This is a genomic window from Tessaracoccus yangjingae (genome assembly GCF_055326235.1).
This window is the reverse complement of sequence record NZ_JBUZNN010000009.1, coordinates 113529-164411: the sequence shown is the minus strand read 5'-3', so window position 1 is coordinate 164411 and position 50883 is coordinate 113529. Positions and strand designations below refer to the sequence as shown.

The following is a 50883-nucleotide window of genomic DNA, read 5'->3' as shown; positions in this document are numbered from 1 at the left end:
ACGCTCACGCCGGACATGTCCTGACCAAGGCACCCGGAGGGCCAGCTTCGAGGAGAGTCACGACGCGACCGTCGATCCCAACAACACCACCAATGAGGTGGTGACACCAGACTCACAGCTTCGAGGCTCGTCGCTACGCTCCTCACACCTCAGCCAACGGATGGGGCTGAGACGCCGCGCAGCGGCCTCGAAGCCTAAGAAAGGTGACCTTGTCAGCTCACGTTTCCCAGGCTTCGAGGCTCGTCGCTACGCTCCTCACACCTCAGCCAACGGATGGGGCTGAGGCGCCGCGCAGCGGCCCTCCCCGCTGGCTGAGGTGCCGCGCAGCGGCCTCGAAGCCTAAGAAAGGTGACCTTGTCAGCTCACGTTTCCCAGGCTTCGAGGCTCGTCGCTTCGCTCCTCACACCTCAGCTAACGGATGGGGCTGACGCGCCGCGAAGCGCCCCCGCTGGCCGGACCGGGCATGGCGACGGCGCCACCCTTGAGGGTGGCGCCGTCCAGTCGGTCAGCGATCAGGCGTTGCCGCGGTTCATGCCGCGACGCGGGGCGTCGTCGTTGCCGGAGCCGTCGAGCAGGCGGTCTCCCGAGCCGTCACGCGGGGCGGCCGGGTTGCCGCGGTCGGCGTCGGTCATGCCGGTGCCGTCGCAGACCGCGCTGCGCTCCGCCCGACGGGCGGTGTTCTGCTGGCCCTGCATGCCCTGCCCCTGCTGCAGCCCGGTCACGGGCTCGCCCTTGGACCAGGCCGTGAACGCGGCCAGGTGGTTCTCCGAGCCGGCCAGCAGGCGCTCGTACACGGCGTCGATGTCGTCGTTGTCGGTGGCCTGGATCTGGACCTTGAGGTCGGCGATGTCGCGCTCCTCGAGGGCGATGGCGGCCTTGAACGCTTCCGCCTCGGACTTCTGGCCCTGTGCCAGCCAGTCGTCGTACAGCTTCTGGACGTCCTTGTCGTCGTAGACCCCGGCCTTGTTGCCCTCGCTCGGATCGTCGATCCCGAACTGCTCGAGCAGGCGGCCGATCGCGTCGAAGTGGCGCTCCTCGCTGCGTGCGATGCGGTCCCACACGGCGCTGTCGTACTTGTCGCCGAAGGCGGTGTAGAGGTCGTGGGCCATCTTCTCCTCTTCGCGGGAGAATGCCAGGGAAGCCTGCTCGTCGGTGTCGGGGGCCGACGTGTCTGCCGAGGCGAGGGTGGCACCGCCGAATGTCAGGGCGGCGGCCGCCAGGCCCGCGGTGATGATGGACACTGTGCGCTTCATGATGAGCTCCTTGTGATGGGTCACCGGTTGGTGATGCATCCAGTTCACCGCCCGGACGTGAAGCTCCTTCGACGGGAAGTGTGAAGCTTGTGTGAAGTCAGGCAGGACGCGTGAGCCGGAGATGCTCGCGGTCCCCCAGCAGCTCGAGCCGCCGCCACAGCACGCTGCCGGGGACCGCCTGGCTCACGTGCAGGTGGGCCGCCGCCAGCTGACGGCCGCGGTCGACGGTGACGACGACGGGCAGCGCCTCGTCGACGTGGCCGGCAAAAGCCCCACCGAACTCGTCGCGCAGGGTGGCCGCGACCTCCTCGGGCAGCCCCCACTCCAGCACGGGCAGCCCGCGCCCCGCCGCGACAGCGATCGCCGCGCGGCTGGCCGCCTCATGGTCCGGATGCCCGGTCACCCCGCCCTCGACGGCGAACACGAGCAGCCCATCGGGGGCGGCGGTGTCGACGGCCAGCTCGACGTCGGCCACCAACTCCTGCTCACGGCCGCGCAGGCCCCCATCCGGGTGCGCGAGCAGCGTGGTGCTGCGGCAGCCGAGGACCTCGGCGGCGGCCTCGAGCTCGAGGGCGCGGGTGCGTGCGAGGTCCGGCGCGGCCCCGAGGGTGGACGCCTCGCCGGCGGTCAGGCACAGCACGCTGACGTCTGCCCCGTCGTCGACCAGGCGCCCGATCACGCCTCCCAGGCCGAACGACTCGTCATCCGGGTGCGCCACGACGACGAGCACACGATTCCACACCGGCAGCTGGTTATCCATCCCGCCAGTCTATACCCCTAGGGGTATAGACTCAGTGCGTGCGGCGCCCGTACCTCAGGTACGCGCATGGCAGCAGGCCCAGCGAGCTGACCACGGCCAACGCCGGCACCCACATGGCCTTCGAGCCGTGGATCTCGGCCTCCGGCCTCCTCGCCACGTCCACCAGCGCGTACACCCGCAGCGCCGCGTCCGCCATGCCACCCAGCGCCAGCGCCGTGCGCACGGCCGGCGGCAACTTCTCCCACTTCTTCGTCGCGTGCTTCATCGCAAGCCTCCTGATCACCAGCCTACGCCGACGCCCCCGGGTAGGTTGGCGGGAGGGATAGGGAGGCAGGATCACGTTGTTCATCGATGAGTGGACGTGGGACGATGCGCCCGTGAACTCAGAGCTGTGGGAGGGCCAGGCCACCTACCGCCGCTCCCTGGAACAGGTGGCCAACGACGTCCTCGACGCGGCCGGAACCGGCCTCGACGCGCGGGCCTTCGTCGTCGGAATCCCCCTCGACCGTGACGCCGACGTGGTGGTGGAGCCCGCACGGGGGCACTTCGACCGCAGCATCGTCGCCCAGTCGGTGACCCTCGGCACCCGCCGCTTCAACCGGCTCCTCCGCGACGAGGCAGCCGAGAACTCGCCGGTCTACCTCGCGGCGCTGGAGGCGAGGACGCGCCGTCGGGCGGTGGCGGACAAGCTCGACGCCGCCGCCCGGGCCGGCGGCCGCATCCACGTCGTCGGCGTGGGCGTCACCGTCGGGGATCACACCGTCTTCCCGGTGCTGGCCCTGCAGGAGGACCAGTGGAAGGAGCTGCCACAGCTTCCCGACGACGCCGGCGACGACTTCCTCACCTCCCGCTCCTTCCAGGAGGCGGTGGTCACCAGCGTGCTCGACGTAGCCTCCCGAGAGCTGGACCGGCAGATCCCGGGCTCGATCGTGCGGATCGACCCGGAGTTCGTGCTGCGCTCCGCCGCGGACCTGTTCGTCTCCGCCGTCGTGGCCCGCACCGGCCAGGAGCTGGCCTTCGGGGCGCTCCAGGCCTTCGACGCCGTGTCAGCCCAGCCGTACGAGGGACGGGCCGGCAAGGGGTCCATCCTGCTGGCGCCTCGCGGCGAGGAGGGCATCGACACCGTGATGTCGCTCGAGCATCCCGTGCCGATCGGCCGGGCGCGGTCGCTGCGGAAGGTGCTCGAACTCTCCGTCGGCGACCTGCACCTCCTCTGCGACGGCCGTGAGGTCTACGGGCTCGGCAAGGTGGACCCGACGGCCGCCCGCGAGCACACCTTCGAGGCGCGGATCTCGGGCAACGGGTCCTGGGAGCTGTGGGACAACGGCGTGCCCTACCTGCGGGTGGACAACGGCGTGGCCGCGATGCCCCGCGAACTGCTGGACGAGGACGAGTTCGCCGTCACCGTGGACCGCGTCTTCCCGGACGTGTCCGCGCGCAACGCCCGGTACCTGTGGCAGATCGCCCGGGGCGCGCTCCAGCAGCCGCACGGCACCATGCTGGTGGTCCACCCCGAGGCCGAATCCGAGGCCCAACGGCTCCTGCCGCAGGCCTACGCGATCACCCCGGCCAGGCTCGGGCCCGAGGCGCTGACCGCCGCCACCGGCATCGACGGCGCGGTCCTGGTCTCGCCCGACGGCAAGTGCCACGCCGTCGGCGTCATCCTCGACGGCCTGGCCACGGGCACGGGCGACCCCTCCAGAGGGTCGCGGTTCAGCTCCGCCATCCGCTACCTGGCCGGCGCGGGCAAGGGCGCCATGGTGATCATCGTGTCCGAGGACGGCAAGATCGACCTGCTGCCCAAGACCAAGCGGCGGGTCCGGCGGGCGACGGTGCAGCGGGCGGTGGACCGGCTCGTCGCGGCCGCCGCCGAGGGCGAGGACGGGGACCGGTTCCTGCGCGCGGACAAGGCCGTGGAGGCCATCGAGTTCTACCTCAACCAGGAGCAGTGCGACGCCGTCAACGCCGCCCGCGAAGAGGTGGAGGGTCGGCAGTGGGACCAGGCGCGGGTGCGCCGGCAGTACATCCCCATCGCCCCGGACCCGGCGATGGACGACTCCTACTTCGTCGACCGCGCCCACGACGCCGACCCCGCCGCCGCCCCCTGACCCCCGCCTCCCGGGTGGGGGTGGGGGGTTTGAGACAACGGATGGGTTCGCGGCACGCGTCGCGCCTGAGCTGAGCGTGGGCCCGCCCGCGAACCCATCCATTGGCTCAAACCCCGCCACCCCACCACCCCACCCCACCCACCACCCCCGGACCGCGCGAAGGGGCCGTCGGAGCGAGCGGGCTTGCGCAGCGAGCCTCCGTGGCGGCCTCGCGCCCCGGGCTGCGCCGCTAGATTCAGCCCATGGAGCCGTCGGAGCGGACGCCCGCCGCCTGGGAGCGTTACCTCCCCGGCGTGGCCGTGCTGCGCCGATATGAGCGCGGCTGGCTCCGCGGCGACGCCGTCGCGGGCGTCACGGTGGCTGCCTACCTCATCCCCCAGGTGATGGCCTACGCGGTCATCGCGGGCCTCCCCGCCGTCGCCGGCCTGTGGGCCATCCTCGCGCCGCTGCTGGTCTACGCCGCGCTGGGATCGTCGCGGCAGCTCTCCGTCGGGCCCGAGTCCACCACCGCCCTGATGACGGCGGCCGGCGTCGGCGCGCTGGCCGCCGCGGCCGGCGGGCCCGAACGGTACGCCCAGGTGGCAGCCCTGATGGCCATCGCCGTCGGCCTGGTGTGCCTCGTCGGGTGGGCGCTGCGGCTGTCGTTCCTGGCCGCGCTGCTGTCGCGGCCGGTCCTGGTGGGCTACATGGCGGGGATCGCGGTGCTGATGATCGTCAGCCAGCTCGGGAAGGTCGCGAAGCTGGAGATCGAGTCGGAGTCCACGGTGGGCGCCGCCTGGGAGTTCGTGACCCGGCTGGAGGAAGCGCATCTTCCGACGGTGGCGATGGCCTCGGCGGTCCTGGTGCTCCTGTTCGTGGCCCGGTGGCTGGCCCCGAAGCTGCCCAGCCCCCTCATCCTGCTGCTGCTGGCGGCCGGCGTCGTGGCCGTGTTCGGGCTGGAGCGGTTCGGCCTGGACGTCGTGGGAGAGGTGCCCTCCGGCCTCCCGGCCCCCAGGCTCCCGGGGCTGGCGGACGCGTCGCTGCTGGCCCTCCTCCCCTACGCCGCGGGCATCGCGGTGGTGGGCTACTCGGACAACGTGCTCACCGCGCGCGCGTTCGCGGCCAAGAGGCGCGAATCCATCGACGCCGGGCAGGAGCTCCTCGCCCTCGGGGCGGCCAACATCGCCACCGGCGTGATGCAGGGGTTCCCCGTGAGCTCCAGCGGGTCGCGGACGGTGCTGGGGGACGCGGTGGGGTCGCGGACGCAGTTGCATTCGCTGGTGGCGTTGACCGCCGTCGTCGCCACGTTGCTGTTCGCCGGCCCTGTGCTGTCCACCTTCCCGATGGCCGCGCTCGGCGCGCTCGTGATCTACGCCGCGACACGCCTGGTCGACGTCGCCGAGATCAGGCGCATCGCCCGGTTCCGGTGGAGCGAGCTGGTGCTCACGGCGGTCACCACCGTCGCGGTCATCGTGTTCGGCGTGCTCGGGGGTATCGGCATCGCCATCGCCCTGTCACTCCTGGACCTCATCCGGCGGCTGGCCCACGCGCACGACGGCATCCTCGGCTATGCGCCGGGGGTGGCGGGCATGCACGACATCGACGACTACCCCGACGCCACCCAGGTCCCCGGCCTGGTGGTCTACCGGTACGACTCGCCGCTGTTCTTCGCCAACGCCGACGACTTCCTCGGGCGGGCGGAGGAGGCGGTCGACGACGCGCCGCACCCCGTGCGGTGGTTCCTGCTCAACGCCGAGGCCAACGTGGAGGTGGACCTCACCGCCGTCGACACCCTGGAGCTGCTGCGCGAGCGCCTCGAGGCCCGGAATGTGATCTTCACCATGGCCCGGGTCAAGCAGGACCTGTACGACCAGTTGGCAGCGGCGGGCTTCGTCGAAAAGGTGGGGGCCGAGCGCATCTTCGCGACCCTCCCGACGGCGGTGCGGGCGTACGCGCAGTGGCACCGCGACACGGTCGGCCAGCTCCCCGACGGGTTGCCGCCGGAGATCCTCCGACCCACCGAGCCGCCCGCCTGACAGGCGTCAGCGGTCCCGCAGGCGGTCCAGGTCGCGGCGCTCGCGCTTGGTGGGGCGCCCCGTCCCCCGGTCGCGGACGGCGACACGACCCACCATCTCCGGGATGGGCGGCGGCTTCTCCGGGGTCCGGTCGAGGTAGGCGGCCTGCGCGATCGGCGCGCCCACCCGCTTCTCCAGGTTGGGGTCAACCACCTGGATCAGCTTCTCCTCCTGCTCGCGGCGCACCCGGATCACCTGCCCGGGCACCACGTGTTGCGACGGCTTGGCCAGCTTGTCGTCGACGCGGACGTGCCCGCCGCGCACCGCGGCCGTGGCGGACGAGCGGGTCTTGTACATCCGCACCGCCCACAGCCAGGAGTCGAGTCGAGCCATGGCCCGATCCTACGCCCGGGGTTTTCCACAGCCGTGTCCACAGGTGGGGAAAACTACCGGCGTGTAATTCCGCCACCGTCGGTCTTGGCAACCCTCGCCCCGGCGGCACCCACCGCCACCTCACCCCCGCCCTGCGCGCCGCGATCGTCCGGTGGTCTCGAGTGGCGGCATAGCGTCTCCAGCCTGAGCTCCTATCACCCGCCCTCGCCGCTCCACCGCGGAGACGGTCCCCGAGTGCCACCCCCTACGCTCAACCCGGTCACAGGTCACCGCCACTACCGGCACGACGCCGCGGACAGCGCCACACAGTCCGATCCCGATCACTCCAACACTCCACCCAAGGCCGCGCAGTGGCCCACACTGAAGCCAACTGCGATGCGGAGGTGGGTTGTGGACCTGTCAGCGTTCTACTCGTTGTTGGCCGGCACCTCGTTCACCCTGGTGGGCCTGTGGTGGGTGGTGGTGCAGAGCCGGCCTGGATGGCGGTCGGATCCGAGCCGACGGCGGCTCGCGGGCGGCACGTACCTGTCGTTCCTGCTCCCCGGGCTGATGGCCACACTGGCGCAGGTCAACCCCGAAACCCCCCTGCTGTGGCGCATCAGCTTCGGCACCTGCGCCGTCGTGGGTTTGTGGTCCACCGTCGGGCTGCTTCGCCACGAGCGTTCCACCACGGGCATGGGCACATTCCGGCGGTTCCGGTGGGTTGCCGTGGTGCTGTATCTGGCCATCCTGGTGCTCGGCGTCGCGCCCGAGCTGGCCCGCGCGGCCGGGTTCACTCCGCTCACGGTGGGTAGCGTCCTGCTGGTCCTCCTGGTGGTGCTCGCCCACGGCCTGACCTGGGACTTCCTCATGGAGCCGGACCCCGCCTAGCACGCCCTCCCAGCTCACCCGGGGGTCCGCCTTCCGGGCACAGACCCGTCGCTGATCCTCGGATCGGGCGGGCTCAGGTGCCGGCGGGGTCAGTGACGCCCATTCGCTGGAGGATCTCCGCGGCCACCAGCTCGGACCGCCTCTCCGGCAACCAGTGGCCCGCGTCCAGCTCGACGAACCGGTACTCACCGGTGCAGTGGGCCGCCGTGGCCTCGGCGGCGGCGCGCCCCAGGTAAGGGTCGCGGTTGCCCCACACGTAGGTGGTGGGGACGGTCACCGGGGTGTCGAGCTTCAGCGCGTCGGGGCCGGCCGGGGCGAAGAGGCCGCGGTAGGGGCCGATCATCCCGCGCAGCGCCTCGGAGTCGGTCATCTGCGCCGCGTAGGCGGCGGCGAGGTCCTCGGGCACCCCCAGGCGCCCGAGGCCGTCCTTCCGCACCAGCCGCGACAGCTGCCGCTCCGGGAGCACCGGAAGCTGCATCGCGAGCATGTACCAGCTCTTCAGCCCCTGCCCGGAGCGCAGCACCGCCCGACGGATGGCCGCGGGATGCGGCGTCGACAGCACCGTCAGGCTGCGAACCCGCCGGGGATCGGCCATCGCCGACGCCCACGCGATGCCTCCTCCCCAGTCGTGACCGACAACGTGTGCCGCGTCGACGCCGGCCTGGCCGAGTAGCGCGAAGACGTCGCCGACGAGCCGCTCGATCCGGTATGCCCGACGACCGGCCGGCCGCGCGCCCGCCGTGTAGCCGCGCAACGCGGGCGCCAGCGTGCGGATGCCCGCCTCGTGCAGCAGGGGCACCACCGCGTCCCACGCGGCAGGCGACTGTGGAAACCCGTGCAGCAGCACGACGGTGCGGTCGGCATCGGCCCGACGGGGGCCCGCGTCGCGCACATCGAAGCTCAGTCCGTCATTGGTGAACGTCTCCATGGCGCCAAGTCTCCCCTGCCGGAGTCCCGGGGATGTCGATGCGCAACGAAAAGCCGTTTCACGAGGGAGGAGAGATTGTTATTGAACTGCAACTAAATGGCCGACTCCGTGCCTTGACACCACTTCCGAGGCCCACCAGTATTTTGTACTGGAGAGAGACAAAGTTGTCGAACGCATCACCCGGGCCCTCAGACCTGTCATGCGCATCTCGCTTCACAGGCACTGGAGACCCGGTTCACCCGGACCCCATGACGTTCTCAGGAGGAACGAATGAAGATCAACCACCTCATGACCGCGGCCGCGGGCATGGTCCTGGCTCTCGCCCTCACCGCATGCGGTGGCGGCGGCGCGGGCACCAGCGCCGCGCCCACAACCTCCACCGGAGCTGAGAGCTCCAGCGCGAGCGCGCCCGCGGGCGAGGCCGGCGGCTCCGTCGGCGTGTCGATGCCCACCCAGACCACTGAGCGCTGGATCGCCGACGGCGAAGCCGTCAAGTCCCAGCTCGAAGAGGTTGGCTTCGACGTGGACCTCCAGTTCGCCAACGACGACATCCCCACCCAGTCCCAGCAGATCGACCAGATGATCACCCAGGGCGTCAAGGTCCTCATCATCGCCGCCATCGACGGCACCGCTCTGGCCCCGCAGCTCGAGACGGCCGCCGCGCAGGGCATCAAGATCATCTCCTACGACCGCCTGATCCGCGACAGCGCCAACGTGGACTTCTACGTCTCGTTCGACAACTTCAAGGTCGGCGTCGCGCAGGGCCAGTCCCTCATCGACGGCCTCGCGGCCCGCGGCGAAGGCCCGTTCAACGTCGAGCTCTTCGCCGGCTCGCTGGACGACAACAACGCGCACTTCTTCTTCGACGGCGCCATGAGCGTCATCCAGCCCAAGATCGACGACGGCACCTTCGTCGTGGTCTCCGGCCAGACCGCCATCGAGCAGGCCGCGACCCTCGGCTGGCAGCAGGAGACCGCGCAGAAGCGCATGGAGGACCTGCTCACCGCCAACTATCAGGACAAGAAGGTCGACGGCGTGCTCTCCGCCAACGACGGCCTCGCGCGCGGCATCATCACCGCCCTGCAGAACAACGGCTACTCCGGCACCGTCGCCGACACCTTCCCGATCGTCACCGGCCAGGACGCCGAGATCGCCTCCACCAAGCTGATCCAGGACGGCGTCCAGTACTCGACCATCTTCAAGGACACCCGACTCCTGGCCGAGCAGGCCGTCACCGCCGCCCAGGCGCTGCTGGCCGGCGAGGAGCCCGAGGCCAACAACACCACCGATTACGACAACGGCGTGAAGGTGGTCCCGTCCTACCTCCTCGACGTGGTCACGGTCACGCAGGACAACCTCACCGAGGCACTGGTCGACACCGGCTACTGGACCCAGGAGGAGATCGACGCGGGCGTCCTCTCCTGATCGACCAGCCCCCAGTGGCCCGGCTCCCCCAGGGGGCCGGGCCACCGTCGTCCGACGTGTCCCTCGGCCAGATTCTCACGGCACGCGCGCGGGCCCATACGATGGCCGGGTGACCACTCGCCCGACGACGCGCCCAGCCGCAGCATGGCTCGGGGTCCTGATGATCGTCGCGGCGGTGGCGATCTCCGCCTACGCCGTCGTCTACGGCAGGCCGGGCGAGGTGCCGTTCCTCCCCGAGACGTTCAAGCTCACGCCGCCGTACCGGATCGACCTCGACGTCTACCGTCTCGGCGCCGAGACGCTGCTGCGCGGCGGAGACCTCTACGGCACGCTCCCGGACACGGAGATCGGCGCCAACCTGCCGTTCACCTACCCGCCCATCGCGGCCATGCTGTTCGTCCCGCTCGCGCTGCTGACTATGCGCGACGCCAACCTCCTCTTCTCCTTCGGCACGCTCGGGCTGCTGGTCCTGGTCCTCATCCTCGTACTGCGTGAGTTCACCCGGCTCCGCGGTCGGGACCTGATCCTGGCGGGCCTGGCGGCGGGGGCCATCGGCTTCTGGCTCGGGCCCGTGCGCGAGTCGGTGGAGTTCGGCCAGGTCAACGTGGCCCTCATGGCGCTGATCGTGGTCGACGTCGTCGTCGGGCGCGGGAAGCCGTGGCAGGGCGTGCTGACGGGCCTCGCGATGGCCATCAAGCTCACCCCCGCCGTCTTCCTGGCCTACTTCCTCGTCAAGCGGGAGTGGCGCGCGCTCATCACAGCCGCGGTGTCCGCCCTGCTGTTCACCGCCCTGGGGTTCCTCGTGGCATGGGAGCACTCCCTCACCTACTGGACCGGCACCATCACGGATCCCGACCGGATCGGCGGCCTGTCCTACGTCTCGAACCAGTCGATCAACGGCGTGCTTCTGCGGCTCGGCCTCACCGACGGCGCGGCCACCATCACCTGGTTCCTGCTCTCGGCGGTGCTGGGGCTGTCGCTGCTGGCCCTGATGGCCCGCCTGTTCCGCCGGGGCCACGGGTTCGCGGCGGCGCTCACGATGGGCTTCTACGCACTCCTCGCCTCGCCGGTGTCGTGGTCGCACCACTGGGTGTGGGCCGGGCCCGCGATCCTGCTGCTGCTGATCTGGGCGCGGCGCACCGGAAGCCCGGGCGCCTGGGCCCTGGCCGGGAGCGGGCTGCTGATCTTCATCACCCGGCTCATCTGGGACCTCCCCGACGAGGACGCCCTCCAAGGGCTGGGCTGGACCTGGCAGCAGCATCTCGTCGGCAACGCGCAGGCCGTCTGGGGGCTGGCGTTCCTCGCCTTCCTCGCGTTCGGCGCGCCCACCCGGGGCGAGGCCCCCGCCGTGGACGAGGTGGCCCCCGACCAGCGGCCCGGCCTCACGGGCGCTACCCAATAAGGCCGGTCCGCTCCATCGCCTCGACCGTCCTGGTCACTCCGTCCTCGCCGCCCACGACCGCCCCCACCTCGGCGGCGCGGGCGCGGTAGCGCGGCGCCTCGGGCCCCTCGACCAGATCGCTGATCAGCCGGGCCAGCCGCTGCGCGTCGAGGCGGCGGAACGGCACCGGCGCCGGCCCCACCCCCAGCGCCGCGAGACGCTCCCCGTGATACGGCTGGTCGACCCCGAACGGCACCGCCACCGACGGCCGCCCGGACCGCAGCCCGGTGTGCGTGCTGCCGGCGCCGCCGTGGTGGACCACGCCGGCCGTGTGCGGGAACAACGCCTCGAAGGGCACGTCGGAGACCGAATACACCCGGCCATCCGCCGAGCCCACGTGCGCGAGGGTCGGCGCCAGGGTCACGATCCGCCTCCCGGACATCCGCGACGCCTCGGCGAGGAGCGCCAGCCCCCTGTCGCCGGTCGTCGAGGCGAGGCTCCCGGCGCCCACGAAGACCGGCGGGGCGCCCTCTGCCAGGAAGGCTGCGAGGTCCTCCGGGAGGGGGGTGTCGCCGTCGGGTGGATCGAGGTACCCCGTCTGGTGCGCAGACGGCGGGAGATCCGGCGGCGGTGGGGCAAGGGTCGGGCTGGCCGCGACGATCACCGGGTGCCTGTCCAGCGCGGCGACGACGGGCTCGGACCCTGCGAAGGGGCCGAGCCGGCCCCGCCCCCCGGTCCGGCGGTCCGCCGCCGCTCCACGCCCCACCCGCCTCCGGACCTCTGCCGCGAGCGGGGCACCCAGCGAGGCCGCGACACTCCAGCTCAACCCGGTCCCCCACCGGTTGTACGCGTCCCAGGGCCCGAACCAGCGCGCGAAGCAGTGGCTTTCGCGGTGGAGCGTGGGCAGCTGGGCGGTGAACAGCATCGTCGCCGCCCGGCCCCCCAGGCCCTCGGCGGCGGCCACCGCGGCTCCCGCTCCCAGGATCCCGCCCAGCACCGAGTCTCCCGGGCGCGCGGCCGCGAGCACCGCGTCGGCCACCGGCCCCGCCACCTCGGAGACCCAGCGGCGCAGCAGCAATCCCTGGCCGGCCACCGTCCCGGCCACGCGGGGGTGGCGACCTGCCATCTCCAGCGCCGACGCGAGATCCGCCCGGACGGGCACCGCCTCCGCCCCGTACCGCCCCGCGAGGTCTGCGTACTCCTCCAGCGCAACCACGCGCGCGTCCACCCCCCGGCGCGCCAGCGCACCGCCCAGCACCGCCATCGGCTGCACGTCCCCGCGCGAGCCCAGCCCGATCAAGACCACCGCCATCGCCGCCTCCTGCCCCCAACCGTATGCGCGCGTAGCGTGGGCACCATGCCCGCAGACGACGCCGCCCTCCGCCACCTGGCACGGACTCACCTCCGGACGGACCGGCTGCGGCTCGACCCCCTGACGGTCGGCGACGCCCCCGCCATGGCCGTGGTCCTCGCGGATCCGGCGCTCCACCGCTACACGGGCGACCGTCCGCCCTCCGTCGAGGAGCTTGAGCGCCGCTACCGGGCGCAGGAGGCCGGGCCGCCCCCTCCGTCGACGGACGTGTGGGGCAACTGGGCGGTGCGGCTGGCCGACGGGACCGTCGTGGGGTTCGTGCAGGCCACCGTCGACCCGCCGGCCTCCGCCGCGACACTCGCGTGGGTGATCGGCATCCCCCACCAGGGCCGCGGGTACGCCACGGAGGCCATGCGGGTCCTGGTGCGCGGGTTGCGCGCCGCCGGCATCCTTCGGCTCTCGGCGTTCATCCACCCCCGCAACGCCTCGTCCCGGCGCCTCGCGCAGAAGCTCGGACTCGCCATGCCCGGCCCGCACCACCCGTTCGACGGCGAGGACGAGTGGGTCTGGGACGCGCGCTCGCCCGTCCCCATGGCGGATCGGCTGGTCTTCCGACGGATGGGCGAGGCCGACCTCGACGACATGGCCGCGCTCCTCGGGGATCCCGAGGTCATGGCCTACTACCCGCGCCCCAAGACCCGTGAGGAGGCGGCCGGGTGGATCGAGTGGAACGAGCGCAACTACGCCCGTGACGGGCTGGGGCTGTGGACCATCACCACCCCCGACGGCGGCTTCGTGGGCGACTGCGGGCTCACCTGGCAGCTCATCGACGGCCGGGAGGAGCTCGAGGTGGGCTACCACGTGGTGCCGAGGCTACAGGGTCGCGGACTGGCGACGGAGGCCGCGGCCGCCAGCCGCGACCTCGCCCGCTCGCTGGGCCACCGTCGCCTGATCGCGATCATCCACCCGGCCAACGCGGCCTCCCAGAGGGTCGCGGAGAAGGCGGGGCTCGTCCTCGACCGCGAGACTCTCAGCCGCACGGGCCTCCCCGTCCGCGTCTACGCGGCCGACCTCTGAGGGGCGCCCACCGGCTGCCCCTGCACCACTCCGGGCGCCACAGCGGCTGCAGGAATCTACCCATACGGCGGCATCCGCGCATATGCCGAGATGTCGCTGCATGGGTAGATTCCTGCAGCCCGTCCCGCCAGACCCTTGACAACATATAACCATTCGGTTGAATATAGGGCTATGACGGTGATCGAGGAGGAACGGGCAGACGCCCTGTTCCACGCGCTCGCGGACCGGACACGCCGCGACATCCTGCGTCGCGTCCTTGCCGGCGAGCAGTCGATCACGTCCCTGGCTGCGCACTACGACATGAGCTTCGCCGCCGTCCACAAGCACATCACGGTGCTCGAAAGGTCCGCGCTCGTCTCGCGTCGCCGGCAGGGGCGCGAGTCCCTCGCCAGCGGCAACGTCGAGGCGGTGCGCTCGGTGGGCAGCATGCTCACCGAACTCGAAGGCATCTGGCGCGGCCGCGTGGCCCGCATCGACGATCTCCTCGCCGACACACCACCCACCCCCACCACACCCCAGGAGTGACCATGCCAGTCATCGACGTCCAGAAGTACCTGGACCAACGCCGCCTGACCATGACCGCGGAGTTCGCGGCCCCCGTCGAACGCCTGTGGCAGCTCTACTCGGACCCCCGGCAGCTCGAGAAGGTCTGGGGCCCGCCCACCCACCCGGCCACATTCGTGGACCACGCCCTCACCCCCGGGGGCCGGACCACCTACTTCATGACCGGCCCGGACGGGGAGAAGTACTACGGCTACTGGGACGTGACCGACGTCCAGGAGCTCAGCAGCTTCACCTTCGCCGACGGGTTCGCCAACGAGGACTTCACGCCGGACGAGTCGCTGCCGGTGGGGATCAACACCTACTCGTTCACCAGCCACGACGGCGGCACCCGCGTGGTCTACGACTCGGTGTACGCCACCGTCGAGGGCCTGCAGCAGGTGCTCGACATGGGCATGATCGAGGGCGCCACCGGCGCCATCAACCAGATCGACGCGTTCCTCGCCGCCGATCATCAGTGACCGGCTCTGGTCAACGGCGCTTGTGAGTGGCAGGATCGCGCGGTGAGCACAGCAGCGCATCCGGCAGACAGCCACGACATGATCCGCGTCCAGGGCGCCCGCGAGAACAACCTCAAGGACATCGACGTCGAGCTCCCGAAGCGCCGGCTGACCGTGTTCACCGGCGTCTCGGGGTCCGGCAAGAGCTCCCTGGTGTTCAGCACCATCGCCGCCGAGTCCCAGCGGATGATCAACGAGACCTACAGCGCGTTCGTGCAGGGCTTCATGCCCACGCTGTCGCGGCCGGACGTGGACCACCTCGACGGCCTGACCACGGCCATCATCGTGGACCAGGAGCGGATGGGCGCCAACGTGCGCTCCACCGTCGGCACGGTCACCGACGCCAACGCCCTGCTGCGGATCCTGTTCAGCAAGCTGGGTCAGCCGCACATCGGCTCGCCGCAGGCCTACTCGTTCAACGTGCCCTCGGTGACGGGCTCGGGAATGATCAAGACGGAGAAGGCGGGGCGCGTCCAGAAGGAGGCGAAGACCTACACCCTCGTCGGCGGCATGTGCCCCCGCTGCGAGGGCAAGGGCAACGTCTCCGACATCGACCTCACCCAGCTCTACGACGAGAACAAATCGCTGAGCGGCGGCGCGCTCACCATCCCCGGCTACAGCACCGACGGGTGGTACGTGCGGATCTTCTCCCAGTCGGGCTTCCTCGACGGCGACAAGCTGATCAAGGACTACTCCAAGCGCGAGCTCGACGATCTGCTCTACAAGCAGCCCACCAAGATCAAGATCGACAACATGAACCTCACCTACGAGGGGCTGGTGCCGAAGATCCAGAAGTCCTTCCTGGCCAAGGACCCGGACGCGATGCAGCCGCACATCCGCGCCTTCGTCGAGCGGGCCGTGAAGTTCGACACCTGCCCCGAGTGTGCGGGCACGCGGCTGTCCGAGGGGGCCCGCGCGTCGAAGATCGACGGCGTGAGCATCGCGGACGCGTGCGCGATGCAGCTGACGGATCTCGCGGCCTGGATCCGCGGGCTCGACAAGCCGTCCGCTGCGCCACTGCTGAGGAATCTGCAGCACCTCCTCGACTCGTTCGTCGAGATCGGGCTGGGATACCTCTCGCTGGAGCGCCCTTCCGGCACGCTGTCGGGAGGCGAGGCGCAGCGGGTGAAGATGATCCGGCACCTCGGGTCGTCGCTGACGGACGTCACCTACGTGTTCGACGAGCCCACCATCGGCCTCCACCCGCACGACATCGAGCGCACGAACACGCTGCTGATCTCGCTGCGGGACAAGGGCAACACGGTGCTCGTGGTGGAGCACAAGCCGGAGACCATCGCCATCGCGGACCACGTCGTCGACCTGGGCCCGGGCGCGGGCACCCGGGGCGGGGAGATCTGCTTCGAGGGCACCGTCGCCGACCTCAGGGCCAGCGACACGCTCACCGGCCGCCACCTCGACGACCGTGCCCGGCTCAAGGACTCCACCCGCACCCCCACGGGGGCCCTGGAGATCCGGGGGGCGTCGACCAACAACCTCAAGGACGTCGACGTCGACATCCCGCTGGGGGTCCTCACAGTGCTGACGGGGGTGGCGGGTTCGGGCAAGAGCTCGCTGATCCACGGCTCCATGCCGGCCGACGCGGGCGCGATCTCGATCGACCAGACCGCCATCAAGGGCTCACGGCGGAGCAACCCGGCCACCTACACCGGCCTGCTCGAGCCCATCCGCAAGGCGTTCGCCAAGGCCACCGGCACCAAGCCGGCGCTCTTCAGTGCCAACTCCGAGGGCGCCTGCCCCGCCTGCAACGGCGCCGGCGTCATCTACACGGAGCTGGGCTTCATGGACACGGTGGCAACCCCCTGCGAGGAGTGCGAGGGGAAGCGATTCCAGCAGGCCGTACTCGAGTACCGCTGGGGCGGGAAGAACATCGCCGACGTGCTGGCCATGCCCGTCACCGAGGCGCTGGACTTCTTCGGCTCGGGCGAGACGAAGACCCCCGCCGCGCACGCCATCCTCGAGCGGCTCAACGACGTGGGGCTGGGCTACGTCTCACTCGGTCAGCCGCTCACCACCCTGTCCGGCGGCGAGCGGCAGCGGCTCAAGCTCGCCGTCGCCATGGCGGACAAGGGCAGCATCTACGTGCTCGACGAGCCCACCACCGGGCTCCACCTCGCGGACGTGGCGCACCTGCTGGCACTTCTGGACCGGCTGGTGGAGTCCGGGAGGTCGGTCATCGTGATCGAACACCACCAGGCGGTGATGGCGCACGCCGACTGGATCATCGACCTCGGCCCCGGCGCGGGCCACGACGGCGGCCGCGTCGTCTTCGAGGGCACACCCGCGCAGCTGGTCAAGGACCGGAGCACCCTGACAGGGAAGCACCTGGCGGCCTACGTGGGCGCATAGTGGTGCGCGTCGATCGTCGTTTTGGGCGGCGGCGGGGCTGATTCGCGGCGCTCGGCACACGCCGCGAGTTACACATATTGACCTTCGGCCAAGGTTTACCTAGCGTAATTCCCGCGGCCGGCCCCGCGTCGTCGGCCACTGATGTTCTCGTCAAGGACGCCACGGCCCCGGCGGGACGCCGACGTCTTCCATCATGGTCCGGTCGTGACTCGGCACGATGTCCGAGCCGGACTCAGCCCACCAGTCGCGACGGGGGGGAGCAGCCGTGATCCGGTTGTCAGGACGTCCGTCGCCCGCCGTCCGTGCTCGTCGGCGGGTGCGCAGCCCACCAACATTCGGAGCGCGTCCCAGACCCTGAGTGTCCGCCCCGCGGACACGCCTCGCGGGTCGTCGTCTGCGACCCGGCGCCCATCCGCCCGGCTGGTGGCGGCTGCCGTCACGTGCCGACGCGCGCCCCTGCCGCCCACGGATTCCTGGTGCCCGGCCATCGCCTGACAGGGCACACTCACAGGCAGATAAGGAATCCTCATGCCCCATAAGTCCCTCATCCGGTTCATCTCCGCACTGATCGTGGCGCTGGTCACCACCGTCGGCTTCACCGCCACTGCACATGCGGGCCCGCACTACGTCAAGGGCCCCACTGCCACGCTGGACGGCAACAGCCTCGTCGTCACCTTCAAGGCGGCGGGCCTGGGCAACACCGTCACCAGCGCCGACTTCTCGCTCACCGGCACCGTGACCGTGACCGCACAGTGCTTCACCAAGAGCGGCAACCCGGTCAACGGCGTACCGAAGACCGAGACGAACAACGTGAACACGAGCAGGACCTTCCCTGTGCGCAACGGTTCCGTCACTGGAGAGTTCGTGGTCTCGCCTCTCAGCACGCTCACCTGCACCGGCAACCACCAGGTGCGGATCCTCGACGTGAGCTACGACCTCGTTCTGAGCGGAGACAACCTGCCAGACGTCTACCTCAGCGCCTGACCCGCCGCCCGCGCTCTGCGGCCTCTGCATACCGACCCGTGGACCCAACCGCCCACGGGTCGTCGCCGTGTGCTCATGCTGTCGCGAAAGCGGCCGGTCGTCGCGCGTTCCCTCGACTCAGCCGATGTCCACGGACCGACCCTCGACGGCGCTCCGCCGGGCCGCGTCGAGAACCTCGAGCGTCCTGATCGCATCGGCGCCGGTGACAGGCATGGGCCCCTCGCCTGCGACGGCGCGGGCGAACTGGGAGTAGAAGTCCTGGTAGGCGCCCCGGGCGGACGGCACGCGGCGCTCCCCCGCTGCGGTGCGCAACACGCCCCAGCGCTCCTCCGCCTCGTAGCCCCAGGCCTCACCCTCGTCGGCCGGGCGTCGCCCCGCGAAGACGGCCTGCGCCTGCACGTCGCTCATCTGCGACTCGTAGCTCCCCGCGCTCCCGTAGACCCGCAGCTCGCGCGCGACGAGGTGGTTGGCCTTGCTCGCCCGCATGGTCGAGCTCACGCCCGACGTGTGGCGCAGGACGACGGAGAACCCCGCGTCGGTGCGCCCCTGGCGAAGATCGATCCAGTCCAGCTTGGCGTAGACCTGGTCCACGGGGCCGAAGAGCCAGAGCAGTTGGTCCGCCAGGTGCGTGCCGAGGTCGCGGAGGAGCCCACCCGTCGGGCCGGGGTCCAGGGTGGAGGGCTCGTCGAGGTCGAACCGTGACTCCACCCGCCACGGGGTGCCGAGCTCGCCGGCGTCGAGGAGCGCCTTGAGGGTGCGCACGTCGGTGTCCCACCGTCGGTTGTGGAACACGGCCAGCGGCGCGCCGAGCCGCTCCACCTCGGCCACGAGTTCCTGAGCGGCCTGGGCGCTCGGCGCGAACGGCTTGTCCGCCACGATCGCCACGCCGCGCTCGGCCGCCTCCAGGACGAGGTCCCGCCTCGTCTCCGGCGGGGTCGTGATGGTGACGGCGTCGACGCCGGAGTCCAGCAGCGCGCCCATCGAGCTGAAGACCGGGACGCCGGGCAGGTCCGCCTCCACCTGGGCCCGCCGCTGCGGGCTGCGGGTCACCACACCCGCCAGCTCAAGCCCCTCTGCCGCCTGGATGAACGGGGCGTGGAACACGCGCCCGCCCATGCCGTAGCCCACCACGCCGATCTTCATGGCCGCAGTATGCCAGCCCTCGCCCTCTGGCTGAGGAGCACGACTGGCTGGGGGTGCCGCAAGACGGCCTCCTTCACTGACCGAGGTGCCCCGAAACGGCCTCCCCCACTGGCCGAGGTGCCCCGAAACGGCCTCGAAGCCTAAGAAACGCGAGCTGACAAGCAACGTCTCTGAGGCTTCGAGGCTCGTCGCTACGCTCCTCACACCTCAGCCAGCGGGGACCACCTCGTCGCAAGGCTCCTCACACCTCAACCAGCCGGATCAGTCTCGTCGCCCTCAGCCGGGGTGGGGCGCCTCGACTCCGCCCAGCGACCCTCCCCGCTGGCTGAGGTGCCGCGCAGCGGCCTCGAAGCCTAAGAAACGCGAGCTGACAAGTAACGTCTCTGAGGCTTCGAGGCTCGTCGCTACGCTCCTCACGCCTCAGCCAGCGGGGACCGCCTCGTCGCTAGGCCTCTCACACCTCAACCAGCCGGATCGGCCTCGTCGCCCCCTTCAGCCGGGGGTGGGGAGCCTCGACTCTGCCCAGCGGCCGGAGCGACTCTCCGGGGTGAGCGACCACCGCACCACCGCCGTCGCGAGCCGACCGCACGGAAGGCCCACAAGGCGGTCGAACCAGGGGCTGGCGGGCAGTCCCAACTCCCTGCGCGCCCACACCGGCAGCGTGGAGATGGCACCTGCGGCCAGCATCCAGTAGCCGGGCCGGGCCGGCCAGGGGACGGGTGGCTGGCGGAGCAGGAAGTCGACGGTGTCGCGGGCGGCGGCGGAGACGCGCAGCTCAGGGCGGAACCGCTCCAGCGCAGCCAGCAGCTCCGCCTCCGTCCGGGGGAGGTCGACGGCGCCGAGCAGCTCCCCCACCGGCGCGGCCTGGGCGACGTACGCGTCGGCCTCCTGCCGGCTGAGCGTCCTGTCGCCGAAGTGCTGGAAGCTGGCCAGGAAGCTCTGCGTCTCGGTGATGTGGACCCACTCCAGGAGATGCGGGTCAGAGGCGCGGTACGGGGTGCCGTCGTCGGTCTTGCCGCGCACCCGCTCGTGCACGGACCGGACCCGTTCGATGAGCGCCAAGGCAGAAGGGATGGGCCCATATGTGGTGGTGGCAATGAACTCTGAGGTGCGCTGCAGCCTGCCCCACGGGTCGGATCGGTAGCCGGAGTGCCCCGCGACGCCGGCCATGGCCGCGGGGTGGAGGGTCTGGAGGAGCAGGGACCGGATCCCTCCGGCGTACATGGCTGCGTCGCCGTTGACGTGCCAGATCACATCGTCCGGGGTGTGCCAACGGTCGCCGTCGACCTGCCAGATGTGGAACGCCTTCTCATCGGCGTCCTCGCCGGCCACGCGGCTACGCAGCGTGCGGCCGAGCAGGAGACGGAGGCGCTCGAACGGGCTCTGCATGTGATCGAGGATACGTCGCACGGCGCAGAGGCCCTTGGCTGCGCCGCCCCTCCTGAACGCCGTTCGCAGCGGAACGTCGTCGATGCTCAGCCGTCGACGGCGCGTTGAAGCTCGGCCTTCGTCATCGTCGAGCGGCCCTTGACCCCCTGTGCCTTGGCCTCGTTGTAGAGCTGCGCCTTCGTGCGGCCCCCCGGACCCTTGTGGGAGCGGAGCCCTCCTCTGCGCCCCGACGAGATGTCCTCCCTCGAGAGCCTGCTCGACTCCTGAGCCTCACCCGCGCGCGCCCGCTCCTTGTTGACCGTCCGCGCCGCGATCTCCTCAGCGGTCTCCTCGCCCTCCCCGCGCTGGAGCAGGCCCTCCTTGATATGCGTGTACTGGCGCTCACGCTTGTCGCTCCATGCCTGCTGTGGCATCACCGGCCCCCTCTCCTGAGCCTTCCACGCTACGCGGTGGGCGTGCCAGGAACCAGCTCCGCGGCAACCCGGTGGTCATCACAGTCAGCGCTGCGGCATGTCCTGCTCAAGGCGGTCAGGCTCGGCTCCAGCCGGGGCGGTGCGTTCGTTGAGCTCGATCCACGAGCTGTCGCAGCCTGGGCAGCGGTAGACCGGCGCGCCCTCCACCCGCTCGTCGGTCTCGACGGTGCCGCACGCGTCCTGGCACGGCCAGGTGGTGAGGAAACGGGCGCTCATGCGTCCAGCCTAGGCGATGGGCGCCGACGCCTCCGGGGACGGCAAAGGGCCCCGGCGTAAAGCCGGGGCCCTCAGGTGCTCGATGCCTCAGATCACTGGGCGACGACCGCGAACGGGACGTGCGCGGTGACGGCCGAGTGCAGCTTGACTGCAGCGGTGTGCGAACCGACGGACTTGACCGGCTTCGCGAACGAGACCGTCCGCTTGTCGATCGTGGGGCCGCCGGCCTTCTTGACGGCCACGGCCACGTCGCTCGCGGTGACGGCGCCGAACAGGTGACCCTGCTCGGACACGCGCGCCGCGACGGACACGGTCAGGGCCTCGAGCTGCGTGCGCAGCTCCTGGGCGTGCTCGACGCCACGCACCTCGCGGGCGTCGCGCGCCCGCTTGATGCCGTCGATCTGCTTCTCGGTGCCACGGGTCCAGCGGATCGCCTTGCCCTGGGGCAGCAGGAAGTTCCGGCCGTAGCCGTCCTTCACCTCGACGACGTCGCCGGCGATGCCGAGCTTGTCAACAGTGCTGGTCAGAATGAGCTTCATTGTGATGTCCCTTCCGATCAGCGAGCGGTCGACGCGTAGGGCAGCAGGGCCACCTCACGCGCGTTCTTGACGGCGATGGCAACCTTGCGCTGATCCTGGACCGACAGCCCAGTGACGCGACGCGCACGGATCTTCCCACGCTCAGAGATGAACTTCTTGAGCAGGTTGACGTCCTTGTAGTCGACGTTGGCGACCCGGGTCTTCTTTACCGGAAGGATCTTCTTCTTGTTCACAGGCTTGCGCTGTGGACCGGCCATTGTGGTGCTCTCCTTGATTCTCGGGCACGACGCCCGTGAAAGCCCGTCTTGCGACGGAATGTGCCAGCTAGCCCTGGAGGGCTAGATAAGCGTGATGGATCAGAACGGGGGCTCTTCCGGCTGCGACTGCTGCCACGGATCGTTCCCGCCGCGGTTGCCGCCGGACCCGCCGGAGCTGGACCACGGATCGGACTGCTGTCCGCCGCCGCCACCGCCGCCGGTGTTCCCGCCCTGATTGCCCTGCCAGTTGCCGCCACCGCCGCCGCCACCCTGAGTGCGGGTGACCTTGGCCGTCGCGTAGCGGAGGGCCGGACCGACCTCGTCGACATCAATCTCGAACACGGTGCGCTTCTCGCCCTCGCGGGTCTCGTAGCTGCGCGCCTTCAACCGGCCCGAGACGATGACGCGGGTGCCCTTGGAAAGGGACTCGGCCACGTTCTCGGCGTATTGGCGCCACACCGAACAGTTGAGGAACATGGCGTCGCCGTCCTTCCACTCGTTCGTCTGACGATCGAACGTGCGGGGGGTCGACGCGACGGTGAAGTTCGCGACAGCGGCCCCGTTGGGCGTGAAGCGGAGCTCCGGATCGGCGGTGAGATTGCCGATGACCGTGATGGTGGTTTCGCCTGCCATGTGTGTTGTGCCTTCCGAATCGGACTTGGGTAGCCTCTGCGACCACCTTACGGCGCCGCTCCGACGAGTGGGAGCGATGGCCGCTCGGTGCTGGCCTCACTGTGGGCCGGAAGCCTCACGATTTGCCAGTCAGCGCCGAGGCTGTGGATAACTCAGTCCTCGCGACGCAGCACCTTGGTGCGCACGATCCGCTCGTCGATGGTCATCAGACGATCCATCTCGGACACGATCGCGGGCTCCGCGGAGATCTGCAGCACGGCGTAGATCGCTTCGGACTTCTTGTTGATGTCGTACGCGAGACGACGACGACCCCAGATGTCGGTGTTGTCGACGCTTCCACCACCCTTGGTGATGACTTCGAGATGCTTCTCTACGAGAGCGGGAACCTGGCGCTCATCGACATCGGAATCGATCAGAACCATGACTTCGTACTTACGCATGCTCAGCCCCACCTCCTTCGGACTAACGGCCACGGGTCTGTCCCGCAGCAGGAGGGCATGACTGACATAGGTGTCAGCCGACGGCCAAGGTTACCCGTCGCCGCGCCGGCGGGGAAATCCCCGGTGCCGCGGGGTGCGACGGTCGGCCACTGTGGCCCGCCCGGAGTGGGCGTTGAGCCGATGGATGGGTTCGCGGCGCCGTCCCCGCGTGGGCTGAGCGTGGGTCCCGCCGCGAACCCATCCATCGGCTCAAACCCACCAAGCCTCCACCACCCCTCGGGCGTCCGGTGTCAGTCTGCGCGGAGCAGGTCGAGGCGGCCGCTGGCGACGATGGCGGCCCAGAACGTCTCGGCCCACCCCTCGTAGCCGCGGTCGTTGGGGTGGAAGAAGTCCCCCGCCGTGTGCCGGTGGTAGCCCAGCACCCCCGTCTCCCGCGACGTGCGGTGCAGCGGGACGAGGTGGTGGCCGTGGCGCTCCACCAGCGCGGCGGCCAGCACCGACATGCGCTGAGACTGCCTCCCGAGCCCAGGCACCATGAACCACGGCACATCCGCGACGAAGCTGCCCACGGGCAGCGCCTCCAGGATGTGGCCGAGGCTCCGCTCGAACGTGGCCGCGTTGTGGCCGGGATAGATGACGTCGTTGCCACCGATGTCCAGGGTGACGAGGTCGGGCGCGAAGTCCAGGGCGGCGAACAGCGGGAGCTGGTCGCGCACCACGTCGTCGCTGGTGGCCCCGGAGACCGACAGGTTGGTCACCAGCACCTCACGCCCGGTGGCCTCCCGCAGCCTGTCCGCGACCCTCGGCACGTACCCGCGGCTGACGGCCGTAGCCCCGACGCCCTGGGCCGCGGAGTCCCCCAGCGCCACGTAGTGCAGCGCGCCCTCGCGCACCGAGGGCCGCTGCCCCCAGTGGGCGCCGTAGTCGTCGACGTGCCGGTTGATCGTCTGCCGGCCCTCGAGCCAGCGGGTGAGCAGGGCGGAGGCGGCGGCGCCGGCCAGCACGCCGCCGGCGAACGGGAGGCCCCACATGGCCATGTCAGCGCCTCCGTCGGTAGGGGCCCGGGAGCACCGGATTGCCGTCCTTGGCCCAGGCGCGCAGGCCCCCTGCCAACGACTCCGCCAGCAGGCCCTTGGACCGCAGCTCGGCCGCGGCGATGGAGGACCGCAGCCCGTTGTCGCACATGACGATCACCGCGCCGTCGCGCTCCGCCAGCGGATCGTCGCCGTGGATGGCGTCCAGCGGGTTCTCGTGCAGGTCCTTCGGGTCGACGGGGCGAGCCCCCGGCGCGTGCCCGGCCTCGTACTCAACAGGCGTGCGCACGTCGATGAGCACGGCGCCCTTGCTCAGCGCCATGAGCGTCTCCTCGACGCTCAGGCCCGGTGATCTCTTCCCGAGGAAGTCAAGCAGTCCCATGCGTCAATCGTCCTCCCTCGCAGGCCGGCGGCCAAGTCACAGGATCCCCAACATGCCGAGGCCGACGGCGCCCGCCACCGCGCTCAGCCCCAGGCCGAGCAGCACGTACCCGGCCCACTTCTTCCTGGCCCACCTCACCGTGAGGACCGGCACCACCAGCGCGGCCACGCCGACGACGGCGGAGAGCACCCTGACCGCGACACCGGGCCCACTCACCTCGACGTCGATCCCCACCGAGTCCTCGGCGGGGAGGAGGGCCGTGCCGATCAGCGTCACCACGCCGGGCAGCGCCAGCGCCAGCGACGCGGCGCCGAGCGCCAATGCCCCGGGCCACGTGCCCCACCACGTCCGGCGTCGCCTTCTCTCCACGCCGTCGATCATAGGGACCGGCCCCATGACCATGCCCTGGCCGCGGTGCACACGGATCGGGCGCCCGGGCCCCCGTCGGACCGTCGAGGGGGCCGGTCAGCCCTTCCGGCGCTCCATGCGCGCGTACATCTCGTCGACGATGGCCTTGAACCGGGCCTCGACCTCGCGGCGGCGCACCTTCAGCGTGGGCGTGAGCAGGCCGTTGTCCATGGTGAACTCCTCGTTGAGGACCTGGGTCTCCTTGGGCCTCTCCTGGACCGGCAGCTTCGCCGTCATCTCCTCGACGCGCTTCTTCAGCTCCTCCAGGAGCTCGTTGCTGGCCATCCAGTCGTGCACCTCGCCGGGCCAGGCGCGCGCCTTGGCAAGGGCCTCCACGTGCGGCAGCGACGGCTTCACCAGCAGGGTGACGAAGGGCCGGTTGTCGCCCAGCAGCACCGCGTGCTCGAACAGCGGATCGGCCAGGATGAGACCCTCGATGGGCTGCGGCGCCACGTTCTTGCCGCCGAGGGTGACGATGATGTCCTTCAAACGGTCCGTGATGGTGAGGAAGCCCTCCGTGTCCACGTACCCCACGTCTCCCGTGTGCAGCCAGCCGTCGACGAGGACCTCCGCCGTGGCCTCCGGGGCGTTCCAGTAGCCGAGCATCACGTTGGGGCCCTTGTAGAGGATCTCCCCGAGGTCCCCGATGCGCAGCTCGCCCCCCGGTAGCACCTTGCCGACGGTGCCCTGCTTGAAGTCGTCCGGCGCGTTGAACGAGATCAGCGGCGAGGTCTCCGTCAGCCCGTATCCCGACATGATGGGCAACCCGACGGCGGAGAAGAACTCCTCGATCTCCGGCCTCAGCGGGGCCCCGCCGCAGGCCAGGACCTTCTTCGGCCCGCCGAGCGCGGCTCGGACGTTGCCGAGCACCAGCTTGTCCGCGACCTTCAACTGGGCGCGCAGCACCGCCGACGGCGTGCGGCCCGAGCGGTAGGCGTACTGGTTGTGCCGGCCCACCTTGAGCGCCCATGTGAAGATCTGCCGCTTGGCCGCCGAGCCCTCCACCTTCGCGTGCGCCGTGGCGTAGACCGTCTCGAACAGCTTGGGCACGCTCACCATGAGGGTGGGCTCCGCGAGCACCATCTGCTCGGCCACGGTGCGCGCGTTCTCCACGTAGGTGTTCATGGAGCCGTGCATGAGCACCACGTAGGTCCACGCCCGCTCGAGCGCGTGGGACAGCGGCAGGAAGCTCAGCGAGTGGTCCTCGGGCGTGATGTCGAAGAACTTGTCCAGGGCGTCGCTCTGGGTGACGAAGGCGCTGTGCTGGAGCATCACGCCCTTGGGGTTGCCGGTGGTGCCCGAGGTGTAGATGATCGACGCGAGGTCCTCGCCGGACGCGTCGGCGAACCTGGCCTCGACGGCGTCGGTGGGCTCGGCCAGGAAGTCCGCGTAGCTGGTCACGCGCTCGGGCATGCCGGGGTACGGCTTGAGGATCACGATGTGGGTCAGGCCGGGCAGCTCCCCGGCCACCTCCAGCACCCGCTCGCACTCGCTCTGCCCGCCGACGAACATGACGGTCAGCCCGGAGTCCGAGGCGATGTGGCTGATCTGCTCCGGCGTCGACGTGGCGTACAGCGGCACGGGCACAGCGCGGACCGTGGCCGCCCCGAAGTCGATCTCCGACCACTCGGGCCGGTTGCCGAGGAAGATGCCGACGCGGCCGCCGGTCTCGACGCCGAGGTCGAGCAGGCCCTGGGCCGCCCGGTTGACCTTGGACAGGAACTGGGAGTAGCTCTGGGTGACCCAGGCGTCGCCCTCCCGGATGCGGGTGGCGGTGCGGGATCCGTGCTGCGCGACGACCGCGCGGAGGCGGGTGACGACGTGCTTGATCTGCGGCATGGTGAGCTCCAGTGGTCGGCCTTGTGGCGCCAGCCTACCGGTCTGCGTCGCGGCGCCAGCGGGATCGCGGCACCCCCGATCGAGGCTGACCCCCCGTCGGAAGGCGCGGCTAGGGTGGCCTGCATGACGCTGCGATTGGGTGCCCATGTCGACTCCACCGACCCCCTGGCGGAGGCGTCCGCGCTGGGCATCGACGCGGTCCAGATCTTCCTCGGGGACCCGCAGAGCTGGAAGAAGCCGGCCGCACTCGTCGACGGCGGGGCCCCGGCCCTGCGGGCGGCGGCGGAGGCGGCCGGAGTGGGCATCGTGGTGCACGCGCCCTACGCGCTGAACGTGGCCTCGACGAACAACCGGATCCGCATCCCCTCGCGCAAGCTGCTGCAGCAGACCCTGGCCGAGGCGGCCGCCGTCGACGCCGTCGGGGTGGTGGTCCACGGCGGCCACGTGACAGCCTCCGAGGACCCGTCGGTGGGCTTCGCCAACTGGCGCAAGTGCATCGACGGCCTGGACCTGGAGGTGCCGATCCTCATCGAGAACACCGCCGGCGGCGGCAACGCGATGGCCCGCCACCTGGAGTCCATCGGCCGGCTGTGGGACGCCATCTCGGGCTCGCCGAACGCGGACCGGGTGGGCTTCTGCCTCGACACGTGCCACGCCCACGCCTCCGGCCTGGAGCTCGACGGGCTGCTCGGGCGCGTGAAGGCCATCACCGGCCGCGTGGACGTGGTGCACTGCAACGACTCCCGCGACGAGGCGGGCAGCGGCGCGGACCGCCACGCCAACCTCGGGCAGGGCCTAGCCGACGGCGACGCCCTCGCCGCCCTCGTGCGGGAGGCGGACACCCTCACCATCCTCGAGACCCCCGGCGGCGTCCCCGAGCGCGCCCAGGACCTGGCCTGGCTCCACCAGCGCCTCTGACCTCAGCACAGCCCCCAGCCCTTGAACGGTCGATAGACTGACCCCGCCACCACGAACCGACCGACGGGAGTTCTGGCGTGCTCGTCGCCCTCATCACCGCCCACGCGATCCTCGGCGCGCTCACCCCGCTGCTGGTCCGCTGGTTCGGGGCGCGCGCCTTCTTCTTCCTGGCGCTGGGCCCGCTGGCCGCCGGCGTGTGGCTCGCCGGGCTGGGGCCGGCGGTCATCGACGGCGCCGGCTACGTCGAGTCCTATCAGTGGATTCCCCTGCTCGGGGTGGACCTCTCCCTCAGGATCGGCCTGCTGCAGTGGGTGCTGGCGCTGATCGTCACCTGGATCGGCGCCCTGGTGCTGCTCTACAGCCGCTGGTACTTCGACGGGTCGACGACACCGCGCTCTGCGTCGATCCTCACGCTGTTCGCCGGCACGATGCTGGGCCTGGTCACGGCGGACAACCTCGTGGTGCTCTACATCTTCTGGGAGTTGACCACGATCTTCTCCTACCTCCTCATCGCCCACGACCCCACCCGCCGCGCCAACCGGGGCGCCGCCCAGACGGCGCTGATCGTCACCACCACGGGCGGCCTCGCGATGCTCGTCGGCATCGTCGCGCTGTGGCAGACGTCGGGCACGCTGTCGCTCCAGGAGCTCCTGGCGGAGCCCCCCACCGGCAACCTGGCCACAGTCGGCGCCCTGCTGATGCTGGTCGGCGCGCTCAGCAAGTCCGCCCTCGTCCCGTTCCACTTCTGGCTGCCGGGCGCGATGGCGGCCCCCACCCCCATCTCGGCGTACCTGCACGCGGCGGCCATGGTGAAGGCGGGCGTGTATCTGGTGGCCGCGATGGCCCCCGCGTTCGCGGACGTGCCGTGGTGGCGGCCCGCGATCATGCTGCTCGGCACCATCACGATGATCCTCGGCGGCTGGCGGGCGCTGCGGCAGACGGACCTCAAGCTGCTCCTCGCCTACGGCACCGTGAGCCAGCTGGGGTTCATGGTCCTCCTCGTGGGCCTCGGCACCGAGGCGGCCGCCCTCGCCGGGCTGGGCATGGTCATCGCGCACGCCCTGTTCAAGTCCACGCTGTTCATGTGCGTGGGGGTCATCGACCACTCCGCGGGCACCCGCGACCTGCGCGAGCTCAGCGGTGTCGGCAGGCGCGTCCCCGTGCTCGCCGTCGTGGGTGGGTTGGCGGTCCTCTCGATGGCCGGCATGCCGCCACTGATGGGGTTCCTGTCCAAGGAGGCCGCGTTCGAGTCCGTGGAGTATCTGGTCGCGGGCGACGTCGAGTCCATCACCCCGCTGGCGGCCGCAGCCCTGGCGGCGGCGCTGGTGTTCGGATCGGCCCTGACCGTGGCGTACTCCCTGCGCTGGTGGTGGGGCGCCTTCGGCACCAAGGACCGCGCGCCGGCGCTGTCCTGGCACCGGCCGGCGGTCGGCATCGTGGCGGTGCCGGCGCTGCTCAGCATCGTGTCCCTGGCGGCGGGCTTCCTCGGCCCACCGATGACCGCCGTCCTGGACCTCTACGCCCGTACCGTCACCGCGGGTAAGGCCAGCCATGGCCTCGCGCTGTGGCACGGCTTCACCTGGCCGCTGCTGATGTCGTCGATCGCGGTGGGCGCCGGCGTGGTGCTGTTCGTGTTCCGCAACCGCATCGCCAGGATCCAGGCCACCTTCCCGCAGACCACGACGGCGGAGGAGTTCTTCCACCGGTCCATGCACAACCTGGACCGGATCGCCGTCGAGGTCACGGCCCGCACGCAGCGGGGCTCGTTGTCGATCTACCTCGGCACCATCCTGGTGACACTCGTGTCCCTGGCCACGTTCGCGATGCTCCGGATCCGCCAGTGGCCCGAGTTCCGGGTCTTCGACCACTGGCCCCAACTGCTGGTGGCCGCCGTGATGATCACCGCCGCGGTCCTGGCCGCCGGATCCCGCGGCAGGATCCGCGCCATCCTGCTGGTGGGCGTCACCGGCTACGGACTGTCGCTGATGTTCGCCATGGCGGGGGCGCCGGACCTGGCACTCACACAGGTCCTCGTCGAGACCGTCACCCTGGTGGTGTTCGTCCTGGTGGTGCGCAAGCTGCCGCGCTACTTCACCAACCGGCCGCTGAGTTCGACGAGGTGGTGGCGCGTGCTCGTCGCCGCCGCCGTCGGCACCACGGTGACGCTGGTGGCGGTCGTCAGCGCGGGCGCCCGAGTGGCGGACCCGATCTCCGACGCCTGGTACGAGGCCGCCTACGAGATCGGCTTCGGCAAGAACATCGTCAACGTGGCGCTGGTGGATACCCGCGCCTGGGACACCCTGGGCGAGATCGCCGTGCTGGTCATCGCCGCCACCGGCGTGGCGTCGCTGATCTTCCTCCGCTCCCGGGTGGGTTCGTTGACCCGCACCGACGAGGTGTTCGAGGACCGCGAGGACGCCCCCATGTCGGACAGCGCGCCCGGCGTGTGGCTGCGGGCAGGGCAGACCCTGTCCCCGCTGGTGCGCTCCCTCGTCTTCGAGGTGATCACGCGGCTGCTGTTCGGCGTGATGATCATCATCTCCATCTACCTCCTGCTGGCCGGCCACAACTCCCCCGGCGGCGGCTTCGCCGGAGGCATGGTGGCCGGCATGGCGCTGATCATCCGCTACCTGGCCGCCGGCCGGCACGAGCTGGACGAGGCCGCGCCGTTCGACGCGGGCCGGCTGCTGGGCGGCGGCCTGTTCCTGCTGCTGGGCGCCGCCGTCGTCCCGGTGTTCTTCGGCGGGAGCGTGCTGCAGAGCTACGACTACTACTGGAACGTGCCCGGCCCGGACGTCCTGGCCACACCCTGGGGGGAGCTGCCGTTCCTCGGGGAGGTCCACCTGGTGTCGTCGACGATCTTCGACCTCGGCGTCTACCTCGTGGTGGTGGGCATGCTGCTCGACGTGGTCCGCAGCCTGGGCTCCGGCATCGACCAGCACGCCAGCGACCAGCTGGCCCCCATGCCCCTGCCCGATTCCACCATCGCCCTCCCGGCGCGGCACGGCGGCACCGCCAAGGATCGCGGCCGGCCGGACGCGAGCGACGACGCGCCGCGGCACACCAGGCACACGCGCCCCGGGGAGGCCCTCCGATGACCGCCAACCTCGCCCTCGCCGTCACCGCCGGCATCCTGGTGGCCGCCGGGGTGTACCTGCTGCTCGAGCGGTCCCTGACCCGGATCCTGCTCGGCGTCCTCCTCGCCAGCAACGGCGTGAACCTGCTGTTCATCGTCGCCGCAGGGGAGCCGGGCGCGGCGCCCATCGTGGGGCTCGCGGATCCGGACAAGACCTCCGATCCCCTGCCGCAGGCGATGGTGCTGACGGCCATCGTGATCACCATGGCGGTGGCGGCGTTCGTGCTCACCGTCGCCTACCGCAGCTTCCAGCTGCACGGGCACGACGAGGTGGCAGACGACGTCGAGGACGCGCGCATCCGCCACCTGGCGGAGGCCGACGTGGCCTCCGAGTCCTACGAGGACACCACCTTCTCCGACACCGGTGAGGACGTGGTGAGCGAATGATGGCCAACCTGCTCCCGGTGCCGGTGCTGCTGGCGATCTTCGGCGCCGCCGTCGCGCTGGCACTGCCGCGGCGCCCCACCACGCAGCGCATCGTCTCCGTGCTCAGCCTCTCCGGCATCGTCGCGGTGGCGGCCGTGCTGATGTGGCACACGCACGAGGTGGGACCGGTGTCGCTGTGGCTCGCGAACTGGCCCGAGCCGCTGGGCATCGCCCTGGTGGCGGACCGCCTGAGCTCGCTGATGCTGTTCGTGGCCTCGGTGGTCGCGCTGTGCGTCCTCCTGTTCGCCACCGGCCAGGACAGCGACGAGGTGCGCCGCGAGACCCCGGTGTCGATCTTCCACCCCACGTTCCTGCTCCTGATGGCGGGCGTCTCGAACGCGTTCCTGGCCGGGGACCTGTTCAACCTGTTCGTGGGCTTCGAGATCCTGCTGTTCGCCTCCTACGTGCTGCTCACCCTGGGCGGGACGGGGGACCGGATCCGCGCGGGCACCACCTACGTCATCGTCTCCCTGCTCAGCTCCTCGCTGTTCCTCATCTCCATCTCCGCCGTGTATGCCGCGACGGGCACGGTCAACCTGGCTCACCTGGCGGTGCGCCTGCGCGACCTCAGCGAGCCCGTCCAGCTCCTGCTCGAGGTGCTCCTGATCGTGACGTTCGCGGTCAAGGCCGCGATGTTCCCCCTCGGCTCCTGGCTCCCGGACTCCTACCCCACCGCCCCCGCGCCGGTCACCGCGGTGTTCGCCGGCCTGCTCACCAAGGTGGGTGTCTACGCCATCATCCGCACGGAGACGCTGCTGTTCCCGTCGTCGCCGGTCAACGACGTGCTGATGGTCGCGGCGTTGCTCACGATGGTGATCGGCATCCTAGGTGCCATCGCGCAGGTGGAGATCAAGCGGATGCTCTCCTTCACCCTGGTGAGCCACATCGGATTCATGGTCTTCGGCATCTCGCTCGGCAGCGACGCGGGCATGGCGGCCACCATCTTCTACACCGCGCACCACATCACAATCCAGGCAACCCTGTTCCTGGTGACCGGGCTCATCGAGCGTCGCGGGGGCACCTCGTCGCTGGAGGGCCTCGGCGGGCTCCTCAAGGTGGCGCCGCTGCTGGCCGTCCTGTTCTTCCTGCCCGCCATGAACCTGGCCGGCATCCCGCCGTTCTCCGGGTTCATCGGCAAGCTCGGCCTGATCCAGGCGGGCGCCGCCCACGGCAGCATGCTCGCCTGGGCCGTCGTCGCGGGCGGCGTGCTCACCAGCCTCCTCACCCTGATCGCCATGGCCAAGGTGTGGAACCGGGCGTTCTGGGGCGTCACGCCCGCCGAGCAGCGCCGCGCCGAGGCCGAGCGCCTCAACGAGGACATCGACGAGCTGATCGACGACGACACGCGCCCCATGCCTCCCCTCCAGGTGGGGGCCACGATGGCGCTGGTCGCGTTCGGCCTGGCGCTGACGGTGTTCGCGGGGCCGCTGTACGAGTACACGCACGCGGCCGCCGCCACGCTGCGCGACGGGTCCTACATCGTCGCCGTACTCCCGGAGGGCCTGCGATGATGAAATCGGCCACCCCCTGGCGCCAACGCGCGAAGTTCCGGCCCCTGTCCGTGTTCGGCATGGCCGGCGTGTGGGTGCTGGTCTGGGGCAGCGCGTCCCCGCTGATCCTCCTCTCCGGCGTCGCGCTCGGCTGGATCGTCGGCGTGATGTTCCCGCTCCCCCCGATCTTCTGGCAGGGCCGGTTCCGCCCCGTCGGGTTCGTGCTGCTCACCTGGCACCTGCTGCACGACCTGGTGGTCTCGTCGGTGCGCCTGCTCCGGCTGGCCTTCCAGCGGGAGGTCAACCTCCACGCCGGCATCGTGCGGGTGGACCTCCACACAGACGACGACCTCTACCAGGTGCAGGTGGCCGAGATCCTGTCGCTCGTCCCCGGCACCGTGGTGATCGAGGTGGTCCGCGAGCCCCGTCGCCTCTACATGCACGCCCTCGAGCTTGTCGACGACGCCGCGCTGGACCGCGTGCAGCGCATGGCCATGGCAGTGGAGTCCAGGGTGGTGCGGGCGTTCGGCTCCGACGAGGAGATCGCAGCCTTCGACGCGGCCTGCATGGCCCACCCCGTCAACGCGTCCCCACGGATGGAGGAGTGAGATGGTCGACGTCCTCACCGAGGTGATCCTGAGTGTCGCGGCCGTGGTGCTGGCCGTGTCAGCGATCATCGGCGCGAACCGGATCGCGGAGGGGCCAACGCAGCTGGACCGCTCCGTGGCCGCGGACCTGATCGTCGCCGTCGTGGTGGCGTCGCTGGGGCTGTGGACGGTGTGGTCGGACAGCTCCACCGAGGTCCTCATCCTGGTGCTGCTGTCCATGCTGGGCTTCACCAGCGCGGTGTCGGTGGCCCGGATGGTCGCGGACCGGATGGCCACCCGGCGGCAGTACACCGCCCACCGAGACCGGAAGCAGCCCCGATGACGGACCAGATCTTCGACCTCGTCGCCTCCGTGTTCGTGCTCGCGGGCGCGCTGCTGTGCCTCGGCGCCGCCGTCTCCCTGGTGCGATTCCCCGACGTGCTGGGCAAGATGCACGCCATCACCAAGCCTCAGGTGCTGGGGCTGATCTCGGTCACCCTCGGCATCGCCCTCAGCCTGCGCACCTGGTGGGCCGCCGGCCTGTGCCTGCTCGTGATCGTGCTCCAGCTGCTGACGGCGCCGGTCTCGGCCAACCTCGTGGCCCGCGGCGCCTACCGCGCCGGGCTCATCAAGGACGAGCTGCTGCTCATGGACCACCTGACCGAGGACCTGGAGGAGGCGGGGTACACCCGCCCCGCGGAGGGCACCCCCGAAAGCAACCGCTGAGGTTCGCCGCAGGCGCGCTCCGACACCTCAACCTGACGTTGAGAGGTATCACTTTCGTTCATTGACGCCTTCTGAGGGCGCTCATAGTGTGTCGGCCAGCACTATCCCCCCTAGTGAATGGCGAAACGTATGAAGAAGGCCGGCGCCGTAGCCCTGACCGCACTCCTCGCACTCGCGCTCCCGGGCGTCGCCCAGGCCAGCCCGGAGGACCCTCTTGACCGGTTCGAGCGGGCCGACGCCGGCAAGATCTCGTCGGACTTCGTGCCCGCCTCCGCCGACGGCGCCGCGCGCGTGACCGTGATGGTCGAGCTGGCCACCGAGCCCGTCGCGGTCGTCGACGCGGCCTCCCCTGCACGGCTGACCAAGGCGGAGCGCAACGCCCTCAAGGCGCAGCGCAAGGCGGAACAGGACAAGCTCAAGCCTGCCATCGCGAAGCTCGGCGGCCAGGTGCGGTCGCAGGTGCAGACGGCCTACAACGGCATCAAGGTGAGCGTGGCCCGCAAGGACGCGGCCGCGCTGGCGCAACTCCCCGGCGTCGCAGCAGTGCACCGGGTGCAGCTCGCAGAGCCCACCAACGCCACCTCCGTCCCCTACCTCGGCGTGGACCAGGTGTGGGAGGACAATGGCTACACGGGTGAGGGCGTCAAGGTGGCCATCATCGACACCGGCATCGACTACACCCACGCCACGTTCGGCGGCCCCGGCACCAAAGAGGCCTTCGCGGCGGCCAAGGCGAGCAACACCCCTGACCCCGCATGGTTCGGATTCGAGGCGCCGCGCGTCAAGGGCGGCTGGGACTTCGTGGGTGACGGCTACGACGCCAGCGATCCGGCGAACTCAACGCCCGTCCCGGACGCCAACCCGCTGGACTGCAACGGTCACGGCACGCACGTGGCCGGCACAACCGGCGGCAGCGGTGTGAACAGCGACGGCACCACCTACGCGGGGGGCTATGACGCGACGACGTCCGAGAACACCTTTCTGGTGGGCCCCGGCGTCGCCCCCGAGGTTGATCTGTACGCGCTGAAGGTGTTCGGCTGCGAGGGCTCCACCGACGTCACCGTCGAGGCCATCGACTGGGCCGTCGACAACGGCATGGACGTGATCAACATGTCGCTGGGCTCCGACTACGGCACCAAGGACGACCCCGCCTCGGTGGCCGCGAGCAACGCCGCCGCCGACGGAGTGGTCGTGGTGGCCTCCGCCGGCAACGCCGGACCCAACCCGTATCTCACCGGCTCCCCCGGCTCGGGGGACGGGGTGATCAGTGTCGCGGCCAACGACGCCACCGAGTCCTTCCCTGGCGCCACGCTCACCGTCGACGGCCAGGAGATCGAGGCGATCAACGCCAACGGCGCTGTGCTCCCCGCGGGACCCTACGAGGTCGTGGTCCTGACCGACGACCTTTCCACTGCCGACGAGAACGAGTCGCTCGGCTGCTCGGCCGCCGCCTTCGAGAAGGCGCGCGAGGCCGCCGGCGTCTCGGCCGGAGTCACGACGATCGCCGTCACAACCCGCGGGGTCTGCGCCCGCGTCGCCCGGGCGGCGTACGGCCAGATGGCGGGCTTCGACGCGGTGGTGATGATCAACACGCTTGATCCGGCAAAACCTGTCGATGCCCTTCCCCCGTTCGAAGGCCCGATCACCGAGATCCCTGAGACGGATCCGCTCGTGCAGATCGACGTCACCATCCCGTTCCTCGGCGTGCGCCCGAGCAGCGGGCCTCGGCTGATCGCCGCGTCCGGCTCCAGCCTCACGATCGAGGCGAAGGACCTGGTGAACCAGGGCTTCGAGGGCTACGGCTCCTTCACGTCCTCGGGACCGCGCAGCGGCGACTCGGCGCTGAAGCCATCGGTCACGGCCCCCGGCGTGTCGATCGCCTCCGCGGCCGTCGGCTCCGGGACTGGCGCCATGTTCCTGTCCGGCACCTCGATGGCGGCCCCGCACGTGGCGGGTGTCGCGGCCCTGGGCGTCCAGGCGCACCCCGACTGGACCGGAGAGGACGTCTCTTCGGCCCTGGTCTCCACGGCTGACCCCCAGGAGGTGGCGGGCTACCGGCTGACCCGCGGCGGCGGCCTCGTCGACACGGCCGCCCTGGTGGGGACCGACGTGTTCGCCTACGGCGACACCGTCACCGACGGCACCTCCCCCTTCCGGGAGTCGACGCTGAGCTTCGGCTTCGCCGAGATCGGCGAGGTCTTCGAGGCCACCCGCACGGTGACGGTCGTCAACGCCGGTGACGCTGCGGCCACCTACGCCGTGGACTACGAGCCGACCGACGAGTCGCTGCCCGCACTCGTCACACTCAGCTCCGACACGCTGCCGGTCCCCGCGGGCGGTAGCGCCACCATCGACGTGACCCTCCGTCTCGAGGCCGCAGCCGTGCCGGCGACGTTCTCAAAGGCCGGCCAGCACCAGTTCCATGAGGTGTCCGGCAATGTCGTGTTGACCAGCGGCGACAGCCGGTTGACCGTCGGCGCGCTGCTCGTTCCGCGCCCGTCGACGAATGTCGCGGCGACGCTGGCCGGCAGCCTCTCGGCACCCCGGACGTCGGCACAGGTCGCGTTGACGAACTCCGGGGCCGCGATCGCGGCAGACGCGGACTTCTACACCTGGGGGCTGGAGGACGCCGAGGACCAGACGGTAGCCGGGGGCTTCGACCTTCGGGCCGCAGGCGTGCAGTCCTTCGCCGTCGACGGCGAGACTCTGCTCGTGTTTGCGGTGTCGACCCATGACCGGTTCAGCAACGGCGCGAGCGTCGAGTTCGACGTGCTGCTCGACACCAACCGGAACGGAAAGGACGACCTGGCGGTGTTCAGCTACGACTCCGGAGCGATCCGGACGGGCGACCACAACGGCCTCAACGAGGTGTTCATCTACAACCTCGCCACGAAGGCGCTCAGCTCCGCGGGCTTCCTGGCCGCATCGCCCACCGATTCGAGCACGGTTCTGCTTCCTGTCCTGGCCAGCGACCTCGGCCTCAAGGGTGCCTTCCGGTACACGGTGGCCTCCTTCTACGGCGATGCGTACGACCAGTTCTCCGGCAGGGCCACGTACGATCCCGCGCGCAAGGCCCTGAGTGACGGCATGTACGCCGTCGTCCCGGCCGACGGTGCGGCGACGGTGGGAGTCACCCTGAGCCGGGGCCCGTTCTCGTCGGACAAGCCTCTCGGCCTGATGGCGGTCTCCTACGACAACCCGGCAGGCGAGGAGGCCTCCCTCATCCGGATCAGGTGACCGACGAGGGCGCGGCCCCGCCTGAGCGGGCTGGGGCCGCGCCCCCCTGTGTGGCCCGCCGCGGTGGGCCGATGCTCAGAACGCCCGCCGGGGATGGATCGGTCGCGGGGGCGCCCCGGAAAGGGCGATAAGGTGGGGCCCGTGACGAAAAGCGTTTACATTGCCTCATCGGAGCGGCAGGTCAGCAAGTCGTCGATCGCCCTCGGCCTCATCGACATGTTCGCGCGCCAGGTGCGCTCCATCGGCGTCTATCGCCCGCTCGTGCACTCCACGGAGACGGACGCGGTCACCGAGGCGCTGCTCACCCAGAAGGGCGTCAAGGAGACCCTCGCCGAGGCCGTCGGGGTGACCTACACCGACTACGCGGCGGACACGAACGAGGCGATCGACACCATCGTCGCCAAGTACAGCGCCCTCGCGGAGACGCGCGACGTCGTCGTCGTCCTCGGCTCGGACTACGAGGACCTCGGCACCGCGTCGGAACTGGAGCACAACGCCGTCATCGCGGCCAACCTCAACTCCCCCGTCCTGTACGTCGCGAAGGCGCTGGGCCGCACCGTCGAGCAGGTGGCGCGTCTGGCCGAGTCCGCCATCGAGGCGTACGAGGCCAAGCACAACACCGTGATCGGCATCATCGTCACGCACGCCGAGGAGCCGGACGTCGACGCGCTGCGCGAGGCCATGCGGGCGGTCCGCGACGTCACCGTCTCGGTCCTGCCGGAGGATCCGGTGCTCACCGCGCCGTCGGTGGGCGCCCAGTTCGAGGCCGCCGAGGCCACCCAATGGCTGGGCAACCCCGAGTTCCTGTCCCACGAGTCGCTCCACACCCTCGTCGCGGGCATGACGCTGCCCAACCTGCTGCCGCGCCTCAAGCGCGAGGCCACCGTCATCATGCCGGCGGACCGCCTCGACCTGCTCCCGGGCGTGGTCATGGCGCACCGCTCGCCGGACTACGGGCCGCTGGCAGCGCTCATCCTCACCGGCGGCTTCGAGGTGCCCGAATCCGTGTCGAAGCTGTTCGCGGACTCGGAGATCGACCTCCCCATCGCCGTCACCAAGGGCGACACGTTCCCCACCGCCGTCGCCCTTCAGGGCATCCGCGGCACGTCCACGAGCTCGGCCCGCAAGATCGAGGTGTCGCGGGCGCTGTTCTCGCAGAACGTCGACGAGGCCGCGCTGGTGGCCGCGATCGACCTGCCGCGCACCGAGATCCGCACGCCCACCATGTTCGAGCACCAGATCATGCAGATGGCGCGCGCCAACAAGCAGCGCATCGTCCTGCCTGAGGCCACGGACGACCGCGTGCTCACCGCGGCCTCCGTGGTCCTGCAGCGCTCGGTCGCGGGCATCATCCTGCTGGGTGATTCGGTGAAGATCAGCCGCCGGGCCTCCGAGCTGGGACTGAACCTCACCGAGGCCACCGTCGTGAATCCGGAGGACCCGGCCCTGGTGGAGAAGTTCGCCGAGGAGTACGCCCGGCTCCGCGCGCACAAGGGCGTCAGCCTCGAGAAGGCCCGCGAGACGCTCAAGGACCTCTCCTACTTCGGCACCATGATGGTGCACTTCGGCATGGCCGACGGCATGGTCTCCGGCGCCGTCAACACCACGGCCAACACCATCCGCCCGTCGCTGGAGTTCATCAAGACCTCCCCCGGCGTCTCGGTGGTGTCCGGGTCCTTCCTCATGTGCATGAGCGACCGGGTGCTCGTCTACGCGGACTGCGCGGTCAACCCCACCCCCACCGCGGATCAGCTGGCAGACATCGCCATCTCGTCGGCCGCGACGGCGGTGAGCTTCGGCATCGAGCCGCGGATCGCCATGCTGTCCTACTCGACGGGCGACTCCGGCTCCGGCGCGGACGTGGACAAGGTCCGCGAGGCCACGCGCCTGGTGCGGGAGCGCGCCCCCGAGCTGAAGGTGGAGGGCCCCATCCAGTTCGACGCCGCCGTCGACGAGGTGGTGGCGAAGAAGAAGATGCCGGACTCCGAGGTGGCCGGCCGCGCCACCGTGTTCATCTTCCCGGACCTCAACACCGGCAACAACACCTACAAGGCCGTGCAGCGCACCTCTGGCGCCGTCGCGATCGGCCCCATGCTCCAGGGGCTCCGCAAGCCCGTCAACGACCTGTCGCGCGGCGCCCTCGTCGACGACATCGTCTCCACCATCACCATCACAGCCATCCAGGCCCAGGCGGTCTGACCCACTACGAAAGGGCGTCATGTCCCAGCCGATCCTCCTGCTCAACTGCGGGTCGTCGTCCATGAAGTACCAGGTGATCGACGCGGAGACCCACGAGTCCCGCGCGTCCGGCCTGGTGGAGCGCATCGGCCAGGCCTCTGGCGAGCTCAAGCACCGGCACGGCGACGAGGAGACGGTGCGCGAGGGCTGGTACCCCAACCACACTGTCGCGTTCGGCGCCGTGGTCGCGGCCTTCGAGGAGTTCGGCCCCGGCCTGCACGACGTGATCGCCGTCGGCCACCGCATCGTGCACGGCGGCGACAAGTTTCGCGAGTCCGTGCGGATCGACGCGGACGTCATCGCCGAGCTCCGGCGCCTGTCGCAGCTGGCCCCGCTGCACAACCCGCCGGCCATCGCCGGCATCCGCGCCGCCATGGACCTGCTGCCCAGCATCCCGCACGTCGGCATCTTCGACACCGCGTTCTTCACCACGCTCCCCGCCGAGGCCTACACCTACGCGGTGGATCAGGAGCTGGCGAAGGAGCACGGCATCCGGAAGTACGGCTTCCACGGCACGTCGCACAGCTACGTGTCGGAGCAGGCCGCCGAGTACCTGGGCCGGGTGGACGACCCGGACCTCAAGCTGATCGTCTGCCACCTCGGCAACGGCGCCTCCATCTCGGCCGTCCTCGGCGGCAGGGCCATCGAGACGTCGATGGGCCTCACCCCGCTGCAGGGGCTCGTGATGGGCACCCGCTCCGGAGACGTGGACCCGGGCCTGCACAAGTTCCTCTCGACGCACGGCATGACGCCCGACGAGGTGGACACCCTGCTCAACAAGCGCTCCGGCATGCTGGGCCTCTGCGGCTACACCGACATGCGCGACGTGGCCACCCAGATCGCCGCCGGCAACCAGGACGCCATCCTGGCCCGTGACGTGTACGTGCACCGCCTGGTGTTCTACATCGGCGCCTACATGGCGCTTCTCGGCGGCGTCGACGCGCTGGTCTTCACGGCCGGGGTGGGCGAGAACGCCGCGCACATCCGCGGCCCCGTCGTCGAACGCCTGGCCGGCATGGGCTTCGAGCTGGACACGGCGGCCAACGAGGTGCGCTCCCGCGAGGCCCGCGAGATCTCGACGGCCGCCTCTAAGGCCCGCGTCCTGGTGATCCCCACCAACGAGGAGCTGGCGATGGCGCGCGAGACGGTCGAAGTGATCGGCGCCCCCGCCTGATCCGCACCTCCTCGACGACGCCCCCGGCCCTTTGGCCGGGGGCGTCGCCGTTCTTGTGGCTTCCCCACAACGAACGCCCCGGGGGCTTGTCGGGAAACAACGAACGGGTGGCCCCAGGCCGGTGGCGACATCGCGGCGACGCGCCCGGGTGGCGTACCTTAATCCCATGGCTTCAGCACTGATCACGGGCGGGACTTCCGGCATCGGGCACGCGTTCGCACGCGAACTCGCCGGCCGGGGAACCGACCTGATCCTCGTCGCCCGCGACACCGACCGCCTCAACTCGGTCGCTGCCGAACTGCGTGCGGAGTTCCACATCGACGTGGAGGTCATCTCGGCGGACCTCGCCGTCCGCGACGACGTCCTCCAGGTCGCGGAGCGCCTCGAGGACCCGGCCCGCCCCGTCGACATCCTGGTCAACAACGCCGGATTCGGCCTGCACACCACGCTGCTGGATCCCGCCGACATCGACATGCACGCCAAGGCGCTGGACGTCATGTGCCTGGCGGTGCTCATCCTCGGCGGCGCCGCCGCGCGGGCCATGCGGGCCCGCGGCCACGGCCGGATCATCAACGTGTCGTCCACGGCGGGCACCATCTTCACCGGCAACTACTCGGCCGTGAAGGCCTGGTGCACCACCTACTCGCAGGCGCTGGCCCTTGAGCTCTCCGGCACCGGGGTCACGTCGACGGCGCTCTGCCCGGGATGGGTGCGAACCGAGTTCCATGAGCGCGCCGGGATCAAGGCCACGTCCCTGCCCAGCATCGTGTGGATCGACGCCGAGACGCTCGTGCGCGGCGCCCTGGCGGACGCCGAGCGGGGCCGCTTCGTGTCGGTGCCCACGCTGAAGTGGAAGATCGCCTACGCGATCGCCGAGCACGGCCCGCGATCGTTCACGCGCTGGTTCTCGCGCAAGCTGAGCGCGTCGCGGAAGAAGCACTGAGGTGGCCAACGACGTCGAACCCGCGAACCCGCGGTACACGTCGAGGATGCACGCCACCACCAGGCAGACCGCGCAGATGCTCCTCCTCAAGCCTGCACTCCTGCGGCTGCTGAAGGTCCACGTGCACGGCGTGTCCAACCTTGACGGCCTCGAGGGCGCCTTCGTCGTGTTCGGGAACCACTCGTCGCACCTCGACGCCCCGCTGATCCTCTGCTCGCTGCCGAGCAGGCTGTCGAAGTTCGTGGCCACCGGCGCCGCCGGTGACTTCTTCTTCGACAACCCGGTGAAGTCGCTGTCGATGTCGCTGTTCATGAACGCCTTCGCCATCGACCGGGGCAAGGGCGGCAAGGGCAAGCGCGGCATGTCCGGGCAGTTGCTCGACGACGGCGTCCCCATCCTGCTGTTCCCCGAGGGCACCCGCTCCCGCACCGGCGCGCTGGCGCCGTTCGTGCCGGGCGTGGCGTCGCTGTGCATCTCCCGCGGGGTGCCCGCGCTGCCGGTGGCCCTCGTGGGCGCCTACGACGCGTGGCCGTCGCGGCAGAAGCACCTGCCGAAGGGCAGGCCCGAGGTGCACGTGGTGTTCGGGCGCCCCATGACCGCGTACCCCGGTGAGATCGCGCACGAGTTCAACGAGCGGATGCGCCGCCAGGTGCTGGAGCTGCACGACACCACCGCCCGCGCCTACGGCAAGAAGACGCTCGCCGAGTACGCGCGCACCGAGGCCATCGAACTGGCCAGGAAGTCCCATATCGCCGCCTTGGTTGAGGACGCCAAGGAACAGGCTGACAAGCAGGAGGATCGATGATCGACGGGGTCAAGCAACAGAAGTGGTGGGGCTGGGGCGAGGAGGGCAAGGCGTACCACTACGAGGACAAGCCGAAGTTCCCCCCGTTCGTGAAGAAGATGGTGGGGGTGGACATCACCGCCCCCGTGGAGCCCGTGCGCCCCTTCTCGTCGCTCGACGTGCCCGCCTCCCAGCTGACCGATGGGCTGCGAGCCGAACTGGTGGGCATCCTGGGTGAGAAGTTCGTGCAGACCGACGACGAGACCCGCGTGGTGCACGCCTTCGGCAAGGGCGTCCGCGACCTTCTGCGCGTCCGCGCGGGCCTGCTGGGCCGCGTGCCGGATGTGGTCCTCTACCCGGGCACGCAGCGCGAGGTCGAGCTCCTCGTCGACGCCGTGGTGGCCGCCGACGCCGTGCTCATCCCCTTCGGCGGCGGATCCAACATCGTGGCGGCGCTGGAGGCGGAGCCGGGCGAGACCCGCCAGGTGGTCTCGGTCAACCTCGGCCGCATGAGCCGGGTCCTGGAGATCGACGAGGTGTCGGGCCTGGCCCACATCCAGGCCGGCGTGTTCGGCCCGGACATGGAGGATCAGTTGAAGGCCCGCGGCTGGACCATGGGCCACCACCCGGACTCGTTCGTGTGGTCCACCCTCGGCGGGTGGATCGCCACCCGGTCCTCGGGCATGCAGTCGGACAAGTACGGCGACATCGCCGACATCTGCCGCGGCCTCACCATGGTGATGCCCGGCCAGGTGCTCACGCTTCGCCCGCTGCCGTCGTCGTCGTCGGGCCCCAGCGTCCGCGAGATGGTGCTGGGCTCGGAGGGGCGCCTCGGGATCATCACCTCGGCGTGGGTCAACGTGCACCGCATCCCCGAGGTGCGCGAGCTTCAGGCCTACTTCTTCCCCACCTACGAGGACGGGCTCAAGGCCTGCCAGGCCATCGTCGAGTCGGACGCCTCCGTGATGATGGCGCGCGTCTCGGACGCCATCGAGACGCAATACATCATGGCCAACGGCAAGAAGTCGAGCCGTCTCGGCTCGCTGAGCAGCAAGGCCATCCAGAAGATCATGGTCCAGAAGGGCTGGGACCTGGAGAAGATCGCCATGAGCTTCGTGGGCTTCGAGGGCTCGCCCACGCACGTGCGCTACGAGAAGGGCCTCGTGGCCAAGATCGTCCGCAACCACGGCGGCATGGGCGTGGGCAAGGGCCCGGGCTCCCTGTACGACCAGAAGAAGTACGACACCCCCTACATCCGCGACTTCATGCTGGACCGTGGCCTCGTCGCCGACGTGTCGGAGACCACCACCCCGTGGAAGTACGCCGAGCAGATCCACACCAACACCGTCGCCGCGTTCAACCGGGCGATGGACGAGCTCGGGGTCAGGGGCGTGGTGTTCTGCCACCTCAGCCACTCGTACCACTCGGGCGCCTGCCAGTACTTCACGTTCGCGATCGCGGACAAGTCCGACGGCGCCATGGCCACCTACGATCACGCCAAGCGCGTGCTCCAGCAGTCGTTCATGGACAACCACGCCACGGTGTCGCACCACCACGGCGTGGGCGAGGAGCACAGCCCCTGGATGGACCAGGACATCTCCCCTGCCGGTGTGTTCATCCAGCGCGCCCTCTTCGACGGAGTGGACCCGGGGCACAACCTCAACCCGGGCAAGATCATCCACGACGGGAAGCCGGGCATCTCCAGCAACTCCGCCGACGCCTGACCCCACCCCGGCCGCTCGGAGCGTGGCGGCAAGCGAGAGGCCCTCGGCCCGGCCCTTGAGCCGAGGCCGTGGGCCTCTCGTCGCGCCGCGTCTCAGCCGACTCCATCCCCCCTGGTGTCGGCATCCCCGTTACGAACCTGTGGCCGTCTCTCCCCCCGGAGCGGGTGTCGCAGTGCACTCCCGACACTAGGCGCCCGTATCCCCGAGCGACGACCCCACGGGTGTACGAGTACGCACCGGCTCACGGCCCCACAGTGGAGCTGCTAGTCAGCGGAGGGTGCCGTTACTCCGCGGGAGCCGCCGGATCCGGCGGAAGCGGCGGCAGGTACTGTGCCGCCATGCTTCCTCCGCAGAGTCGAGAGACCCTCGTCGAGACACTGGTCGCGGCCCGACACGCCGCCAACCTCTCGATCCGGCGTGCCGCGACGCTCGCGAAGGTGCCCCCCTCCACCGCGCAGGGCTGGTTCGAGGGACGTCTGCCCACCCCGGCGCTCACCCCCCATTTCCTGGACCTGCTGCAGGCCCTTGGCCTGGTCGAGTCCGACGACGAACGCGACGCCTGGCAGCGGGCGGTCTCGAGCGCCCGGTCGGCGCCGGTGGTCGGCGAGTCCCCATACGTGGGTCTCCGCAGCTACACCGCGCAGGAGGCCGCCGTCTACGTGGGCCGGGAGCGCGCCTACGAGGCCCTGGTCGAGGCGTGCCTCCGGCCGGACGCCCCGCGGCCCATCGTGGTGGTGGGCGACTCAGGGGCAGGGAAGTCCTCACTGCTGGCAGCCGGACTGATCGGGCGCGCGTGCGCCCCAGGGGGCCCGCTGGCCGGCGCCTCCCCCGTCTCAGCCAGGGCGGCCGACCTGCCCACGCTCGCACTTCCGGACGGATGCGGGCTGCTGGTCGTGGACCAGTTCGAGGAGGCAGCCGCCCTCGAGCCTGAGGCCCGCGCGGCCGTGTTCGACGCCCTCGCCTCGCTGGCCGGCAGCGTGACGTGCGTGGTGGCCATCACGGCGGCCGCGTTCGGGTTCGCGATGCGTGACGAGCGGCTGGCAGCGTCGCTCGCCGCGCCGGTGCTCGTCGGCCCCCTGACACAGGACGAGTACGCACGCATCATCGAGGAGCCCGCCGCGCGCCAGGGGCGGACGGTCACCCCGGACCTCGTCCAGCTCGTCCTGCGGGACCTCCGGCTCTACGGCGAGCCCGCGCCGGGCACCGCTCTGCCCCTGCTGTCGAGCGCCCTTCGTCGGTGCTGGGCGGCAGCGGAGGGCGCCAGCCTCACCCCCACGCACTACCTCGCCACCGGAGGCCTCTGGTCCGCGCTCGACGACGAGGCCGAGGCCGTCTATTCCAAGCTCGACGAGCACCAGCAGGTCCTGGCTAGGCGCCTCACCCTCGCGCTCATCCAGGTCGACGGCGACCGCGTGCTCCGCGGCACCATCCCACTCGACGACCTCGCCGACGACATGTCGCCGGTCCTCGACGCCTTCCTCGCCGCGCGCCTGTTCACCCTGACGGGCCGTTCCGTAGCCATCTCCCACGACGCCCTCCTCACCCGGTGGGAGCGGCTGCGTGGCTGGGTCGACGAGGAGCGCGCCTCCCTGCTCATCGCGCGCCGGATCCAGATGGCGGCCCAGGTGTGGGACGAGGGCGGCCGCCAGGAGGACGCCCTGATGCCAGTCGAGGCGGAGTTGTGGAGCACCTGGTCACGGCAGGAGAGCGCGCCCCTGCTCTCCGCGCGTGAGAACACCTTCATCAGCTCAAGCCTCGACCTTGCGGACGCGCAGCGCAGCGCCCAGGAGGACACGATCCGCCGGCTCCGACGGAGACAGCAGCTCGCCATCGCCGCCGCTGGGATCGCGATCACGATGCTGGTGGTGGCCGTGCTGGCCGGGCTGCAGGCCTCAGACCTGCGGGTGGCGGCCCAGGCCTCCGAGCGCTCCGCGCAGGCCCGGCAGCTGGCGCTCATCGCCGACGAGGTGAGGGCCAACGAGCCCAACACCGCAGGTCAGCTCAGCGTCGCCTCGCTCAGCCTCGCCGACAGCGTCGAGAGCCGCTCGGCCGTGCTGAAGTCGGCAGGCACCCCGCTGCCGACCCGCGCCACCGGGCCGAGCGGGACCACCCTGGTGGACCACATCGAGGACGCCGGCATGACGCTCCGCGCAGACAGCTCCGGTGAGGTCACGCTGTGGCGGGACGGCTCGCTCGACGGGGAGTCGGAGACCTTCGTCAGCGGTGGCAACCAGCTGTTCGCGCTCGCAGGCACGGTCGTCGACGGGCGCGTGCTCGCCCTCGTCGGCGGTCAGCAGACCGCCGCGGTCTGGGATTTGACGGAGGAACCCCGCGAGCTGATCGACCTGGGCGAGGACACCGTGGCCTACAGCGCCGCCTGGGTGGGATCGACGGTGCTGGTCGGCACCCTCGACGGAACGATCCGCAGGGTGGACCTCAGCTCCGTGGAGGCCCCCGCCCGACTGCCGGACATCACCCTGGCCGACGAGGTGGCGGTGACGGGCCTGGACGCGACCGGGGAGTTGGTCTTCGCGGGCGGTGGGGCGAGCCTGGTGGAGGTGTTCCGTCCGGACGGCTCGCGCGTGGCCGACATCCCGGTGCAGGGCACGGTGTTCTCGATGGACGTCTCCCCCGACGGCTCCGAGCTGCTGGTGGGCACGGCGCAGGGCTTCGGCTACCGCTTCAGCACCGCCCCCAGCGGCCCCTCCCTGCTCACCACGCTCGAGTTCGAGGCCTCCGCCAACGCGGTGCGCCACCTCGGCGACAGTCTCCTGGTGGGCGGCTCGTTCGGTGAGCTGCGGCAGTACACGCCCGAGTGGGAGTTGGAGCGCGCCTATCCCGAGCCCACGGTGGTGACCAGCCTGGACGCCCGGGGCGGGGACATCCTCGCGGGCGCCACCAGCGGCATCGTCACCGCCTGGCGCCCCGACGAGGACCCGGAGGTCCTCGACCTCACCGACGGGCGGTTCTACGGCGTCTACAGCGGATCGGACGCCGTCCTCCTCGGTTCCACCGCGGGCGGGCTGGTCGTGCGGCGCGACGGGGCCGGCTGGGTCGAGGTGCCGGTCCAGGCGCCGCCGGCCGGTGACGCCTACACCGGCTACGCGATCCTCAGCGAGGACGCCACCGTGCTGGTCAACCAGACCGCGGCCGGGAGCCTGATCACGCTCGAGCGCACCGGCGACGGCTTCGACGCCGTCGACAGCATGCCGGGCCAGGAGGCCCTCGCCGACGTCGAGGTCTCGGCCTCCGGCAGGTACCTGGCGCTGGGCTACCGCGGCGAGCCCGGATACCACCTGTTCAGCCGCGACGGCGACGGCTGGGCCCCGCTGGCCGTCCTGGAGGACACCTGGGCGGGGGGCTCCGGCTTCAGCCCCGACGAGGGCCTCTTCGTCGCGATGCATGTCGACGGCAGGTCGGCGCTGCTGTGGCGCCTGGGCGATGAGGGGCCGGAGAAGGCCGCGACACTCACCCTCGCCGACGAGGCCATCCCGCTCGACTACGCCTTCTCCGCCCGGGGCACGCTGGCCGTCGGTGATACGGCCGGACGGATCACGGTCTTCGACGTGACCGCCCCGGACGAGCCCGCGGTGCTGCACGAGCTGGTGGAGGCGCGCTCCGAGCTGACCCAGGTGGGGTTCGGCCGGGGCGGGGAGCTGCTCTACGCCGCCACCCGCGAGGGGCGCCTCTGGGTGTGGCGGCTCGGCGACGGCGCGGCGGAGCTGGAGCTGTCGTTGCGGCCCGGGGCCACCACCGTGACCGGCGCCGCCTGGATGGACGGGCACTTCGTCATGGCGTTGAACGGAGGCCGCTCCGTCGCCTGGCCCGACGATCCGGCCGCCGCCCGGGATCGCCTCTGCGAGGACTTCGGATCCCGGATCTCCGAGGAGGAATGGGGGTCGCTGGTGCCGGGGGTGCCGTTGACCGACGGCTGCTGAGCCGCCCAGCCCCCGCGGGGGCGCGACTAGACTCGCCGGCATGCTCACCGTCCTGTCGCCCGCCAAGTCGTTGGACTTCGACTCGCCGCTGCCCACCAGGAAGCGGTCCGAGCCCAGGCTGCTCGACGACTCCGCCCGGTTGATCGAGATCATGCGAGACAAGGTGCCCGCGGACATCGCGTCGCTCATGCACATCTCGGACGACCTCGCCCACCTCAACGCCACCCGCTACCGGGAGTTCACCCCGGAGCACACTCCGCGCAACTCGCGCCCGGCCGTCCTGGCCTTCAACGGCGACGTCTACCAGGGCCTGTCCGCGCGGACCCTGGCGGAGCGGGACTTCACCGAGGCGCAGAAGACCGTGCGCATCCTGTCCGGCCTGTACGGGGTGCTGCGCCCCTTGGACCTCATCCAGCCGCACCGACTGGAGATGGGCACCAGGCTCGAGACCTCCCGCGGCCGCTCCCTGTACGACTGGTGGGGCGAGAAGGTCACGGACCTGCTCCGCAGCGACCTCGACGAGTCCCCCGGCGCCGACGTGCTGGTCAATCTGGCCTCGCAGGAATACTTCGGCGCCGTCCGGCCGGAGCGCCTCGGGGTCCGCGTGATCAGCCCCCGCTTCGAGGACCGGGACCAGCACGGGGAGCCCCGCGTGGTGAGCTTCTACGCCAAGCGCGCCCGCGGCACCATGGCGGCCTGGCTGATCCGGGGCCGCGTCCGCACGCCGGGCAAGCTGCGCGACTTCGACGGCGACGGCTACGCCTACGACGAGGCCCGCTCGACGAAGGACCAGCCGGTCTTCGTGCGCTAGCGGGCGGTTCGACGACCCAAGTCGCTGGTCAGCTCAGGGTGGCTTCGACACGGGCGCGCGTCGCTTCGCTCCTCGCGGCCCGGCTCACCCCAAGTCGACACGGGCGCGCGTCGCTTCGCTCCTCGCGGCCCGGCTCACCCAGCGGAAGGGCGGCGCGGCTCAACCAGCGGGGAGGCGGCCCGGCTCAACCTGCGGAAGGGCAGCGCGGCTCTCCCAGCGGAACGCATCCCGCGACACGTGGCGCCAAATGTCCACCCGCCGCGCCGTGGGGGTGCAGGTGGAATACGCTACGCGGGTCAGTTCCCCCACTCCCTGAAGGGAGGGCACATGTCCGAACCCACGCTCGCGAAACGCGAGGTGTTCAACTCCCGCAACGTGTTCATCCTCGCCGCGATCGGCTCCGCCGTCGGCCTGGGCAACATCTGGCGCTTCCCCTACGTCGCCTACACCAACGGCGGCGGCGCCTTCGTGATCCCCTACCTGGTCGCGCTGCTGACCGCGGGCATCCCGCTGCTGTTCTTCGACTACGCGCTGGGCCACCGGTACCGCGCCGCTCCCCCACTCGCCCTGCGCCGGGCCGGCAAGAAGTGGACCGAGGCGTTCGGCTGGTGGCAGGTGCTCGTGTGCTTCGTCATCGCCGTGTACTACGCCGCCATCCTGGCGTGGGCGGCCATGTACTTCTTCTTCAGCTTCACCGAGGCCTGGGGCGACGACCCGGCGGGCTTCCTCATGGGCGAGTTCCTGCAGGTGGCCGACACCCCGACGGTGGGCTTCGACTTCGTCCCGCAGGTGGCCATCCCGATGGCCGTGGTCTGGATCCTGACCATCGGCGTCATCGCTCTCGGCGTCAAGAAGGGGATCGCGGCTGCCAACACGATCATGATCCCGCTGCTGGCCGTGATGTTCCTCGTGCTGGTGATCCAGGCCGTCACCCTGCCGGGCGCCATGGACGGCCTCAACGCCTTCTTCACGCCCAACTGGGCCGCGCTCGGAGACCCCGGGGTGTGGGCCGCGGCCTACGGCCAGATCTTCTTCTCGCTCTCGGTGGGCTTCGGCATCATGATCACCTACTCGTCCTACCTGCGACGCCGCACGAACCTGTCCGGCTCCGGCCTGGTGGTCGCGTTCGCCAACTCGGGCTTCGAGCTGCTCGCCGGCATCGGCGTGTTCGCGGCGCTCGGCTTCCTCATGCAGGCCACCGGCCAGCCCATGGATGAGGTGGCGGCCGGCGGTATCGGACTCGCGTTCATCGCGTTCCCGAGCATCGTCTCGTCGACGTCCTTCGGCCCGCTGCTGGGCGCGCTGTTCTTCGCGTCCCTGGTCTTCGCCGGGTTCACCTCGATGATCTCCATCGTCGAGGTCGTGGTCGCGGCCATCCAGGACAAGCTGGGTCTGGGCCGGATCAAGGCGACCCTGGCCGTCGGCATCCCGATGGCGCTGGTCTCGATGCTCCTGCTGCCCACGACGACGGGGCTGTACTTCCTCGACATCACCGACGAGTTCGTCAACAAGTTCGGCATCCTGCTGGGCGCGTTCTCGATGGTGGTCGTGGTGGCCTGGGTGTTGCGCAAGCTGCCCCTGCTGCAGCGCCACGTGGACCGCGTCTCCAGCGTCCAGTTCGGCCGGCTCTGGCTGGCACTGGCGGGCATCTTCGTGCCCGGCATCCTGGGCTACATCCTCATCAACGAGGTCATCACCAAGGTCACCGCGCCGTACGGCGACTACCCGCTCGGCATGCTGGGGGTGTTCGGCTGGGGCATGTCCGCCCTGCTCGTGATCGTGGCAGCCGCTCTGGCCCTCACGCCGTGGAAGCAGAACACCATCACCCACGTCGACGAGGACGCGCTCGACGCCAAGTACGAGGAGATCATGGCGAAATGACCACCACCGCAATCATCATGATGATCGTCGCCATGGTGACGCTGTGGGGCGGCCTTGCCGCCTCCATCGTGCACCTCGTGCGCAGCCCGGAGAAGGTCGTCGACGAGGGCGACGACTGACCCCCGTCCGACAACAAACAGAAGGGGAGGGGGGGGAAAAGGGGGGCTCCACCCCCTCTGGGGGGGGGGGAAAACAAGCCCAAAA

General features: G+C 70.5%; 45 protein-coding genes. 27 read left to right on the top strand and 18 right to left on the bottom strand.

The window, feature by feature from the left end; genetic code table 11:
• Positions 1 to 512 precede the first annotated feature (512 nt).
• The 3 genes from ACZK5D_RS13190 to ACZK5D_RS13180 all read right to left on the bottom strand — a co-directional run bounded on the left by ACZK5D_RS13190 (position 513) and on the right by ACZK5D_RS13180 (position 2278).
• Entirely contained in the window at positions 513 to 1253 is a 741-nt protein-coding gene (locus ACZK5D_RS13190; RefSeq protein ID WP_463665609.1) for a DUF2202 domain-containing protein, read from the bottom strand.
• Positions 1254 to 1350: 97 nt separating this feature from the next.
• Complete coding sequence (locus ACZK5D_RS13185; protein ID WP_458995834.1) at positions 1351 to 2013, bottom strand: PIG-L deacetylase family protein; 663 nt, start codon at positions 2011 to 2013, stop codon at positions 1351 to 1353.
• 31 nt (positions 2014 to 2044) lie between these two features.
• On the bottom strand, positions 2045 to 2278 hold the full coding sequence (locus tag ACZK5D_RS13180; protein WP_458995833.1) for a hypothetical protein: 234 nt from the start codon (positions 2276 to 2278) through the stop codon (positions 2045 to 2047).
• Between the two features lie 112 nt (positions 2279 to 2390).
• On the opposite strand from ACZK5D_RS13180, the gene ACZK5D_RS13175 reads away from it, so the two are divergent.
• Together ACZK5D_RS13175 and sulP are read left to right on the top strand one after the other, a co-directional pair.
• Positions 2391 to 4121, top strand: coding sequence for a hypothetical protein (locus ACZK5D_RS13175; protein ID WP_463665608.1), 1731 nt, complete (start codon positions 2391 to 2393; stop codon positions 4119 to 4121).
• A gap of 242 nt (positions 4122 to 4363) precedes the next feature.
• Positions 4364 to 6136, top strand: coding sequence for a SulP family inorganic anion transporter (gene sulP, locus ACZK5D_RS13170; RefSeq protein WP_463665607.1), 1773 nt, complete (start codon positions 4364 to 4366; stop codon positions 6134 to 6136).
• Positions 6137 to 6142: 6 nt separating this feature from the next.
• Here the strand turns inward: sulP and hslR are convergent, their stop codons facing one another.
• A complete protein-coding gene (gene hslR / locus ACZK5D_RS13165) occupies positions 6143 to 6508 on the bottom strand; it encodes an Hsp15 family ribosome-associated heat shock protein (protein ID WP_463665606.1) in 366 nt (121 codons plus the stop codon).
• A gap of 375 nt (positions 6509 to 6883) precedes the next feature.
• Here hslR and ACZK5D_RS13160 point away from each other — a divergent pair, with 375 nt between their 5' ends.
• Positions 6884 to 7378 (top strand): hypothetical protein, encoded by a 495-nt coding sequence (locus tag ACZK5D_RS13160; RefSeq protein ID WP_458995829.1) that lies wholly within the window; start codon positions 6884 to 6886, stop codon positions 7376 to 7378.
• Between the two features lie 73 nt (positions 7379 to 7451).
• Here ACZK5D_RS13160 and ACZK5D_RS13155 read toward each other — a convergent pair whose 3' ends face one another.
• A complete protein-coding gene (locus ACZK5D_RS13155) occupies positions 7452 to 8306 on the bottom strand; it encodes an alpha/beta fold hydrolase (protein WP_463665605.1) in 855 nt (284 codons plus the stop codon).
• A 270-nt stretch (positions 8307 to 8576) separates the two neighbouring features.
• Between ACZK5D_RS13155 and chvE the strand changes: the two genes are divergently transcribed.
• Both chvE and ACZK5D_RS13145 read left to right on the top strand, forming a co-directional pair.
• Positions 8577 to 9731 (top strand): multiple monosaccharide ABC transporter substrate-binding protein, encoded by a 1155-nt coding sequence (gene chvE / locus ACZK5D_RS13150; RefSeq protein WP_463665604.1) that lies wholly within the window; start codon positions 8577 to 8579, stop codon positions 9729 to 9731.
• A 109-nt stretch (positions 9732 to 9840) separates the two neighbouring features.
• Entirely contained in the window at positions 9841 to 11133 is a 1293-nt protein-coding gene (locus ACZK5D_RS13145; RefSeq protein WP_463665603.1) for a glycosyltransferase 87 family protein, read from the top strand.
• Here the strand turns inward: ACZK5D_RS13145 and ACZK5D_RS13140 are convergent.
• Complete coding sequence (locus ACZK5D_RS13140) at positions 11123 to 12424, bottom strand: nucleotide disphospho-sugar-binding domain-containing protein (protein ID WP_463665602.1); 1302 nt, start codon at positions 12422 to 12424, stop codon at positions 11123 to 11125. The two genes, ACZK5D_RS13145 and ACZK5D_RS13140, sit on opposite strands and share 11 nt — an antisense overlap.
• Positions 12425 to 12469: 45 nt before the next feature.
• Here ACZK5D_RS13140 and ACZK5D_RS13135 point away from each other — a divergent pair, with 45 nt between their 5' ends.
• From ACZK5D_RS13135 to ACZK5D_RS13115, 5 genes are all read left to right on the top strand, one after another.
• Positions 12470 to 13501: a GNAT family N-acetyltransferase gene (locus ACZK5D_RS13135; protein ID WP_463665601.1), complete on the top strand. Its 1032-nt coding sequence runs from the start codon at positions 12470 to 12472 to the stop codon at positions 13499 to 13501.
• Between the two features lie 171 nt (positions 13502 to 13672).
• Entirely contained in the window at positions 13673 to 14026 is a 354-nt protein-coding gene (locus ACZK5D_RS13130) for an ArsR/SmtB family transcription factor (protein ID WP_458995823.1), read from the top strand.
• Positions 14027 to 14028: 2 nt separating this feature from the next.
• Complete coding sequence (locus ACZK5D_RS13125; RefSeq protein ID WP_458995822.1) at positions 14029 to 14523, top strand: SRPBCC family protein; 495 nt, start codon at positions 14029 to 14031, stop codon at positions 14521 to 14523.
• Between the two features lie 78 nt (positions 14524 to 14601).
• A complete protein-coding gene (locus tag ACZK5D_RS13120; RefSeq protein WP_463665611.1) occupies positions 14602 to 16929 on the top strand; it encodes an ATP-binding cassette domain-containing protein in 2328 nt (775 codons plus the stop codon).
• 528 nt (positions 16930 to 17457) lie between these two features.
• Positions 17458 to 17913: a hypothetical protein gene (locus ACZK5D_RS13115; protein ID WP_463665600.1), complete on the top strand. Its 456-nt coding sequence runs from the start codon at positions 17458 to 17460 to the stop codon at positions 17911 to 17913.
• 117 nt (positions 17914 to 18030) lie between these two features.
• On the opposite strand, the gene ACZK5D_RS13110 is transcribed toward ACZK5D_RS13115, so the two are convergent.
• From ACZK5D_RS13110 to ACZK5D_RS13055, 12 genes are all read right to left on the bottom strand, one after another.
• On the bottom strand, positions 18031 to 19056 hold the full coding sequence (locus tag ACZK5D_RS13110) for a Gfo/Idh/MocA family protein (protein ID WP_463665599.1): 1026 nt from the start codon (positions 19054 to 19056) through the stop codon (positions 18031 to 18033).
• Between the two features lie 492 nt (positions 19057 to 19548).
• Positions 19549 to 20445 carry an oxygenase MpaB family protein gene (locus ACZK5D_RS13105; protein ID WP_463665598.1) on the bottom strand — a complete coding sequence of 299 codons (897 nt, stop codon included), beginning with the start codon at positions 20443 to 20445 and terminating at the stop codon, positions 19549 to 19551.
• A gap of 86 nt (positions 20446 to 20531) precedes the next feature.
• The gene (locus ACZK5D_RS13100) at positions 20532 to 20858 is read right to left on the bottom strand and encodes a plasmid stabilization protein (RefSeq protein ID WP_463665597.1); all 327 of its coding nucleotides are present in this window, start codon (positions 20856 to 20858) and stop codon (positions 20532 to 20534) included.
• A gap of 84 nt (positions 20859 to 20942) precedes the next feature.
• A complete protein-coding gene (locus tag ACZK5D_RS13095; RefSeq protein WP_463665596.1) occupies positions 20943 to 21134 on the bottom strand; it encodes a DUF1062 domain-containing protein in 192 nt (63 codons plus the stop codon).
• A gap of 92 nt (positions 21135 to 21226) precedes the next feature.
• The gene (rplI, locus tag ACZK5D_RS13090) at positions 21227 to 21673 is read right to left on the bottom strand and encodes a 50S ribosomal protein L9 (protein ID WP_463665595.1); all 447 of its coding nucleotides are present in this window, start codon (positions 21671 to 21673) and stop codon (positions 21227 to 21229) included.
• Positions 21674 to 21690: 17 nt separating this feature from the next.
• Positions 21691 to 21930 carry a 30S ribosomal protein S18 gene (gene rpsR, locus ACZK5D_RS13085; RefSeq protein ID WP_182781363.1) on the bottom strand — a complete coding sequence of 80 codons (240 nt, stop codon included), beginning with the start codon at positions 21928 to 21930 and terminating at the stop codon, positions 21691 to 21693.
• A gap of 99 nt (positions 21931 to 22029) precedes the next feature.
• A complete protein-coding gene (locus tag ACZK5D_RS13080) occupies positions 22030 to 22563 on the bottom strand; it encodes a single-stranded DNA-binding protein (protein WP_458995817.1) in 534 nt (177 codons plus the stop codon).
• Between the two features lie 152 nt (positions 22564 to 22715).
• The gene (rpsF, locus tag ACZK5D_RS13075) at positions 22716 to 23003 is read right to left on the bottom strand and encodes a 30S ribosomal protein S6 (RefSeq protein ID WP_458995816.1); all 288 of its coding nucleotides are present in this window, start codon (positions 23001 to 23003) and stop codon (positions 22716 to 22718) included.
• A 290-nt stretch (positions 23004 to 23293) separates the two neighbouring features.
• Positions 23294 to 24040 carry an SGNH/GDSL hydrolase family protein gene (locus ACZK5D_RS13070; protein WP_463665594.1) on the bottom strand — a complete coding sequence of 249 codons (747 nt, stop codon included), beginning with the start codon at positions 24038 to 24040 and terminating at the stop codon, positions 23294 to 23296.
• A gap of 1 nt (position 24041) precedes the next feature.
• Positions 24042 to 24419 (bottom strand): rhodanese-like domain-containing protein, encoded by a 378-nt coding sequence (locus ACZK5D_RS13065; RefSeq protein ID WP_463665593.1) that lies wholly within the window; start codon positions 24417 to 24419, stop codon positions 24042 to 24044.
• A gap of 36 nt (positions 24420 to 24455) precedes the next feature.
• On the bottom strand, positions 24456 to 24788 hold the full coding sequence (locus ACZK5D_RS13060) for a hypothetical protein (RefSeq protein WP_463665592.1): 333 nt from the start codon (positions 24786 to 24788) through the stop codon (positions 24456 to 24458).
• 96 nt (positions 24789 to 24884) lie between these two features.
• Complete coding sequence (locus ACZK5D_RS13055; RefSeq protein ID WP_463665591.1) at positions 24885 to 26666, bottom strand: AMP-dependent synthetase/ligase; 1782 nt, start codon at positions 26664 to 26666, stop codon at positions 24885 to 24887.
• 123 nt (positions 26667 to 26789) lie between these two features.
• Between ACZK5D_RS13055 and ACZK5D_RS13050 the strand changes: the two genes are divergently transcribed.
• From ACZK5D_RS13050 to ACZK5D_RS12970, 17 genes are all read left to right on the top strand, one after another.
• Complete coding sequence (locus ACZK5D_RS13050; protein ID WP_463665590.1) at positions 26790 to 27584, top strand: deoxyribonuclease IV; 795 nt, start codon at positions 26790 to 26792, stop codon at positions 27582 to 27584.
• 77 nt (positions 27585 to 27661) lie between these two features.
• Complete coding sequence (locus ACZK5D_RS13045; protein ID WP_463665589.1) at positions 27662 to 30682, top strand: Na+/H+ antiporter subunit A; 3021 nt, start codon at positions 27662 to 27664, stop codon at positions 30680 to 30682.
• Entirely contained in the window at positions 30679 to 31107 is a 429-nt protein-coding gene (locus tag ACZK5D_RS13040) for a Na(+)/H(+) antiporter subunit C (RefSeq protein ID WP_458995809.1), read from the top strand. The genes ACZK5D_RS13045 and ACZK5D_RS13040 overlap by 4 nt, the downstream gene beginning before the upstream one ends.
• A complete protein-coding gene (locus tag ACZK5D_RS13035; RefSeq protein ID WP_458995808.1) occupies positions 31104 to 32657 on the top strand; it encodes a Na+/H+ antiporter subunit D in 1554 nt (517 codons plus the stop codon). Before ACZK5D_RS13040 ends, ACZK5D_RS13035 begins: the two co-directional genes overlap by 4 nt.
• The gene (locus tag ACZK5D_RS13030) at positions 32654 to 33244 is read left to right on the top strand and encodes a Na+/H+ antiporter subunit E (RefSeq protein ID WP_463665588.1); all 591 of its coding nucleotides are present in this window, start codon (positions 32654 to 32656) and stop codon (positions 33242 to 33244) included. Before ACZK5D_RS13035 ends, ACZK5D_RS13030 begins: the two co-directional genes overlap by 4 nt.
• Before the next feature lies 1 nt (position 33245).
• Positions 33246 to 33566 carry a monovalent cation/H+ antiporter complex subunit F gene (locus ACZK5D_RS13025; RefSeq protein ID WP_463665587.1) on the top strand — a complete coding sequence of 107 codons (321 nt, stop codon included), beginning with the start codon at positions 33246 to 33248 and terminating at the stop codon, positions 33564 to 33566.
• A complete protein-coding gene (gene mnhG / locus ACZK5D_RS13020) occupies positions 33563 to 33949 on the top strand; it encodes a monovalent cation/H(+) antiporter subunit G (RefSeq protein WP_463665586.1) in 387 nt (128 codons plus the stop codon). Before ACZK5D_RS13025 ends, mnhG begins: the two co-directional genes overlap by 4 nt.
• Before the next feature lie 117 nt (positions 33950 to 34066).
• A complete protein-coding gene (locus ACZK5D_RS13015) occupies positions 34067 to 37186 on the top strand; it encodes a S8 family peptidase (protein ID WP_463665585.1) in 3120 nt (1039 codons plus the stop codon).
• A 141-nt stretch (positions 37187 to 37327) separates the two neighbouring features.
• On the top strand, positions 37328 to 39385 hold the full coding sequence (gene pta, locus ACZK5D_RS13010; protein ID WP_463665584.1) for a phosphate acetyltransferase: 2058 nt from the start codon (positions 37328 to 37330) through the stop codon (positions 39383 to 39385).
• A 19-nt stretch (positions 39386 to 39404) separates the two neighbouring features.
• Positions 39405 to 40598, top strand: a complete 1194-nt coding sequence (locus ACZK5D_RS13005) for an acetate/propionate family kinase (protein WP_458995802.1) — start codon at positions 39405 to 39407, stop codon at positions 40596 to 40598.
• 166 nt (positions 40599 to 40764) lie between these two features.
• Positions 40765 to 41541: an SDR family NAD(P)-dependent oxidoreductase gene (locus ACZK5D_RS13000; RefSeq protein ID WP_458995801.1), complete on the top strand. Its 777-nt coding sequence runs from the start codon at positions 40765 to 40767 to the stop codon at positions 41539 to 41541.
• 46 nt (positions 41542 to 41587) lie between these two features.
• Positions 41588 to 42346, top strand: a complete 759-nt coding sequence (locus ACZK5D_RS12995) for a lysophospholipid acyltransferase family protein (RefSeq protein WP_458996482.1) — start codon at positions 41588 to 41590, stop codon at positions 42344 to 42346.
• Positions 42343 to 44049, top strand: a complete 1707-nt coding sequence (locus ACZK5D_RS12990; protein ID WP_458995800.1) for an FAD-binding oxidoreductase — start codon at positions 42343 to 42345, stop codon at positions 44047 to 44049. Before ACZK5D_RS12995 ends, ACZK5D_RS12990 begins: the two co-directional genes overlap by 4 nt.
• A 338-nt stretch (positions 44050 to 44387) precedes the next feature.
• On the top strand, positions 44388 to 47987 hold the full coding sequence (locus ACZK5D_RS12985) for an nSTAND1 domain-containing NTPase (RefSeq protein WP_463665583.1): 3600 nt from the start codon (positions 44388 to 44390) through the stop codon (positions 47985 to 47987).
• Positions 47988 to 48027: 40 nt separating this feature from the next.
• Positions 48028 to 48798, top strand: coding sequence for a peroxide stress protein YaaA (yaaA, locus tag ACZK5D_RS12980; protein WP_463665582.1), 771 nt, complete (start codon positions 48028 to 48030; stop codon positions 48796 to 48798).
• A 327-nt stretch (positions 48799 to 49125) separates the two neighbouring features.
• Positions 49126 to 50679, top strand: coding sequence for a sodium-dependent transporter (locus tag ACZK5D_RS12975; protein ID WP_463665581.1), 1554 nt, complete (start codon positions 49126 to 49128; stop codon positions 50677 to 50679).
• A complete protein-coding gene (locus ACZK5D_RS12970) occupies positions 50676 to 50798 on the top strand; it encodes a methionine/alanine import family NSS transporter small subunit (RefSeq protein ID WP_458995796.1) in 123 nt (40 codons plus the stop codon). Before ACZK5D_RS12975 ends, ACZK5D_RS12970 begins: the two co-directional genes overlap by 4 nt.
• The last annotated feature ends 85 nt before the right edge of the window (positions 50799 to 50883 follow it).

Excerpts from the sequence above, each read along its gene's own strand:
- ACZK5D_RS13190 (WP_463665609.1), bottom strand. The coding sequence starts at position 1,253 with ATGAAGCGCACAGTGTCCATCATCACCGCGGGCCTGGCGGCCGCCGCC.
- ACZK5D_RS13185 (WP_458995834.1), bottom strand. The coding sequence starts at position 2,013 with ATGGATAACCAGCTGCCGGTGTGGAATCGTGTGCTCGTCGTCGTGGCG.
- ACZK5D_RS13180 (WP_458995833.1), bottom strand. The coding sequence starts at position 2,278 with ATGAAGCACGCGACGAAGAAGTGGGAGAAGTTGCCGCCGGCCGTGCGC.
- sulP (WP_463665607.1), top strand. The coding sequence starts at position 4,364 with ATGGAGCCGTCGGAGCGGACGCCCGCCGCCTGGGAGCGTTACCTCCCC.
- hslR (WP_463665606.1), bottom strand. The coding sequence starts at position 6,508 with ATGGCTCGACTCGACTCCTGGCTGTGGGCGGTGCGGATGTACAAGACC.
- ACZK5D_RS13160 (WP_458995829.1), top strand. The coding sequence starts at position 6,884 with ATGCGGAGGTGGGTTGTGGACCTGTCAGCGTTCTACTCGTTGTTGGCC.
- ACZK5D_RS13155 (WP_463665605.1), bottom strand. The coding sequence starts at position 8,306 with ATGGAGACGTTCACCAATGACGGACTGAGCTTCGATGTGCGCGACGCG.
- chvE (WP_463665604.1), top strand. The coding sequence starts at position 8,577 with ATGAAGATCAACCACCTCATGACCGCGGCCGCGGGCATGGTCCTGGCT.
- ACZK5D_RS13140 (WP_463665602.1), bottom strand. The coding sequence starts at position 12,424 with ATGGCGGTGGTCTTGATCGGGCTGGGCTCGCGCGGGGACGTGCAGCCG.
- ACZK5D_RS13135 (WP_463665601.1), top strand. The coding sequence starts at position 12,470 with ATGCCCGCAGACGACGCCGCCCTCCGCCACCTGGCACGGACTCACCTC.
- ACZK5D_RS13130 (WP_458995823.1), top strand. The coding sequence starts at position 13,673 with ATGACGGTGATCGAGGAGGAACGGGCAGACGCCCTGTTCCACGCGCTC.
- ACZK5D_RS13125 (WP_458995822.1), top strand. The coding sequence starts at position 14,029 with ATGCCAGTCATCGACGTCCAGAAGTACCTGGACCAACGCCGCCTGACC.
- ACZK5D_RS13120 (WP_463665611.1), top strand. The coding sequence starts at position 14,602 with ATGATCCGCGTCCAGGGCGCCCGCGAGAACAACCTCAAGGACATCGAC.
- ACZK5D_RS13115 (WP_463665600.1), top strand. The coding sequence starts at position 17,458 with ATGCCCCATAAGTCCCTCATCCGGTTCATCTCCGCACTGATCGTGGCG.
- ACZK5D_RS13110 (WP_463665599.1), bottom strand. The coding sequence starts at position 19,056 with ATGAAGATCGGCGTGGTGGGCTACGGCATGGGCGGGCGCGTGTTCCAC.
- ACZK5D_RS13105 (WP_463665598.1), bottom strand. The coding sequence starts at position 20,445 with ATGCAGAGCCCGTTCGAGCGCCTCCGTCTCCTGCTCGGCCGCACGCTG.
- ACZK5D_RS13100 (WP_463665597.1), bottom strand. The coding sequence starts at position 20,858 with ATGCCACAGCAGGCATGGAGCGACAAGCGTGAGCGCCAGTACACGCAT.
- ACZK5D_RS13095 (WP_463665596.1), bottom strand. The coding sequence starts at position 21,134 with ATGAGCGCCCGTTTCCTCACCACCTGGCCGTGCCAGGACGCGTGCGGC.
- rplI (WP_463665595.1), bottom strand. The coding sequence starts at position 21,673 with ATGAAGCTCATTCTGACCAGCACTGTTGACAAGCTCGGCATCGCCGGC.
- rpsR (WP_182781363.1), bottom strand. The coding sequence starts at position 21,930 with ATGGCCGGTCCACAGCGCAAGCCTGTGAACAAGAAGAAGATCCTTCCG.
- ACZK5D_RS13080 (WP_458995817.1), bottom strand. The coding sequence starts at position 22,563 with ATGGCAGGCGAAACCACCATCACGGTCATCGGCAATCTCACCGCCGAT.
- rpsF (WP_458995816.1), bottom strand. The coding sequence starts at position 23,003 with ATGCGTAAGTACGAAGTCATGGTTCTGATCGATTCCGATGTCGATGAG.
- ACZK5D_RS13070 (WP_463665594.1), bottom strand. The coding sequence starts at position 24,040 with ATGGCCATGTGGGGCCTCCCGTTCGCCGGCGGCGTGCTGGCCGGCGCC.
- ACZK5D_RS13065 (WP_463665593.1), bottom strand. The coding sequence starts at position 24,419 with ATGGGACTGCTTGACTTCCTCGGGAAGAGATCACCGGGCCTGAGCGTC.
- ACZK5D_RS13055 (WP_463665591.1), bottom strand. The coding sequence starts at position 26,666 with ATGCCGCAGATCAAGCACGTCGTCACCCGCCTCCGCGCGGTCGTCGCG.
- ACZK5D_RS13050 (WP_463665590.1), top strand. The coding sequence starts at position 26,790 with ATGACGCTGCGATTGGGTGCCCATGTCGACTCCACCGACCCCCTGGCG.
- ACZK5D_RS13040 (WP_458995809.1), top strand. The coding sequence starts at position 30,679 with ATGACCGCCAACCTCGCCCTCGCCGTCACCGCCGGCATCCTGGTGGCC.
- ACZK5D_RS13035 (WP_458995808.1), top strand. The coding sequence starts at position 31,104 with ATGATGGCCAACCTGCTCCCGGTGCCGGTGCTGCTGGCGATCTTCGGC.
- ACZK5D_RS13030 (WP_463665588.1), top strand. The coding sequence starts at position 32,654 with ATGATGAAATCGGCCACCCCCTGGCGCCAACGCGCGAAGTTCCGGCCC.
- ACZK5D_RS13025 (WP_463665587.1), top strand. The coding sequence starts at position 33,246 with ATGGTCGACGTCCTCACCGAGGTGATCCTGAGTGTCGCGGCCGTGGTG.
- mnhG (WP_463665586.1), top strand. The coding sequence starts at position 33,563 with ATGACGGACCAGATCTTCGACCTCGTCGCCTCCGTGTTCGTGCTCGCG.
- ACZK5D_RS13015 (WP_463665585.1), top strand. The coding sequence starts at position 34,067 with ATGGCGAAACGTATGAAGAAGGCCGGCGCCGTAGCCCTGACCGCACTC.
- ACZK5D_RS13005 (WP_458995802.1), top strand. The coding sequence starts at position 39,405 with ATGTCCCAGCCGATCCTCCTGCTCAACTGCGGGTCGTCGTCCATGAAG.
- ACZK5D_RS13000 (WP_458995801.1), top strand. The coding sequence starts at position 40,765 with ATGGCTTCAGCACTGATCACGGGCGGGACTTCCGGCATCGGGCACGCG.
- ACZK5D_RS12995 (WP_458996482.1), top strand. The coding sequence starts at position 41,588 with ATGCACGCCACCACCAGGCAGACCGCGCAGATGCTCCTCCTCAAGCCT.
- ACZK5D_RS12990 (WP_458995800.1), top strand. The coding sequence starts at position 42,343 with ATGATCGACGGGGTCAAGCAACAGAAGTGGTGGGGCTGGGGCGAGGAG.
- ACZK5D_RS12985 (WP_463665583.1), top strand. The coding sequence starts at position 44,388 with ATGCTTCCTCCGCAGAGTCGAGAGACCCTCGTCGAGACACTGGTCGCG.
- yaaA (WP_463665582.1), top strand. The coding sequence starts at position 48,028 with ATGCTCACCGTCCTGTCGCCCGCCAAGTCGTTGGACTTCGACTCGCCG.
- ACZK5D_RS12975 (WP_463665581.1), top strand. The coding sequence starts at position 49,126 with ATGTCCGAACCCACGCTCGCGAAACGCGAGGTGTTCAACTCCCGCAAC.
- ACZK5D_RS12970 (WP_458995796.1), top strand. The coding sequence starts at position 50,676 with ATGACCACCACCGCAATCATCATGATGATCGTCGCCATGGTGACGCTG.